The organism is Microbacterium sp. MRS-1, assembly GCF_000585455.1.
In the GTDB taxonomy this organism is placed as follows: domain Bacteria; phylum Actinomycetota; class Actinomycetes; order Actinomycetales; family Microbacteriaceae; genus Microbacterium; species Microbacterium laevaniformans.
Genome location: NZ_JAUF01000019.1, coordinates 1 through 42,242, shown reverse-complemented (window position 1 = coordinate 42,242; position 42,242 = coordinate 1). Strand labels below are relative to the sequence as shown.

Annotated in this window: 43 protein-coding genes and 1 pseudogene; 30 read left to right on the top strand and 14 right to left on the bottom strand. The window is 69.2% G+C overall.

Annotated features, from left to right (window positions below; all coding sequences use genetic code 11):
• The first annotated feature begins 38 nt into the window (after window positions 1-38).
• The 3 genes and pseudogenes from AS96_RS05525 (at window position 39) to AS96_RS15655 (ending at window position 1,132) form a co-directional block, all read left to right on the top strand.
• On the top strand, window positions 39-407 hold the full coding sequence (locus AS96_RS05525; protein ID WP_036286572.1) for a hypothetical protein: 369 nt from the start codon (window positions 39-41) through the stop codon (window positions 405-407).
• A 39-nt stretch (window positions 408-446) separates the two neighbouring features.
• A pseudogene (locus tag AS96_RS15980) lies at window positions 447-746 on the top strand (NAD-binding protein); the annotation flags it as partial.
• Window positions 747-991: 245 nt separating this feature from the next.
• Window positions 992-1,132: a hypothetical protein gene (locus AS96_RS15655; RefSeq protein ID WP_231477127.1), complete on the top strand. Its 141-nt coding sequence runs from the start codon at window positions 992-994 to the stop codon at window positions 1,130-1,132.
• 31 nt (window positions 1,133-1,163) lie between these two features.
• On the opposite strand, the gene AS96_RS05515 is transcribed toward AS96_RS15655, so the two are convergent.
• Window positions 1,164-1,772 (bottom strand): HD domain-containing protein, encoded by a 609-nt coding sequence (locus AS96_RS05515; RefSeq protein ID WP_036286571.1) that lies wholly within the window; start codon window positions 1,770-1,772, stop codon window positions 1,164-1,166.
• Window positions 1,773-1,954: 182 nt separating this feature from the next.
• On the opposite strand from AS96_RS05515, the gene msrB reads away from it, so the two are divergent.
• Genes msrB through AS96_RS05500 form a run of 3 tightly spaced genes read left to right on the top strand, consistent with a single transcriptional unit; the run spans window position 1,955 to window position 3,504 of the window.
• Window positions 1,955-2,434, top strand: a complete 480-nt coding sequence (gene msrB / locus AS96_RS05510; protein WP_036286569.1) for a peptide-methionine (R)-S-oxide reductase MsrB — start codon at window positions 1,955-1,957, stop codon at window positions 2,432-2,434.
• The gene (msrA, locus tag AS96_RS05505) at window positions 2,431-2,979 is read left to right on the top strand and encodes a peptide-methionine (S)-S-oxide reductase MsrA (RefSeq protein WP_016465389.1); all 549 of its coding nucleotides are present in this window, start codon (window positions 2,431-2,433) and stop codon (window positions 2,977-2,979) included. Before msrB ends, msrA begins: the two co-directional genes overlap by 4 nt.
• Before the next feature lie 60 nt (window positions 2,980-3,039).
• The gene (locus AS96_RS05500; RefSeq protein WP_036286566.1) at window positions 3,040-3,504 is read left to right on the top strand and encodes a hypothetical protein; all 465 of its coding nucleotides are present in this window, start codon (window positions 3,040-3,042) and stop codon (window positions 3,502-3,504) included.
• On the opposite strand, the gene AS96_RS15435 is transcribed toward AS96_RS05500, so the two are convergent.
• Window positions 3,470-3,634: a hypothetical protein gene (locus AS96_RS15435; RefSeq protein WP_005049019.1), complete on the bottom strand. Its 165-nt coding sequence runs from the start codon at window positions 3,632-3,634 to the stop codon at window positions 3,470-3,472. The two genes, AS96_RS05500 and AS96_RS15435, sit on opposite strands and share 35 nt — an antisense overlap.
• A gap of 151 nt (window positions 3,635-3,785) precedes the next feature.
• On the opposite strand from AS96_RS15435, the gene AS96_RS05490 reads away from it, so the two are divergent.
• Genes AS96_RS05490 through AS96_RS05480 form a run of 3 tightly spaced genes read left to right on the top strand, consistent with a single transcriptional unit; the run spans window position 3,786 to window position 5,848 of the window.
• Window positions 3,786-4,232 (top strand): hypothetical protein, encoded by a 447-nt coding sequence (locus tag AS96_RS05490; protein ID WP_051498761.1) that lies wholly within the window; start codon window positions 3,786-3,788, stop codon window positions 4,230-4,232.
• Window positions 4,233-4,257: 25 nt separating this feature from the next.
• On the top strand, window positions 4,258-4,644 hold the full coding sequence (locus tag AS96_RS05485) for a hypothetical protein (RefSeq protein ID WP_036286560.1): 387 nt from the start codon (window positions 4,258-4,260) through the stop codon (window positions 4,642-4,644).
• A gap of 4 nt (window positions 4,645-4,648) precedes the next feature.
• Complete coding sequence (locus tag AS96_RS05480) at window positions 4,649-5,848, top strand: cation:proton antiporter (RefSeq protein ID WP_036286557.1); 1,200 nt, start codon at window positions 4,649-4,651, stop codon at window positions 5,846-5,848.
• Window positions 5,849-5,857: 9 nt separating this feature from the next.
• On the opposite strand, the gene nrdI is transcribed toward AS96_RS05480, so the two are convergent.
• On the bottom strand, window positions 5,858-6,298 hold the full coding sequence (gene nrdI, locus AS96_RS05475) for a class Ib ribonucleoside-diphosphate reductase assembly flavoprotein NrdI (RefSeq protein WP_005049028.1): 441 nt from the start codon (window positions 6,296-6,298) through the stop codon (window positions 5,858-5,860).
• 193 nt (window positions 6,299-6,491) lie between these two features.
• Between nrdI and adhE the strand changes: the two genes are divergently transcribed.
• Together adhE and AS96_RS05465 are read left to right on the top strand one after the other, a co-directional pair.
• A complete protein-coding gene (gene adhE, locus AS96_RS05470) occupies window positions 6,492-9,212 on the top strand; it encodes a bifunctional acetaldehyde-CoA/alcohol dehydrogenase (protein ID WP_036286554.1) in 2,721 nt (906 codons plus the stop codon).
• Between the two features lie 82 nt (window positions 9,213-9,294).
• A complete protein-coding gene (locus tag AS96_RS05465; RefSeq protein ID WP_231477125.1) occupies window positions 9,295-10,203 on the top strand; it encodes a L,D-transpeptidase in 909 nt (302 codons plus the stop codon).
• Here AS96_RS05465 and AS96_RS05460 read toward each other — a convergent pair.
• On the bottom strand, window positions 10,194-11,006 hold the full coding sequence (locus AS96_RS05460) for a hypothetical protein (protein WP_231477123.1): 813 nt from the start codon (window positions 11,004-11,006) through the stop codon (window positions 10,194-10,196). The two genes, AS96_RS05465 and AS96_RS05460, sit on opposite strands and share 10 nt — an antisense overlap.
• 132 nt (window positions 11,007-11,138) lie before the next feature.
• Between AS96_RS05460 and AS96_RS05455 the strand changes: the two genes are divergently transcribed.
• The 4 genes from AS96_RS05455 (at window position 11,139) to AS96_RS05440 (ending at window position 15,582) form a co-directional block, all read left to right on the top strand.
• Window positions 11,139-11,435, top strand: coding sequence for a DUF1905 domain-containing protein (locus tag AS96_RS05455; protein WP_005049039.1), 297 nt, complete (start codon window positions 11,139-11,141; stop codon window positions 11,433-11,435).
• Window positions 11,428-11,907, top strand: a complete 480-nt coding sequence (locus tag AS96_RS05450; RefSeq protein WP_016465383.1) for a prepilin peptidase — start codon at window positions 11,428-11,430, stop codon at window positions 11,905-11,907. The genes AS96_RS05455 and AS96_RS05450 overlap by 8 nt, the downstream gene beginning before the upstream one ends.
• Window positions 11,908-11,967: 60 nt before the next feature.
• Window positions 11,968-12,984 (top strand): YihY/virulence factor BrkB family protein, encoded by a 1,017-nt coding sequence (locus AS96_RS05445; RefSeq protein ID WP_005049042.1) that lies wholly within the window; start codon window positions 11,968-11,970, stop codon window positions 12,982-12,984.
• 75 nt (window positions 12,985-13,059) lie between these two features.
• Window positions 13,060-15,582: a glycogen/starch/alpha-glucan phosphorylase gene (locus tag AS96_RS05440; protein ID WP_036286545.1), complete on the top strand. Its 2,523-nt coding sequence runs from the start codon at window positions 13,060-13,062 to the stop codon at window positions 15,580-15,582.
• Between the two features lie 225 nt (window positions 15,583-15,807).
• Here the strand turns inward: AS96_RS05440 and AS96_RS05435 are convergent, their stop codons facing one another.
• Window positions 15,808-16,539 (bottom strand): glutamine amidotransferase, encoded by a 732-nt coding sequence (locus AS96_RS05435; RefSeq protein WP_036286542.1) that lies wholly within the window; start codon window positions 16,537-16,539, stop codon window positions 15,808-15,810.
• Window positions 16,536-17,387, bottom strand: a complete 852-nt coding sequence (locus tag AS96_RS05430; protein ID WP_036286540.1) for a LysR family transcriptional regulator — start codon at window positions 17,385-17,387, stop codon at window positions 16,536-16,538. Before AS96_RS05430 ends, AS96_RS05435 begins: the two co-directional genes overlap by 4 nt.
• A 200-nt stretch (window positions 17,388-17,587) precedes the next feature.
• Between AS96_RS05430 and AS96_RS05425 the strand changes: the two genes are divergently transcribed.
• From AS96_RS05425 to AS96_RS05410, 4 genes are read left to right on the top strand one after another with little or no spacing between them, the layout of a single operon-like run.
• Window positions 17,588-18,523 (top strand): NAD(P)-dependent oxidoreductase, encoded by a 936-nt coding sequence (locus AS96_RS05425; RefSeq protein WP_016465379.1) that lies wholly within the window; start codon window positions 17,588-17,590, stop codon window positions 18,521-18,523.
• 39 nt (window positions 18,524-18,562) lie between these two features.
• A complete protein-coding gene (locus AS96_RS05420) occupies window positions 18,563-20,092 on the top strand; it encodes a CoA-acylating methylmalonate-semialdehyde dehydrogenase (RefSeq protein WP_036286538.1) in 1,530 nt (509 codons plus the stop codon).
• A gap of 54 nt (window positions 20,093-20,146) precedes the next feature.
• Window positions 20,147-20,374 (top strand): hypothetical protein, encoded by a 228-nt coding sequence (locus tag AS96_RS05415; protein ID WP_036286536.1) that lies wholly within the window; start codon window positions 20,147-20,149, stop codon window positions 20,372-20,374.
• Window positions 20,371-21,015, top strand: coding sequence for a CYTH domain-containing protein (locus tag AS96_RS05410; RefSeq protein WP_036286534.1), 645 nt, complete (start codon window positions 20,371-20,373; stop codon window positions 21,013-21,015). Before AS96_RS05415 ends, AS96_RS05410 begins: the two co-directional genes overlap by 4 nt.
• A 156-nt stretch (window positions 21,016-21,171) precedes the next feature.
• Here AS96_RS05410 and lpdA read toward each other — a convergent pair whose 3' ends face one another.
• Together lpdA and AS96_RS05400 are read right to left on the bottom strand one after the other, a co-directional pair.
• On the bottom strand, window positions 21,172-22,572 hold the full coding sequence (gene lpdA, locus AS96_RS05405) for a dihydrolipoyl dehydrogenase (RefSeq protein ID WP_036286532.1): 1,401 nt from the start codon (window positions 22,570-22,572) through the stop codon (window positions 21,172-21,174).
• Window positions 22,573-22,581: 9 nt separating this feature from the next.
• A complete protein-coding gene (locus AS96_RS05400; protein ID WP_036286528.1) occupies window positions 22,582-23,160 on the bottom strand; it encodes a copper resistance CopC family protein in 579 nt (192 codons plus the stop codon).
• A 101-nt stretch (window positions 23,161-23,261) separates the two neighbouring features.
• On the opposite strand from AS96_RS05400, the gene AS96_RS05395 reads away from it, so the two are divergent.
• Window positions 23,262-23,660 (top strand): hypothetical protein, encoded by a 399-nt coding sequence (locus tag AS96_RS05395; RefSeq protein WP_036286526.1) that lies wholly within the window; start codon window positions 23,262-23,264, stop codon window positions 23,658-23,660.
• Between the two features lie 21 nt (window positions 23,661-23,681).
• Here the strand turns inward: AS96_RS05395 and AS96_RS05390 are convergent, their stop codons facing one another.
• Entirely contained in the window at window positions 23,682-24,026 is a 345-nt protein-coding gene (locus AS96_RS05390) for a hypothetical protein (RefSeq protein ID WP_036286519.1), read from the bottom strand.
• Window positions 24,027-24,234: 208 nt separating this feature from the next.
• Here AS96_RS05390 and AS96_RS05385 point away from each other — a divergent pair, with 208 nt between their 5' ends.
• From AS96_RS05385 to AS96_RS05375, 3 genes are all read left to right on the top strand, one after another.
• On the top strand, window positions 24,235-24,729 hold the full coding sequence (locus tag AS96_RS05385; RefSeq protein ID WP_197017263.1) for an FHA domain-containing protein: 495 nt from the start codon (window positions 24,235-24,237) through the stop codon (window positions 24,727-24,729).
• Window positions 24,726-25,409: a transcriptional regulator FtsR gene (gene ftsR, locus AS96_RS05380; protein ID WP_036286517.1), complete on the top strand. Its 684-nt coding sequence runs from the start codon at window positions 24,726-24,728 to the stop codon at window positions 25,407-25,409. Before AS96_RS05385 ends, ftsR begins: the two co-directional genes overlap by 4 nt.
• Before the next feature lie 103 nt (window positions 25,410-25,512).
• Entirely contained in the window at window positions 25,513-26,058 is a 546-nt protein-coding gene (locus AS96_RS05375; protein WP_036286573.1) for a MerR family transcriptional regulator, read from the top strand.
• 90 nt (window positions 26,059-26,148) lie between these two features.
• Here the strand turns inward: AS96_RS05375 and AS96_RS05370 are convergent, their stop codons facing one another.
• Window positions 26,149-26,955, bottom strand: coding sequence for a ParA family protein (locus tag AS96_RS05370; RefSeq protein ID WP_036286515.1), 807 nt, complete (start codon window positions 26,953-26,955; stop codon window positions 26,149-26,151).
• Between the two features lie 116 nt (window positions 26,956-27,071).
• On the opposite strand from AS96_RS05370, the gene AS96_RS05365 reads away from it, so the two are divergent.
• Genes AS96_RS05365 through AS96_RS05355 form a run of 3 tightly spaced genes read left to right on the top strand, consistent with a single transcriptional unit; the run spans window position 27,072 to window position 32,479 of the window.
• Complete coding sequence (locus AS96_RS05365) at window positions 27,072-30,479, top strand: pyruvate carboxylase (RefSeq protein WP_036286513.1); 3,408 nt, start codon at window positions 27,072-27,074, stop codon at window positions 30,477-30,479.
• 33 nt (window positions 30,480-30,512) lie between these two features.
• Entirely contained in the window at window positions 30,513-31,988 is a 1,476-nt protein-coding gene (locus AS96_RS05360; protein WP_197017262.1) for a MinD/ParA family ATP-binding protein, read from the top strand.
• A complete protein-coding gene (locus AS96_RS05355; RefSeq protein WP_036286501.1) occupies window positions 31,988-32,479 on the top strand; it encodes a peptide deformylase in 492 nt (163 codons plus the stop codon). The genes AS96_RS05360 and AS96_RS05355 overlap by 1 nt, the downstream gene beginning before the upstream one ends.
• A 60-nt stretch (window positions 32,480-32,539) precedes the next feature.
• Here AS96_RS05355 and AS96_RS05350 read toward each other — a convergent pair whose 3' ends face one another.
• A complete protein-coding gene (locus tag AS96_RS05350; protein ID WP_036286499.1) occupies window positions 32,540-34,375 on the bottom strand; it encodes an AMP-dependent synthetase/ligase in 1,836 nt (611 codons plus the stop codon).
• A 191-nt stretch (window positions 34,376-34,566) separates the two neighbouring features.
• On the opposite strand from AS96_RS05350, the gene AS96_RS05345 reads away from it, so the two are divergent.
• The 3 genes from AS96_RS05345 (at window position 34,567) to AS96_RS05335 (ending at window position 37,644) form a co-directional block, all read left to right on the top strand.
• On the top strand, window positions 34,567-35,505 hold the full coding sequence (locus AS96_RS05345; protein WP_036286497.1) for an ROK family glucokinase: 939 nt from the start codon (window positions 34,567-34,569) through the stop codon (window positions 35,503-35,505).
• A gap of 66 nt (window positions 35,506-35,571) precedes the next feature.
• Complete coding sequence (locus AS96_RS05340; protein WP_005049096.1) at window positions 35,572-36,255, top strand: lysophospholipid acyltransferase family protein; 684 nt, start codon at window positions 35,572-35,574, stop codon at window positions 36,253-36,255.
• 51 nt (window positions 36,256-36,306) lie between these two features.
• Window positions 36,307-37,644, top strand: coding sequence for a class II 3-deoxy-7-phosphoheptulonate synthase (locus AS96_RS05335; RefSeq protein ID WP_036286495.1), 1,338 nt, complete (start codon window positions 36,307-36,309; stop codon window positions 37,642-37,644).
• Between the two features lie 29 nt (window positions 37,645-37,673).
• Here the strand turns inward: AS96_RS05335 and pknB are convergent, their stop codons facing one another.
• The gene (gene pknB, locus AS96_RS05330) at window positions 37,674-39,599 is read right to left on the bottom strand and encodes a Stk1 family PASTA domain-containing Ser/Thr kinase (RefSeq protein WP_036286493.1); all 1,926 of its coding nucleotides are present in this window, start codon (window positions 39,597-39,599) and stop codon (window positions 37,674-37,676) included.
• Between the two features lie 90 nt (window positions 39,600-39,689).
• Window positions 39,690-40,703: a LysM peptidoglycan-binding domain-containing protein gene (locus AS96_RS05325; RefSeq protein WP_036286490.1), complete on the bottom strand. Its 1,014-nt coding sequence runs from the start codon at window positions 40,701-40,703 to the stop codon at window positions 39,690-39,692.
• 166 nt (window positions 40,704-40,869) lie between these two features.
• On the opposite strand from AS96_RS05325, the gene AS96_RS05320 reads away from it, so the two are divergent.
• Window positions 40,870-41,217, top strand: coding sequence for an Rv2175c family DNA-binding protein (locus AS96_RS05320; protein ID WP_005049107.1), 348 nt, complete (start codon window positions 40,870-40,872; stop codon window positions 41,215-41,217).
• A 12-nt stretch (window positions 41,218-41,229) separates the two neighbouring features.
• On the opposite strand, the gene AS96_RS05315 is transcribed toward AS96_RS05320, so the two are convergent.
• The coding region (locus AS96_RS05315) for a polyprenyl synthetase family protein (protein ID WP_036286487.1) at window positions 41,230-42,242 on the bottom strand (1,013 nt) is incomplete at its 5' end.

Sequence of the window (42,242 nt, the reverse complement as noted above, 5' to 3'; positions counted from 1 at the left end):
GAACATCCTTCCAGCGAGGACGAATCCTCACAGTTCAGATGTCAACCAAACTCGGGGCAGACCCCCTCGGTCCACTCATCGGGGGAGTCGGGTTCGCCACGGTTTTCCTTTCGTCTCTGCTCGGCTTCGCCCCGTGGAGCCTGTTTTGGCTCGTCGTCGCCGCGTCCGCGGGCCTCGGGTTCCTCAACTCCGCTCTCGCCGTCCTCCTCGAAGAATCGGCGTACCACCGGTTCTCAAGGACTCGAGACGTCCTCAACCTGCTTGCTGCCGGCGCCATCGAACCCGTCTGGTTCCACGCCGCCCACGCGTGGTGGCGCACCATCGGCCTCGTCCGCGCCGTCACCCGGCGGAAAGCAGAATGGGGAACGCAACAAAGAGCCGGTTTCACACCGACGCGATCCCGCTAATGTCTCAACCGATGCAAGGAACTATCTGGGTAGCGTCACATCTCGTCGTCGTCGTCGGCTGCCTTTCACTTCGCCGAACGCGCCGGCATCGACGCGAACGTTCTGCGCGACGTGCTCGACGCCGGACCCATGGCGTCGGTCGTATCGCGGGGTAAGGCTCAGAAGCTTACCGACGACGACCTGGCGGCGCAGGCGGCGATCGCCGACGTGCTCAAGAACGCGCGGCTCGCCGAGACGGCGGCAGACGCGGCCGGCTCCGCCCACCCGCTGATCACGGCCAGTCGCGAGCTCTACGAGAGCGCGGTCGCCGACGGCAGGGGAGAGCTCGACATGATCGGCGTCATCGCCGCTCTCCAGGCGCGTGCCGATGCGCGAGCGCCCGGGCCCTGGACTCTCGAGCTCACCCCGTTCGACGACTCCGACGCTGACCGCCTCAGACAGGGCCAGCGCCAGGAGCTCGACGCGCGCTACGGTTCCGACGATCACGAACCGGGTGCGGCGCCGTCGGTCCGTGGTTCCGGGATCGCCAGCGCGGTGCTTCGCAAGTTGGAGGAGCAGGCTCGTCCCCTCGGTGCCGACGTCTCGTGCTGGAGACCGGTACGGCTCAGCCCGACGCGATCCGCTTCTACCAGCGCGAGGGATACGCGCCTATCCCGCTGTTCGGTTCGTATGCCGGGTCGGACGTGTTGGTCCGCTTCGGCCGCGACCTCCTCGTCCCGCGCTGACCGATCCGCACGCTCGGGCGCGGAAGGCTGGTCAGAACGACAGCCGTTCCAGCGGATTGTCCGCGAGCTTTTCGATGACGCCGCCGTCGACGAGGCGTCGTGCCGCGGTGTCGGGCTTGCGTGCCGCCTGGTCGAGCACACAGGCGCCGAACTCCGCGGCGAGCGCTCCCCGGGGATAGACCGCGAGCACCTCACGGCGAAACGCTTCGGGAAGCGCCTCCGGCCGGGCACCCGAGATATCGAGACCGGTCGCGACCTCCAAGAGGTATCCCTCGGCATCCATCGCCGGATCGACCCGCGGCCAGTTGTGCCGCACGATCACATCGAGCGCGCGGGCGCGACGCTCCACCGGCCACCCCGCCCCGGCCGCGAGCGCGACAGCGACGTGACCCCCGGCGTGCTCGTACGAGACGGTGTGGCTGTCGAACGCGGTGACGGTGCCGATGTCGTGCAGCACGGCGGCGACGTAGAGCAGCTCGTGGTCCACCTCGGCGATGCCGTCGATGCGCGCGAACGCTTCGGCCCAGAGCCAGGAGCGCAGGGCGTGGGCCGTGATCGCGGGCGACTGGTACTGGCGGGCGAGTTCGAGCGCTCCGCGCGCAGCCAGGGTGTCGGGTGCGTGGAAGTCGGTGAGGCGCATGGATCCAGTCTCGCGACGGACGCGCCCACAGAGGATGCCGGGGCCGGTCGAGCCTCGACGTATTCCTGCCAGACAAGGTGGCCAGAACTCACAGCCGGCGCCCAGCCTCACGGGACCAAATCGGGCGCATCCTCTGTTGGAACGAGTGATGCCGCAGCCAGCGGCATCGCAGAGGAGACACCATGTCGAAGGACTACCGCAAGACGCCCGGGGCGCTCAGCCGCCTCACCGACCAGCAGTACGCCGTGACACAGGACGAGGGCACCGAGTCTCCGTTCCGAAACGCGTACTGGAACCTGCACGACGACGGCATCTACGTTGATGTCGTTTCGGGGCAGCCGTTGTTCTCGTCGAACGACAAGTTCGACAGCGGCACGGGATGGCCGAGCTTCACCCGCCCGATCGATCCGGATGCCGTGGTCACGACCACCGATCGGACGCTCTGGATGACGCGCACCGAGGTGCGCTCCTCCGGCGCGGACAGCCACCTCGGTCACGTCTTCGACGACGGCCCGCGCGCCGAGGGCGGACTGCGCTACTGCATGAACTCGGCGTCGCTGCGCTTCGTGCCCGTCGATGAGCTCGCAGACCAGGGTTACGGTGAGTATCTCGGCCTTTTCCCCACCCCCGACAGCCCCACTTCCGAGGAGGATGCAGCATGACCAGCGGACCCAGCGACACCGGAGCGATCACCCAGCCGGCCGGCACCGAGACCGCGATTCTCGCGGGCGGCTGCTTCTGGGGAATGGAGGATCTGATCCGTCGCCAGCCCGGAGTGATCAGCACCCGCGTGGGGTACACGGGAGGTCAGAACGACCACGCGACCTACCGCAATCACCCCGGTCATGCCGAGGCGGTCGAGATCGTGTTCGACCCGAGCGCGACCACCTACCGTGACATCCTGGCGTTCTTCTTCCAGATCCACGACCCGTCGACGCTGAACCGCCAGGGCAACGACATCGGTACGAGCTACCGTTCGGCCATCTTCCCCGTCACGCCCGAGCAGGAGCGCGTCGCTCGTGACACCATCGCCGACGTCGACGCCTCCGGCCTGTGGCCGGCTCCCGCCGTCACCACGATCGAGCCCCTTGGATCGTTCTGGGAGGCGGAGCCCGAGCATCAGGACTACCTGCTGCGCTATCCGAACGGCTACACCTGCCACTTCCCGCGAGCGGGCTGGGTGCTGCCGTCCCGCGCTGACGCCTGATCGACGGTCCGTGCGCCTCGAAGCTGTGAGCCGCACATCTTCGGGGCGTACCGTCAGGCCATGAGTACACCGAGCACGACCACGACCTCGTCCGCCAGCGCCCCCCTCGGCCTCGGATCGGTGCTGGTCGGCTCTCTGCCGTCCGCGCTGATGACTGCCGACGCCCCCGCCCGCTACACCGTCGAGGCGGTGTTCACTCGGCGCCCGCAGCGTGAGGAGATCGCCGAGATCCTCGGCGATGAGACGCGGGAGACCCTCGTCCGTGAGGGGTATCCCACGGTCGAGCTCACGGTCTCCGACCGTCGGCTGGAGATCGCGAACACCACTCTCGAAGAGCTCCGCGACGGCCTGGGCAGCGTGCTCGCCGAACGTCTCGCCGCCATCAGTGACCACGCGCACGAGCGTCGCGATGCGGCCGCGCGGCGCGACGAGAAGACGGCGGAGAGCGAGCGCGAGCGAGCCGCGGCCGTCGTCGCCCTCGCCGCCTCGGTCAGCTTCGGGGCCGGCGCGAACGTTGCCGGATGATGCCGAAGACGATCGTGCCGATGAACAGCACGATGCCGATGATGGCGAGCCACAGCAGGCCCGGGAAGGCGAAGCCGACGATGGACAGTACTGCCCAGGCGACGAGCAGGATGATGAGTACGGTCCACATGGTCCCGACCCTACGCGCCTTTCCCGCCCGGCGGGCCGGATCGTGCGGACCGGCGCCCGAGAGGCGCGGTCAGCACTCCCACAGGCCGCTGTGAGATGGTGGGGACATGCTCCACTGCGGTGATGGCATACCGACCTGAAGGGACGGTGCCATGCCTGCCTGGTGGGAAGAGATGTTGCACATCGTGACCGGTCGTGTCAGCCGACACGACGATCTGCCCGATCTGCGGGGGCTCGCGACGCGTCGGGTCGCGCTCGAGAAGACGCATTTCCTGGTCAACGACCGCGAGCGGCGCGGTGATGAGCGGCGCACCTACGTCATGCGCCACGTCGCTCCGACCCGGCACGACGTCGCTTCGGTCGCCGTCTCCTCCAACGGGCGAGGTGTCGGCTCACTGCCGCACGAGGTCGCCGTCTCGGTCGCACCGATCCTGCACCGCCTCGGAGGCGCCGCTCTCATCAACGGCGTCGGGTCCCGACCGGGAAGCCTCCGGCTGTGGGTGGATCTGCCGACTTCGACGGCGCTCGCCGACTTCGCCGTGCACCGCGACGGGAAACGTCGCGGTGCACGACTCATGACGCGTCGCACCCGGCTCTGACGCTGCCGCGGAGCACAATGTCCTCATGGCCGACCCGATCTGGAAGAACGACCCCGACGAGCACGACTTCCCCGCGGCGGAGGACTATCTCCGCCTGATCGCCGCCCCTGAGCGCGCAGGTTCTCTCATCGCCGCTCTGCGGACAAGGGCGACGGTGACGAAGAAGGCGAAGGACATCCTCCGTGCGGCGGGTCTGCCGATTCTCCCCACGGACAACCCGCACGTCGCCGACGATCTCCGCAAGGTCCGTGCGGGAAAGCCGTTGTCGCCCGTGCTTATCGTGCACGGGGACCTCACGCGCGGTCTTCCCGCACAGATCGCCGACGGCTATCACCGGGTTTGCGCGAGTTGGTATCTCGACGAGAACACCGAGATCCCGTGCCGCATCGTCGGCCCCGACGCCGCGGCGTGAGCGCATGACCCTGGAGACGCTCGCGCTCGTCGGCGCGGTCGCGTTGCTCGGCCCCCTCCTGTCAGCGGGCACGCGATGGCGCGTGCCGGTCGTGATCGGCGAGCTCGTCGCCGGCATGATCATCGGTGCGTCGGGCCTGCATCTGGTCGACACCACCGACGCCACGTTCAGCTTTCTGGCAACGCTCGGATTCGGTCTCACGATGTTCGTCGCGGGGACGCATGTGCCTCTGCGTGACGCCCGTCTGCGGCCCGCCCTCGGCCGCGGCGCGCTGCACGCGATCGTCGTCGGCATCGCTGCGGCCTGTGCGGGGTGGGCCCTCGCCGCTGTCTTCGACACGGGCCACGCTGCCATCTACGCCGTCGTGATGGCCTCCTCCTCCGCCGCGCTCGTGCTGCCGGCCGTGCAGCAGACGCGCCTGGGCGGTGCGCAGCTCCTGCCCACGATCGCGCAGGTCGCGATCGCCGACACCGCCTGCATCGTCGCGTTGCCGCTGGCGATGGATCCCGAGCGCGCACCGGTCGCCGCCGTCGGTGCGCTCGGGATCGCGGCCGTCGCTTCGCTGCTCGCCCTCGCCCTGAGGTGGGCGGATCGTGGCGACCGGTGGAAGCGTCTGCGCGAGACGAGCAAAGCGCATGAGCTTGCGATCGAGTTGCGCGTCAGCCTGATCCTCGTCTGCAGCCTCGGCGCGCTCGCGACGGTGTCGCACGTTTCCGTGCTGCTGGCCGGGTTCGCCGGGGGCCTGGCTGTTGCCAGCGCCGGCGAGCCGCGGCGGCTCGCGCGCCAGCTGTTCGCGGTGACGGAGGGGTTCCTGTCGCCGCTCTACTTCGTGTGGCTGGGATCGTCGCTCTCGCTGGGCAGTCTCCTGGCGTCGCCGTCGTACCTCCTGCTCGGACTGCTGCTCGGCGTCGGTGCACTGATCGCGCACCTCGTCGGCGCGCTGATGCACCAGCATCCACTGTGGGCCGTCATCGCGGCGGCGCAACTCGGCGTTCCCATCGCCGCAGCGACGATCGGCGCCGAGACGGGCGCGCTCGCCGCGGGGGAGCAGGCTGCGCTCGTGCTCGGCGCGATCATCACCATTGGAGCCCTCGCGGCCGCCGCCGCGGTCGCGTCGGGCCGCGCGTCGTTCTCGCCGACGGGAACGCAGGCAGCGGGCGCCGCGCCCGGGTCGGTGACGCGCTCGGGGCGCCCGCCGACCTGATCGGCTGGTTCAACCTGCGTTGCGGACCTCGTCCAGCGCGGCATCCAGCGTCGCAAGGATGGCCGCGCACCGCTCCACATCCTCGCGGGTGCCGGCCAGCTCGAACTCGAACAGGACGGGGCGCCCCGACGTCTGTGACAGCTGCCGCGCGGCGGCCTGATAGTAGTCGCCGAAGTTGCGGTTGCCCGATCCGATGATCCCGACCATTCGTCGTCGCGTCATGGGCGAGCGCAGGAACGCCCGCACGCCGGCCGGCAGGGTGACCTCGTCGGCGTTGCCGGCCTTGTACGACGGCGTGAGCAGGACCCAGGGGCCGCTCGGCTCGCCGCGCCTCACGTCGGAGCGGGCGAGATTGAGCACCCGCCGACCGTCGATCCGCGCGAGAGCCTCCGCGAACCGGCCGGTGAGGTTCGACGAGGAGGAGTAGTAGTACACGGGGATCTTCCGCATGTCGACAGTCTCATCGGATGCCGCCGCGTCCGCTCGCCGCATCGGCGTGACAAACCCTCGGCGGCGGCCGCATCCACGTCGCTTGTGTGGTCAGACCACATATGTCATACTGATCTCAGACAGGCCCGAGAGCCCTCGGACCCGGAAAGCGATGACGCGGACACCGTGTCCGCGCCGGGTAGGAGAACCCACAATGTCCACCTCGATCGATGCTCTGGTCGAAGGCGCACAAGCCGCGCTCGCAGAGTACGCATCCTTCACGCAGGAACAGGTCGACCACATCGTCCGCAAGGCGAGCGTCGCGGCCCTGCACTTCCATGGCGAACTCGCGCTCATGGCGGTCGAAGAGACCGGCCGCGGCCTGTTCGAGGACAAGGCCGTGAAGAACATGTTCGCCTGCGAGCACGTGACGAACTCGATCATCAATCAGAAGACGGTCGGCGTCATCTCGCACGACGAGATCACCGGCATCACCGAGATCGCCGACCCGGTCGGCGTCATCTGCGCGCTGACGCCGGTCACCAACCCGACCTCGACCGCCATCTTCAAGTCGCTCATCGCGCTGAAGACCCGCAACCCGATCGTGTTCGGCTTCCACCCGGCGGCCCAGAAGTGTTCCGTCGCCGCGGCGAAGATCGTCCGCGACGCGGCGATCGCCGCGGGCGCTCCGGAGAACTGCATCCAGTGGATCGAAGAGCCTTCGATGGAGGCGTCCGGCGAGCTGATGAACCACCCGGGCGTCGCCCTCATCCTCGCCACGGGTGGCAACGCGATGGTCCGCGCCGCCTACTCGTGCGGCAAGCCCGCCCTCGGCGTCGGCGCCGGCAACGTCCCGGCCTTCATCGAACGCACCGCCAAGGTGGGCCGCGCCGTCAACGACATCGTCCTGTCGAAGTCCTTCGACATGGGCATGGTGTGCGCCAGCGAGCAGGCCGTCATCCTCGACGAGCCGATCGCGGCAGAGGCCCTCGCCGAGTTCGCGCGTCTGCACGCCTACATGGCGACGCCCGCCGAGAAGCGCCTGCTCGAGGAGTTCATCTTCGGCGTCACGGCCGACAGCGAGAACTGTGCCGGCGCCAAGCTGAACCCGACCGTCGTCGGCCAGTCGCCGCAGTGGATCGCGGAGCACGCGGGCTTCACCGTTCCGGAGAACACGTCGATCATCCTCGCCGAGGTCGGCAGCGTCGGCCCGCAGGAGCCTCTCACGCGCGAGAAGCTCGCGCCGGTGCTCGCCGTGCTGCGCGCGAAGACGCCGGCGGAGGGCATCGACCTCGCGCGCCAGATGGTCGACTTCGACGGTCTCGGCCACTCGGGTGCGATCCACTCCAACGACCAGGACGTCATCGCTCAGTTCGGCGCCGTCGTCAAGGCCGTCCGCATCATCGAGAACAGCCCGTCGGCCCTCGGCGGTATCGGTGACATCTACAACGCGTTCATGCCGTCGCTGACCCTCGGCTGCGGCTCCTACGGACACAACTCGGTCTCCAACAACGTCTCGGCGGTGAACCTCTTGAACGTCAAGCGCATCGGGCGTCGCAACAACAACCTGCAGTGGTTCAAGATCCCGGCGAAGACCTACTTCGAGCCGAACGCCGTCCGCTACCTCGCCGACATGCGCGGCGTCGAGCGCGTGACCATCGTCACCGACGAGACCATGACCAAGCTCGGCTACGTCGACAAGATCATGGATGTGCTGAACCGGCGTGACAACCGCGTGCAGGTGCAGCTGATCAACACCGTCAAGCCGGAGCCGAAGGTCTCCGAGGTGCGCGCCGGCGCCGACCTCATGCGTCAGTTCCAGCCCGACACGATCATCGCCCTCGGTGGCGGATCGCCGATGGACGCGTCCAAGGTGATGTGGCTGCTGTACGAGAACCCCGAGGTGGAGTTCTCCGACATGTGCGAGAAGTTCTTCGACGTGCGCAAGCGCGCGTTCAAGTTCCCCGAGCTCGGCAAGAAGGCGAAGCTCGTCTGCATCCCGACCACCTCGGGCACCGGCAGCGAGATGACCCCGTTCGCCGTCATCACCGACGACGAGAGCGGCATGAAGTACCCGCTCGCCGACTACGCGCTCACCCCGTCGGTCGCGATCATCGACCCCGTGCTCACCAAGGTGCTGCCCGGTTTCCTGGTCGCCGACGCGGGCTTCGACGCGCTGACGCACGCCACCGAGGCCTTCGTGTCGGTGTACGCGAACGACTACACCGACGGCCTGTGCCTGCACGCGATCAAACTCATCTTCGAGAACATCGAGCGCAGCACCAAGGCGCAGCCGAACTCGACGGATGCCGAGGACATCAAGGCCCGCGAGAAGATGCACAACGCGGCATCCATCTCGGGTATGGCCTTCGGAAACGCGTTCCTCGGGATCGTCCACGCCATGGCGCACGTGACCGGCGCGACCTATCACCTGGTGCACGGCCGCACGAACGCGGTCTACCTGCCCCACGTGATCCGCTACAACGGCACCGTCCCGACCAAGCTGACCAGCTGGCCGAAGTACGAGCGCTACATCGCGCCCGAGCGGTTCCAGGAGATCGCCAAGCACCTCGGCCTTCCGGCATCCACCCCGGAGGAGGGCGTGGAAAGCTACGCCCGCGCCGTCGAGGAGCTGCGCGACCGAGTCGGCATCGAGCGGTCGTTCCAGCAGCAGGGCGTCGACGAGACCACCTTCATCTCGGGCCTGCAGGAGCTCGCCCTGGCCGCGTACCGCGACCAGTGCGCTCCGGCGAACCCGCGGATGCCGATGATCGAGGACATGAAGACCCTCATGGAGGCCGCCTACTACGGCACCTCCTTCGAGGAGGTGCGCGCGGCCCGCAAGGTCGCCCACGCCGAGAGCGAGGCCGTGACGGGAACCGTGCGCACGGCGCCCGCCAAGGCGACGGCCAAGAAGGCCAAGGCCAGCGCCTGACCGACGCTGCGGAACGAAGGGGGCCGGGGGAGCATACCCGGCCCCCTTCTCCGCGCCTGCTCGATCTCCGTACCCTGGAGGCATGCACATGCCACGCCGTCTGCGGTTCGGGGACATCGCCCCCTGGGCCGTGACGGCGCTCGCCGCCATCGGAGCAATCGTCCTGGGGCTGGTCGCGCTGGGGGCGGGTGCCGCGGCTCCCGCGACGCCGCCCGGAGCGGAGACCGCAGCAGCGGCGGCGCCACCCGGTTCGGCGTCGCCGACGGCGGCCCGGGTCGGAGCCCCCGAGAACACGACCGCGTACGACATCGCCGCGCTTCGGCAGATCGACGTGTGGTCGGTGACGCCCGGCATCCCCGTCGATGACGCGCCGTTCGCGCCGACGACCGGTGAGCTCGCCACGCCGCTGACGGCGGCCCCCATCTTCGCCGACCCCGCCGGACAGCCGCTCGGGTACCTGCCGCGCGACGCCGCGTACGGCGGCACGGTCGTTCCCGTCGTCGAGCGCCAATCGCACTGGGTCAAGGTCCTGCTCGCCGGCCGGCAGGGTGTTCCGCCGGACGGCAACCCCGCGCAGACGGTCGGCTGGCTTCGCGCCGCGGATATCGAGCTGACGCCCGTGACCGCCTATGTCGAGGTGCACCTGGCCGACCACACGATCGATATCGTCTCCGCATCCGGTGTGGAACGGGTCGCCAGCGACTTCGCGTGGGGCAAGCCGTCGACGCCGACGCCCGTGGGGCGCACGTTCGTGATGCTGACGCGCGTCGTCCCGGAGTTCGCCTACACACAGGGCCATCCGCTCGTGTATCTCGGGGTGCAGTCCGCGACGATGGCGGGCTTCGACGGCGGCACGGTCGCCGTGACCGCCTTCCACTACTACCGCGAGCGCTCCGGAGCGAACTCGTTCGGCTGCATCTACCTCGACGGCCCGGCCACCGATCGGCTCGCGCAGCTGCCGCCGGGGACCCCCGTGATCGTCTACCCGTAGGGCACGTCCCACCCCCGAACGCGATGAAGCGTTGCGCGTTTGGGGTAAGCGCCGCCGCTCCCGCCCAGTTCGAAGAGATCGAGCATGAGAAAGACGGGATAGGAGGGAGATTGCGCCCATCGCCCGACCAGTCTGCCCTCGCAGCCGATGAGCGTCTCGCGCCCGTCCCAGATCACCGTCCAGGTGTGCGCCGTCGCGGCATCCACCGGCACCTCGATCTCCCGCATCTCCGTGATCAGCCGCGGGTCGTGGTGGCTCTTGATGCCGGTGCGAACCGTCGTCGGCATGCCGACCGCCGCCGCATCGATCTCGGAGATACAGATCTCTCCCGCCTCCGTGGGAGCGCGATGCTCGGTTCCCACCAGCCAGGCCGCTGTGATGCAGCCCGGATCTGTGCTTGCGCTCAGCGTGATCTCGATGCGGCCGCGAGAGGGCGCGAAGAGCAGTCGTGTGGGCGTGTGGGTGCGTACGAGCAGCCCGTCGCCGCGATGGCGGTGTGTTCCCCTCGGCGAGCCGACCGGGCCGGAGAACGCGCCGGTCTGCAGGTTGGAGACGCGCAGCGGTGCGTCCTCGGCCCGCCAATCGGGCTGATCGCTCTCGATGCGCAGTTCGAGCCCGTCTGCGACGGAGAGCGTGCGTGCGGCCGCGCGCCGCGCCGTGGTCCAGTGCGACAGGTAGGCGGGGATCCACCGTCGCTCGTCGATGCCGTCGTGGAACTCGTCGTCGAACACCGGGAGTCGACGCGGAGGTGAAGGCACCTCGTCGCGGGGTGAGCCGGGCGGTCGCATCGGATCGGTTCGCATACGGGATGCTCTCACGGGGCCCCGACACCCGCTCCGCGTCATCCGCTGGTCGCCGCGGTGGGCCCCGTGCCGGCGAGGAGCGCCCTCCACAGGGGCCGTTCGCGTCGAGCGTGCGATCGCTACGATGACCGGGTGCGCTTCGAGTTCGACGGTGAGATCTTCCGCTGGTCGGCCCGACAGGAGGACTGGTACTTCGTCGAGCTGCCGGCCGAGGCCAGCGCCGATATCCGCGAGCTGCCACGACCGCCGCGCGGGTTCGGCGCGGTACGCGTGCAGGTCGGCATCGGTGGGTCGCGCTGGCGCACCTCGGTCTTCCCCGACGCCGAGCGCGGGCGCTACGTGCTGCCGTTGAAACGCTCGGTGCGCGAAGCGGAAGCCATCGACCTCGCAGCCCCGGTCCACGTCCACCTCGAGGTGCAGGATGGGTGATCCGGCCGCCGCCCTCGCCGCGGCCGCCTTCGTCGTCGCCGCGGTCGTCGGCGTGATCCTCACGATCGTCGATCTGCGCACCCACCGCCTGCCCAATGCCCTCGTGCTTCCCGCGCTCGCCGTCACGCTCGCGCTGTTCGCGGCATCCTGTGCGGTCGGTGCCCCCTGGGCGGCGTTCCTGCGGGCGGCTGCGGCCGGGGCGGTGCTGTTCGCCTTCTTCCTGATGCTGCGCATCATCGGGCGGGGCGCGATGGGCGGCGGCGACGTGAAACTCGCTGCGCTCGTGGGGGTGCTCCTCGGCTGGGTCGGCTGGTCGGCTGTCCTCCTCGGCGTCGTCGCCGCCTTCCTGCTGGGCGGTGTCGTCGGCATCGTCCTCCTGCTGACGCGACGTGCCTCGCGCTCGACGCGCATCCCGTTCGGTCCTTTCCTCGTCGCGGGGACGTGGATCGGACTGCTGGCCGCCGCCCTCTGACCGCGGTGGGCGCTGTCAAGGCCCCCCGGCGCGACGGTGCGGCCGCATAGTCTGGGCGCCATGGACATCTCTCGCGTCGTCGCTCGCGCACTGTCGCTGACGCCCGTTCGCGCGTTCCTCCGCTACAGCGAGCGCCGCGGCGCCATGCTCGCCGACAGTGTCACCTATCGCACGCTGTTCAGCGTGTTCGCCGCGGCACTGCTCGGCTTCTCCGCCGCTGCCCTCTGGCTCTCCGGCAACCCGGAGGCATGGCAGGCGCTGATCGCGTCGGTCGACCGCACGATCCCCGGTCTCGTGGGGGAGAACGGCCTGATCAAGGTGGATGAGATCGATGTGTCGATCGGTCTGTCGATCGCCGGCATCGTCTCGCTCGTCGGCCTCGTGGGGGCGGCGATCGGTGCGATCGGGTCGCTGCGCGCCGCGATGCGGATCATGTGCGACAAGCTGACGGACGACGTGCCCTTCTGGCTCGTCCTGCTGCGCAACGTCGCGCTCGCCGTCGTCGTCGGGGTGGCTCTGGTCGCCTCGGCGCTCGTCACGATGCTGGGTACGGCCGGCCTCGATCTGGTCGCACAGTGGTTCGGTGTTGCCCGCGACGGTGTGGCCATCGCCTGGGGCACGCGACTGCTCGCGATCCTCGTGACGTTCGTGCTGGATGCCGCGGTCATCGCGGTCTTGTTCCGTGTGCTCTCGGGTGTACGCGCCCCGGCGAAGGCGCTCTGGACGGGCGCGGTGCTCGGTGCCGTCGGGCTCACGGTCCTTCAGCTGCTGTCGGGTCTGTTCGTCGGCGGCGCGTCGGCGAACCCCCTTCTGGCATCGTTTGCCGCGCTGATCGCGTTGCTGCTCTGGATCAACCTCTCCGCGCAGGTGATCCTCATCGCTACGGCCTACGTCTTCACGCTCGTCGAGGAACAGGACGACCGGGTCCGAACCCGCTACGGCGCGTCGACGTTCGCGCAGCGCCGCGTGCAGACAGCCGAGAACGCGCTCGCGCGGGCCGCCGCCGACCTGGATGCGGCGCGGCGCGCGGAGCAGGATGAGCGCGAGCGCGCCAGCGCTCCAGAGGATGCCGTGTAACGACGAGGTAAGCGCCTCGTGAAGATGACTCCCGCCGATGTGCATCCCGCGGGGGCGCACGTTAGCGTGTGATCTGTGTCAGAACCCGAAGCCGTGACCGGTCCCACCTCCGCGCCTCATGCGCTCCACGCAACCCACCCGCTGGCGCTGGCGCCGGTGACCGGGCCCGCCAGTTCCGTGGACGGATTCGTCCGACAGTTCCTGCGCAACCTCAACTACGAGCGGGGCGTGCCGCTGTCGGCGTCCACCCCGAACGACCGCTACTTCGCGTTCGCGATGACCGTCCGCGACTACCTCATGGCGCGCTGGCTCGAGGACCTCCGCCGACAGCGTGTCGTCCAGGCCAAGGGCGTCTGCTACCTCTCCGCCGAGTATCTGCTGGGCCGCCAGCTCGACAACAATCTGCTCGCGAGCGGCCTCACGGAGATCGCGACCGAGGCGATGGCCGCCTGCGGCATCGACATCGAGGAGCTGCGTGCGCAGGAGGTCGAGCCCGGACTCGGCAACGGCGGCCTCGGGCGCCTCGCGGCCTGTTTCATCGACTCGCTCGCGACGATGGGCGTGCCCAACATCGGCTACGGCATCCGCTACGAGTACGGCATCTTCCGGCAGACGTTCGTCGACGGACAGCAGGTCGAGCAGCCGGACGCGTGGCTGACGCTCGGTTCGCCCTGGGAGTTCCCGCACCCCGAGGCGGCACGCCGCATCTCCTTCGGCGGACACACCGAGACCTACGACGACGCCGGCGTCACCCGGTCGCGCTGGGTGCCGGGCTGGGACGTGCTCGCCGTCCCCTACAACTACATGGTGCCCGGCTACCTCAACGGGCGCGTCAACACGCTGCGGTTGTGGAGTGCCAAGGCGACCGACTCGTTCGACCTGCGCGTCTTCAACTCCGGCGACTACGAGGAGGCCGTCCGAGCCCAGACGTTCGCCGAGAACATCTCCAAGGTCCTCTACCCCGAGGACTCCACGCCGCAGGGCAAGGAGCTGCGTCTGCAGCAGCAGTACTTCTTCGTCGCGGCATCCATCGGCGACTTCCTGGAGCACACTCTCCCGGCCGACTTCGACATCCACAAGCTCCCGGACCGCGTCATCTTCCAGCTCAACGACACCCACCCGGTGATCGGCGTTCCCGAACTCATGCGCGTGCTCGTCGACGAGCGCAAGCTCGAGTGGGATGCCGCGTGGACGATCACGCAGCAGTGCTTCGCCTACACGTGCCACACGCTGCTGCCGGAGGCGCTCGAAGTGTGGTCGGTCGACCTTCTGGGACGCCTCCTGCCGCGCCACCTGGAGATCATCTACCGCATCAACGAGGAGTTCCTCGAGGCGGTGCGTGAACGCTACGGCGATGACGAGATGCGTATCCGCAACATGTCGATCATCGGTGAGTTCCCGGAGCGCAGCGTCCGGATGGCGTACCTCGCCACGGTCGCCGGAGCGAAGGTGAACGGCGTCGCCGAGCTCCACTCGCAGCTGCTGCGCGACAAGGTGCTGCCCGACTTCAACGACTTCTTCCCGGGCAAGTTCACGAACGTCACCAACGGCATCACACCGCGCCGATTCGTGCGGCTGGCCAACCCCGGGCTGTCGGGGCTCATCACCGAGGCCATCGGCACCGGTTGGCTCACCGACCTCGAGCGTCTCCGGGAGCTCGAGGCGTACGCCGAGGATCCCCAGTTCCGTCAGGCGTTCGCCGAGGTCAAGGCCGCCAACAAGCGTCGCCTGGGCGATGTGCTGCGCGCGCGCGACGGCCTCGAGATCAGCGACGGCCACATGCTCGACGTCATGGTCAAGCGTCTGCACGAGTACAAGCGGCAGATGCTCAAGCTCCTTCACGTGGTCACGCAGTACGAGAGCATCGTGTCGGGGCGGGTCGCGGCATCCGACGTGCTCCCGCGCACCGTCATCTTCGGCGCGAAGGCGGCCCCCGGCTATGCCATGGCCAAGCGCATCATCCACCTCATCAACGCCGTCGGAGAGGTCGTCAACACCGACCCCCGCGTCGAGGGGCGCCTGAAGGTGCTGTTCCCGCCGAACTACAACGTCACGCTCGCCGAGCGGCTCATCCCGGCCGCCGACCTGTCGGAGCAGATCTCGCTCGCGGGCAAGGAGGCCTCGGGCACGGGCAACATGAAGTTCGCGCTCAACGGGGCGTTGACGATCGGCACCGACGACGGCGCGAACGTCGAGATCCGTCAGCTCGTGGGCGATGACAACTTCTTCCTCTTCGGCATGAGCGAGCCCGAAGTGGAGGCGCTGTGGGCCCGGGGTTACAAGCCCGCCGACTTCTACCAGGGTGACGAGAACCTCCGCCGGGCGATGGATCTCATCGCCTCCGGCGCGTTCTCGGGCGGCGATCGCAGCGTGTTCGAGCCGATCGTGTCGAACCTGCTCTACGACGACCGCTTCATGGTGCTGGCCGACTACTCGTCGTACGTCGCGACGCAGGAGCGGGCGGATGCCGCCTACGTCGACCAGGATGCGTGGACCCGGTCCGCGATCCTGAACGTCGCGCGCTCCGGCTTCTTCTCGTCCGACCGCTCGATGCGCGACTATATCGAGCGCATCTGGCACACGCCGCCCCTGCTCTGAGAGCTGTCAGCGGCTTCGACTCGCTGCGCTCGCTCAACGACCGGCCCGCCTCGCGTCCCGGTCGTTGAGCGAGGAGCGCAGCGACGAGTCGAAGCGCGCCGCCGCGCCTCGCCCTGCCCGTCCGCAACTGCAAGGCGTGCTGACCGGCACGCCGCCTCCGCGAGGGATGCGGCGGCGTGTCGCGCGGCATCCCTTGCATGTCGGCTCGCGCCTGTGCACGCGGTGTCAGCGGGCGTAGCGTTCGACGAAAGCCCGCAGGATGCTGCCGGTGTGCACGACGGGCAGACGCCGCACGGCGTCGAGGGTGAGATCCAACTCGTCGGGCGCGAAGTACCCGTAGCCGGCGTAGGCGCGCACGCGGGTCGAGATGCCCTCGACGTCGCACTCCGGGTGGAACTGTGTGGCGTAGACGTTCCTGCCGACGCGGAACATCTGCACGGGACAGGCTTCGCCTCGAACGAGCAGTGTCGCCGTCGCCGGCAGCGCGGAGATCGCCTCCTTATGGCCGACGAATGCCGCGAAGCGGTCGGGCAGGCCGGCCAGGAGCGGGTCGTCGTGCCCGGCGCCGGTCTTGTCGACCTCGATGACACTGATGGGTTCCCGGTAGGTGCCGTCGATGACAGCGCCCTGATGTGCGCCGAGGGTTCCCACGCCGTAGCAGGCGCCGAAGAAGGGGAGGTCCCGCGCCACCACCTCGTCGAGAAGGGCGGCGATCTCCGCCTCGACCCGCCGCTGTGCGGGTGACTTCTTCTCGATCGGGTCCGACGCGTTGAACGGCCCGCCGCCCACGAAGATGCCCGAGTATGCGTCCAGGTCCACCTTTCCGAGGGGCTCTGCCTCCACCCGTACTCGGACGAGCTCGTCCGGCGACAGCCCGGTGAAGCGACGGAAAAGGGCGTACTCCTCGTCGGCGGGTACGTCCTCCGCCCGGGTCCCGAGCAGCAGGAACGGCTTCATCCTCGGACCGTTTCGATGTACGAGATGAGGGCTTCCAAGGTGGCGGCGACGGCGGGGTTTCGAGGCCCCTCGTCGCGAGCGACGGCCCAGTAGGCGAGAGGGTGCGCGTAGGCGCCGTCCAGCACCCGGGTCAGGCGCGGGTCGGCGTCGCCGAGGAAATCGGGCAGGATGCCGATGCCCGCTCCGGCCGCCGTCGCCTCGACGTGTGCGAAGACGCTCGTCGAACGGACGGATGCCGGCGAGTCCGGCAGCTCCTGCAGCGCGCGGTCGAGCTCATCGACCTGCAGCGAGCTCTCCACGTAGTACACGAGGGGGTGTGCGGCCAGCTCGGCGATCGAGTCGGGCCTACCCGCCTCGTCGAGATAGTCGGGTGTCGCGTAGAGACGAAGCGCGTACGCGCAGACCGGCGTCGCGTACGCCCGCAGCACCTGAGGTCGACCGACGACGATCTCCAGATCGACGCCGGAGCGGTTCTGGCGGACACGCTGCGTCGCCGAGAGCAGCTCGACCGCGAGCTGCGGGTGCTCGCGTCGCAGAGCGGTCATCGCCGGTGCGAGGAAGACCGAGGTGAAGGCATCGGGGGCGGAGACGCGCACCATGCCGTGCACGGCATCGGCGTTCTCCCCGTCGATGAGCTCGCGCAGTGACGCTTCGATGCGCTCGGCGATCGTCACCGCACGGTGACCGAGATCGGTGACCTCCCAGCCGCCGGCGGTGCGGACCAGGACACGTCCTCCCATCGCGGACTCGAGCGCCGTGACCCGACGGGACACCGTGGAGTGATTGACCCCGAGAACCTCGGCGGCGGCCGTGTAGCGACCCAGGCGCGCGACCGACAGGAATGTCATCAGCGCGTCCAGTGGGGGATCCGGGGGAGCGGCAGGCATGCCGACGAGTGTGCACCAGTGCACACCTGCGGTGCAAGTTTGCGGCGAGTGTGTGCATTGATCCACGGTCACGCGGTGCCTACGCTGGCCACGGGCGACGTCGAGGACGACGGCGGCCACTGCCCGCGACGACGACCGTCGCCGGTGTCGAAGGGAGTCTCATGTCCACGATCGCCTTCATCGGATTGGGTCACATGGGTGCGCCCATGTCGGCGCACCTCGTTGCCGCGGGGCACACCGTCCATGGCGTCGACCTCAACCCCGCTGCTGCGGCGGCCGCCGCCGAGCGGGGAGTGCAGATCGTCTCCTCGGTTGCCGAGGCCCTCGACGGCGCGGATGCCGCGATCACCTCGCTGCCCAAGCCCGAGCACGTCCGCGGCGTGTACGGGGGCATCGACGGCATCCTTGCGCACGCGGCGCCGTCGACCTTGCTGCTGGACACCTCGACCGTCGACGTGGAGACATCGCGCTGGTGCCACGCCGGAGCGCAGCAGCGCGGTCTGTCGTTCGTGGATGCGCCGATCTCCGGCGGAACCGCGGGCGCGGAGGCGCGCACGCTGACGTTCATGCTCGGCGGAGGTGCCGCCGACGTGGAGAGGGCGCGGGAGGTCGTGGCGCCGATGGCGGGCAACGTCATCGCCTGCGGTGAGGCGGGAGCCGGCATCGCCGCGAAGCTCGTCAACAACATGATGCTCTTCATCTCGGTCATGGCCGTGTCGGAAGGCTCGCAACTCGCGGAGCAGCTCGGTCTGGATCCGCAGGTGTTCTGGGACGTCGCCCGCGTCTCGTCGGCCGACTCGTGGGCGCTGCGCACCTGGTATCCGGTGCCGGGCATCGTCGAGAAGGCGGCGGCGAACAAGAATTTCGACGCGACCTTCTCCGTTGAGCTCGCCCGCAAGGACTGCGCACTGGCCGTACAGGCCGGAGACGACACCGGCGTGCACCTGCCGGCGGCGCGTCTCGCGCTCGGCCAGCTCGACGACCTCATCGCCGAAGGCCTGGGGGGCAAGGACTGCACGCTGGTCGCGCGGTTCGCCTCGCCGGACGGCACCCTCCGCGGCTACGACCCGTCCCGCGACGGCGCGTCCGCCGCCTGACCCGCCATCCCCTGCACACCCCGATCGAGAGGGCAATCCATGACCACCGCATCCGCACCGCAGACCTCCGCCGATCCCACCGGCTCGGTCACCGTGATCCCGCACATCGTCGCCGGAGAACGCGTCAGCCCCCAAGGCCGGACCGGTCCGGTCTTCAACCCCGCCTCGGGCCGGCAGAGCGGAGACGTCGCCCTGGCCTCGGCCGCGTTCGTCAACGAGGCCGCCCGCCGCGCCCAGGCCGCTCAGCGTGGTTGGCGCGACACCGGCCTCGGCAAACGTCAGCAGGTGATGTTCCGCCTCCGCGAGATCGTCGCCTCCCGCGCCGAGGAGCTGGCCCGCATCATCACCGCCGAGCACGGCAAGACGGTGGACGATGCCCTCGGCGAAGTGGCTCGAGGGCTCGAGAACGTCGAGTTCTGCACCAGTCTGATGCACCACCTCAAGGGCGACTACTCCGAGCAGGTCGCGTCGGGCGTCGACGTGCACCAGGTGCGTCAGCCGGTGGGTGTGGTCGCGTGCATCACGCCGTTCAACTTCCCCGCGATGGTGCCGCTGTGGATGGTGACGACCGCCATTGCCGCCGGCAACGCCGTGATCCTCAAGCCCAGCGAGCGCGACCCGTCGGCGGCGGTGTGGCTGGCCGAGGCCTTCGCCGAGGCGGGGCTTCCCGACGGCATCCTGAACGTCGTCCACGGCGACAAGGAGGCGGTCGACGCACTGCTGGACGACCCGATCGTGCGCGCCGTGTCGTTCGTAGGCTCGACCCCGATCGCCAGGTACATCTACGCGCGTGCCGCCGAGAACGGCAAGCGCGTGCAGGCGCTGGGCGGAGCGAAGAACCACATGATCGTCATGCCCGATGCCGATCTGGACGCCGCCGCGGATGCCGCGGTCTCGGCGGCTTACGGCTCGGCGGGGGAGCGCTGCATGGCCGTGTCGGTCGTCGTCGCGGTCGGCGACGTCGCCGACCCGCTGGTCGCGAAGGTCGCCGAGCGCATCGGCGGACTCGTCGTCGGCGACGGCACCGACCCCGACAGCGACATGGGCCCGCTGATCACGCGCGATGCCCTCGAGCGTGTCCGCGGCTTCGTCGCGGGAGCTGCGGACGAGGGCGCCCGCATCGTGGTGGACGGCCGCGAGCTCGCGGTGGACGGCGACGGGTTCTTCATCGGACCGTCGCTCGTCGACGCCGTGACGCCGGGCATGCGCGTCTACGACGAGGAGATCTTCGGGCCGGTGCTCTCGGTCGTGCGTGTCGCCTCCTACGACGACGCCGTTGCGCTGATCAACGACAACCGCTACGCCAACGGCACCGCGGTGTTCACCCGCGACGGCAAGACCGCCCGCCAGTTCGAGTACGACATCGAGGTCGGAATGGTCGGGGTCAACGTCCCCATTCCCGTGCCGATCGGGGCGTTCTCGTTCGGCGGCTGGAAGGACTCGCTGTTCGGCGACACGCACATGTACGGCCCGGAGGCGTTCAACTTCTACACGCGCCGGAAGGTCGTCACGACGCGGTGGCCCGACCCCAGCGAGAGCCAGATCAGCCTGGGCTTCCCGACCCACTGAATCGTCCAGGATAGGCTGGAGTTCCACATTCCGCTCCATCGTCGGAGGTACACCATGGCGATCGCACGACTGCACGGAGGCCCGCTGGACGGGCAGGTCCTTCCCCTGGCCGACGAGAGCCAGGACCGGCTGATCCTGCCCTACAGCGAGACCCAGATCGTCTACGAGCGCACCGGCGCGGCCGAGAACACCGGCGAGGGTGACGGCCCGACGTCCGCCGAGTTCCACTTCGTGGAGGCGGAGGACGACATCGATCCCGACCCCGACGGCCGGGACGAGTGACGCCGCAGCCCCAGCGCGCGCTCGAGATCGAGCTGACGTTCGACGTCCACGGCGACACCCCGCTGCCCGACCTGTCGGGTCTGCCGGGTGTCGCCGTCGTCGATGGGCCCGCGCGTCGCGACCTCGATGCCCGGTACTTGGACGTGCCGGGCTTCGCCCTGGGGCGCGCCGGCTACGCGGTGCGCCGCCGCACCGGAGGACCGGACGAGGGATGGCACATCAAGGGGCCCAAGACCGCCGACGGCGGGCGGCTCGAGACGCACTGGCCGCTCGATGAGGCGCCAGCGAGCGCGCCCGCCGGTGAGGTGACCGTCCCGGATGCCGTCGCCGACGCCGTGGCCGAGATCGCCGCCGGAGACCTGGCGCCGATTGCCCGCATCGTCAACGACCGCCATGCCTACGCCCTCCGCGACGAGGTGGGCGCGCTCGTCGCGGAGTTCGTCGACGACCACGTCGTCGCGACCGACGAGGTCCGCGGTGTGCAGACGACGTGGCGCGAGTGGGAGTTCGAGCTGGGTCCTGCCGCGCCGGCCGACGGTGCCCGCACCGCGCTCTTCGACGCGGTCACCGCTGCCGTCGCGGCGGTGGGCGGACGCCCCGCGGCATCCGATTCCAAGCTCGCTCGCACGCTCGGGCTCTGACGGCCGTCCGTCCCGTCTCGTCGCTTTCGCCTGCGGATGGCGTCGAGAAGGGACGGACGAACGGACGTCGGATGCCGGAAACCACTGACGCCGCCCCCGGCTTCGGTTGGGGCGGCGTCAGTCGTAGGAGTCAGCGTACTCCAGAGCTCACGGAGCTCAGAGGTTGATCATGTGTCCCGCGAGACCGTGGAAGGCCTCCTGCAGAGCCTCGGACAGCGTCGGGTGGGTGTGCACGTTGCGCGCCAGCTCCAGAGCGGTCAGGTCCCACTTCTGGGCGAGGGTGAGCTCCGGCAGCAGCTCCGACACGTCGGGGCCGATGAGGTGGCCGCCGACGAGCTCGAGGTGCTCGGCATCCGCGATGAGCTTGACGAAGCCGACCGGCTCGCCGAGGCCGTGCGCCTTGCCGTTGGCCATGAAGGGGAAGGTCGCGACCTTGTACTCGCGTCCGGTCTCCTTGTACTGAGCCTCGGTGTAGCCGAACGACGCCACCTGCGGCGAGCAGAAGGTCGCACGTGGCATCATGCGGTAGTCGCCGAGGGCCATGGTCTCCGCGCCACCGATCGTCTCGGCGGCGACGACGCCCTGCGCCTCGGCGACGTGGGCGAGCTGCAGCTTGGCCGTGACGTCACCGATGGCGTAGATGCCCTCGACGTTGGTACGCATGAAGTCGTCGATCTCGATGGCACCGCGCTCGGTGAGCTTCACACCGGTGTTCTCCAGGCCGAAGCCCTCGACCCGGGGAGCGAAGCCGATCGACATGAGCACCTTGTCGGCTTCGATCGAGCCCTGCGCACCGCTCTTGTTGTCGGTGTAGGTCACCGTGACCTTGTCGCCGGAGTCGACGACCGACTCCACCTTGGTCGAGACGAGGATGTCGACCCCGAGGTTCTTGTACTGCTTCGCGATCTCCTTCGAGACGTCCGCGTCCTCGTTGGGGAGGGCCCGGTCGAGGAACTCGATGATCGTGACCTTCACGCCGTAGTTCGTCATGACGTAGGCGAACTCCATGCCGATGGCGCCGGCGCCGACGATGACGATCGAGTTCGGCAGATCGCGCGTGAGGATCTGCTCCTCGTACGTCACGACGTTCTCGCTCAGCGTCACGCCCGGGAGCAGGCGCACCGTCGAGCCGGTCGCGATGATGACGTTGTCGAAGGTGACCTCTTCGGTGGAGCCGTCGCTCTTGGCGACCGAGATCGCCTTGGGGCCGGTGAAGGTGCCCCGGCCCTCGAACTCGGTGACCTTGTTCTTCTTCATCAGGTAGTGGATGCCCTTGACGCGGCCGTCGGCGACGACGCGCGACCGGTCCCACGCCGTGCCGAAGTCGAGGCTGAACTCACCCGTGATGCCGAAGAAGTCGGCCTTGTGCTTCAGGGTGTGGGCGATCTCGGCGTTCTTCAGAAGCGCCTTGGAGGGGATGCAGCCGACGTTGAGGCAGACACCGCCCCAATACTTCTCTTCGATGATGGCGACGGACTGGCCGAGCTGCGCGGCGCGGACCGCCGCGACATAGCCACCAGGGCCGGCACCGAGGACGACGACGTTGAAATGAGGCATGCTCTCAGCCTAGTCCTCGGGGGTGGCTCGGGACTTCCGCAGAAGCACCGCCACGAGGGCGCCGAGCGCGGCCGCGACCACCAGGCCGAGCAGCACCCAGACGAACACCGGGACACCTCCATCGCCGTTCGATGTCGGCGTCGCGGTGAGTGTCTGTGTGGTCGTCGTTTCGGCGGGAGCGGCCGTCTGCGACGAGCCGCCCGCCACGGTGAACGTGTACTGCCCCGAGACCGGGTGGCCGTCGCTGGAGACCACGCGCCAGGTCACGGTCACCGGGCCGGACGCGTTGCCGGCGAGCCCCTGTGTCAGATGCGTGCCGTCCAGCGTCGGATCGACGTCGGTGAGCGAGGCTCCCGCGGCATCCGTCACCACGACCTGCGTCGCGCCGGGCTCGTCCATCAGCACGCCGCTGAACGTCATGGTGATCTGGGCGGGCAGCGTGCCGACCTCGGCGTTCACGCCCGGGTCGGCGCCGATCAGCTCATCGTGCGCCCACGCGGGGGAGGCCACGGCGATGGAGAGTCCGCCGAGCAGGAGTGCGACGAGGCCGACGAGGACCGAACGGAACGTACGAACTCTGTGTGACATCACGTCCTCGACCCTATCCGCGCCTGTTGTGCGCCGGGTCGGAGTCCTAGCATGGCGGCAGGCGAGCGTCGCGCTCGCCGTGACCGGAAGGACGGTGCGAGATGGACGCCAGGATGATGGAAGCGATGGCCGGCGAGATGTCGATGGCCGAGATGCCCGCGATGGATGCCGCGGTCATGCAGGCCTGCATGGACGCCTGTGCCGCCTGTGAGCAGGCCTGCACGGTGTGCTCGATGCAGATGATGGGCTGTGCCCCGTCGTGCATGAACTGCGCCGACATGTGCAACACCATGATGCGTGCCATGCTGCGGATGCCGGGCATGACGCCGGCGTCGATGATGGCGATGCTCGACGCCTGCATCGCGATGTGTCAGACGTGCATGGACATGTGCATGATGCACGCTGATGACAGCCCCGTGTGCGCCATGTGCGCGGACGCGTGCCGGGCCTGTATGGATGCGTGCATGGCGGTCAAAGACGCGATGATGGCGGCCGCCTGAGCGGCACCCGTCCCTCTCGACTCAGACCGCGAGCACGTTGAAGAGCCGTCCTCCGGCGTGGAGCGCGTGATAGCGCGGGTGGAACGCGACCGGCGTACCCCGTTGCACGGACGCCGCGGCCCCGGCGCCGTTCCACAGTTCGATCTCGCGCCCCTCGAGGGTGACGATCGTGAGCGTGCCGTCGGCCGCTGAGGCGACCGCGATCGCGTCGACCCATTCTCCGGGCGTTGCCGACACCAGCCGCGACTGGATCAGGTGGACGGCGTGTCCGGCCGCGAAGGAAGAGCAACCGCGGCCCGTCGCGCACATGCAGATGGCGTCCTGACGCACCGGTGCGGGCGTGAGGCGGTTCTGCGCTGCGGACACGGGGTTCCTCTCGTGGATGCCGCCCGTGGTGGCGGTGCGATCAGGCTACGTCGGGGCGAAGGCCGTCCGCGCGGACGGCGTCACACATCGACACACGCCGCTGAGTCGCACCGCTCGGCGGGATCGGGGCTGGCGCGGCGCGAAACCCGGTTCCCCGGCGGGGGTTCGCAGCCCGGGTCGATCCGTTAGGGTGAAGAGGAAGGAGGCCATGGTGGAAGAGAACGCTCGAGACGCTGGTGTCAGCGGTATCCGACGTGACGCCGGGAGTGCCGGCTCTGCCGACACCACCCAGACTTTCGGTCACGATTCCGACCTCTCCTTCGTGCCGTTCGGAACGGACCTGACGGACGTCGAGCGGGAGGCCATCGATGCGCTTCCGTCTCGCGCTGCGTTGCTGCTCGTCCGCTCCGGTCCCACGGCGGGCGCACGCTATCTGCTCGACACCGATGTCACCACGGTTGGGCGCCATCCCGAGGCCGACATCTTCTTCGACGATGTCACCGTCTCTCGTCGTCACGCAGAGATCACCCGCACCGGCGCCGTCTTCGAGCTCGTCGACCAGCGCTCTCTGAACGGCAGCTATGTCAACGGTGAACGGGTGGACCGTGCCGTGCTCATCGACGGCTCCGAGGTGCGCATCGGCAAGTTCCGCCTCAACTTCTTCGCGTCGCCGGTCGACCGCGGTCAGGTGACGAGCGGGTGAGCCCGGCTGTCTCACCCCGTGGACGCGCGTCGTCCTCGGGTTATCTCAGCATTGGTCAGGTGCTCGCACGCCTGACGCCGGAGTTCTCCGATCTCAGCGCGAGCAAGCTGCGCTACCTCGAGGTGCAGGGCATCGTCACGCCCCTGCGAACCGAGTCGGGGTACCGCAAGTTCTCGCCTCTCGACGTCGAGCGACTGCGCACCGCGCTCACGCTTCAGCGCGACCACTACATGCCCCTTGCGCGAATTCGCGAGTATCTCGACGAACAGCACGGCGGCACTGTCGCGCCGCCGGCGACGGCGTCGATCGTCACCGCCCCGCGCCGCTATCGCCGCGAGGAACTGCTGCAGACGGCAGGAGCGTCGGCGGCGCTGCTGAACGATGCCGTACGCGCCGGGCTCATCGCGGCAGCCGAGAGCTACGACGACAAGACGCTGGGTGTGCTTCGTGCGCTCGTGGCCCTCGACGGGCACGGCATCCAGCCCCGCCACGTGCGGGGCGTCCGGCAGGCAGCGGAGCGTGAGGTCGCGCTCGTCGAGAGCGCGCTGACGCCCCTGTTGCGCCGCTCGGACGCCGTGTCGCGTGCACGTGCGGGCGAGCTCGCTCCCGAGCTGCTTCGTCGCCTGGACGAAGTGCGCGCGGCGTTCGCGCACGCGGCGCTGGACCGCATCGCGCCGTGACGGCGGCGCGACACGCCGAGCGTCGGGATGCGGATGTCGTTGCCGCAGGCACTCGGCTGATCTACCGTGGAGGAAACGACGCACTGTCCACATGGAGGCGAGCATGACCGCGCACGATGCGCCTGATGAGGTCCGCTTCGCCACCGAGCTGCTGTTCACGGACGGTCTGCCGCAGATGGATGACGAGGTCGGGTACCGCGGCGCCGTCGCTGCACGCGCAGCCGGCATCACCTATCGTCAGCTCGACTATTGGGCGCGTACCGAACTCGTCCAGCCCACCGTCCGCGGCGCCAGCGGTTCGGGATCGCAGCGTCTCTACGGCTTCCGCGACATCCTCGTGCTCAAACTGGTGAAGCGGCTTCTCGATACCGGCATCTCCCTGCAGCAGATCCGCACGGCGGTCGAGCAGCTTCGTGCCGCCGGCATCCGCGATCTCGCCGGCACCACGCTGATGAGCGACGGCGCGTCCGTCTATCTCTGCACCTCGAACGACGAAGTCATCGACCTCGTCAGCAGGGGACAGGGCGTGTTCGGCATCGCCGTCGGCAAAGTGCTGCACGAGGTCGAATCGACCTTGCTCGACTTCGATCCGCAGGCTCCGGACCCCGTCGACGAACTCGCCGCTCGTCGCGCCGTCAAGTCCGCCTGAGAAGGCAACGGCGCCGCGAGCCGACGCGCTGCTTGTCGGCTCTCGTCTTCGGCGCCCGATCGACGACCGACCGCTGTGTGACGGAAAAGGTCAGGCCCGCTGCTCGCCCGCGGTGATCCGACCGGTGCGCATGACGCGGTCCAGCAGTGCGTCGAAGTCGCCGGCCAGCTCCTGAGCCGAGTCGCCCGGCCAGATGTGCAGCGGCTTCGCCGCCCCCTGCGCCTGCTGCAGCGACGTGCGCTCGGGAAGCTGTGGCGACAGGACGAGCGGACCGAACATGTCGCGCAGCTCCTTGATGCGGAACTGGTGCTCGATCGACTGCGGGCGCACGCGATTCACGACGATCCCGAGCGGCTGCAGGCGGGGAGACAGGCCACGGCGGATCTCCTCGATCGCCCGCAACGCCCTGTCGGCGGCGGCGACCGAGAACAGTCCCGGTTCGGTGACCACGATGACCCGGTCCGAAGCCGCCCATGCGGTACGCGTCAGTGCGTTGAGCGAGGGGGCGCAGTCGATGAGGACGAGGTCGTAATCGGCTTCGATGGTGGCGAGGGCCTCTTCGAGCTTCCACACGTCGCGCACACTCGGGTGCGGGCCGTCGAAGTTGATCGCCGACGGGCTGCCGATCATGACGTCGATCGTGCCCGGGTGCACCTTGGCCCAGCCGCTGGCGGTGATGGCCTGGCGGACCACCTTCTCCTTGGGATTGGCGAGCACGTCGGCCACGTTCAGCCGGCCGGCCACCTGGATGTCCATGCCCGTCGACACGTCAGATTGCGGGTCGAGGTCGACGACGAGAGTCCGCACCCCTCGGGCGAACGCCGCGGAGGCGAGGCCGAGAGTCACGGTGGTCTTGCCGACACCCCCCTTGAGCGAGGAGACGGAGAGTACGTGCACGAGGCTCTACGTTACCGTCCCCTAGGCTGTGAGGACACTCAGGCCCTCGTGAAAAGTGGGCTCGTCGGGGAATCTGCTCCCTCGGCGCGCGGGAGCCGCTCGGAGAAGAGGTCCGCATGTTCCGCAAGATCCTGGTGGCCAACCGCGGAGAGATCGCGATCCGTGCCTTTCGTGCCGCCTTCGAACTGGGTGCGCGGACGGTCGCGGTCTACCCCTACGAGGACCGCTACTCGCTGCACCGGCTGAAGGCCGACGAGGCGTACCAGATCGGCACCATCGGCCAACCTGTGCGTGCGTACCTCGACGTCGATGAGATCATCCGCGTGGCCGAGCAGGCGGGCGCCGACGCCATCTACCCCGGCTACGGCTTCCTCTCCGAGAACCCCGAGCTGGCCGCGGCCGCCGCGCGCAGCGGCATCGTCTTCATCGGCCCGCCGTCGCGCGCCCTCGAGATGGCGGGCAACAAGGTGACCGCCAAAGAGCATGCGATCGCGGCCGGGGTGCCGGTGCTGCGCTCGACGCCCGCGTCGGACGACGTCGACGCGCTCGTCGCGCGCGCGGACGAGATCGGCTTCCCGATCTTCGTGAAGGCGGTCGCCGGCGGCGGCGGGCGGGGAATGCGCCGCGTCGAAGCCGCGCCGCAGCTGGCCCCTGCGATCGCGGAGGCGATGCGCGAGGCCGATGCCGCGTTCGGCGATGCCCGCGTCTTCCTGGAACAGGCCGTGCAGCGGCCGCGTCACGTCGAGGTGCAGATCCTCGCCGACAAGACCGGCGAGACCGTGCACCTGTTCGAGCGGGACTGCTCGGTGCAGCGACGTCATCAGAAAGTCGTCGAGATCGCGCCGGCGCCCAACCTCGACCCCACCATCGCCTCGGCATTGCACGCCCACGCGATCGCGTTCGCCCGGTCGATCGGCTACGAGAACGCCGGAACGGTGGAGTTCCTCCTCGAGACGGCCGGTCCCCGCGCCGGCGAGGTCGTCTTCATCGAGATGAATCCGCGCATCCAGGTCGAGCACACCGTGACCGAGGAGGTCACCGACGTCGACCTCGTGCAATCGCAGATGCGCATCGCTGCCGGCGAGACGCTCGCCGAGCTCGGCCTGCGCCAGGACCAGATCCGCCTGCGCGGGGCGGCGCTGCAGTGCCGCATCACGACCGAGGACCCGACCCAGGGGTTCCGCCCCGACACGGGCAAGATCACCACCTACCGTTCGCCGGGCGGCGCGGGCATCCGCCTCGACGGGGGGACGACGGCCGCGGGTTCCCAGGTCAGTGCGCACTTCGACTCGCTGCTGGCCAAGCTCACGTGCCGCGGACGGGACTTCGGCGCCGCGGTCGTGCGATCGCGTCGAGCCCTCGCCGAGTTCCGCATCCGCGGGGTCTCGACCAACATCCCCTTCCTGCAGGCGGTGCTGGACGATCCCGCCTTCGTGGCCGGTGACGTCAGCACGTCGTTCATCGACGAGCGCCCCGAGCTGGTGCGCGGTCGCGCGTCGAAGGACCGCGGATCGAAGATCGTGGCGTGGCTGGCCGAGACGACCGTCAACCGTCCGCACGGGGAGATCCCCGCCGTCACCGACCCGCGCGCGAAGCTCCCGTCCGTCGATCTGTCCACGCCTCCTCCTGCCGGTTCGCGACAGCGCCTTCTCAGCCAGGGCCCGGCCGGGTTCGCGGCGCAGCTGCGCGCTCAGACGCCGCTCGCCGTCACCGAGACGACGTTCCGAGACGCACATCAGTCTCTGCTGGCCACGCGCGTGCGCACACGGGACCTGGTGACGGTCGCGCCCTACGTCGCCCGGCTCACCCCTCAGCTGCTCTCGATCGAGGCGTGGGGCGGCGCCACCTACGACGTGGCGCTCCGCTTCCTCGGCGAAGACCCTTGGGAGCGGCTGGACGCCCTCCGGGCCGCGGTGCCGAACGTGGCGATCCAGATGCTCTTGAGGGGGCGTAACACGGTGGGGTACACGCCGTATCCGACGCGCGTCACCGATGCCTTCGTCTCGGAGGCCGCGGCATCGGGCGTCGACATCTTCCGTATCTTCGATGCCCTCAACGACGTCTCCCAGATGCGGCCCGCCATCGACGCCGTGCTGCACACCGGCACCACGCTGGCGGAAGTCGCCCTCTGCTATACCGGTGATCTCCTGTCGCCGACCGAGGATCTGTACACCCTCGACTACTACCTGCGCGTGGCGGAGCAGATCGTGGATGCCGGGGCGCACGTCCTCGCCGTCAAGGACATGGCGGGGCTGCTGCGCCCCGGCGCCGCTGCGCGTCTGGTGCGGGCTCTGCGGGACCGCTTCGACGTCCCGGTCCACGTCCATACGCACGACACCGCCGGTGGTCAGCTCGCGACGCTGTTGGCCGCCGCCGCCGCGGGCGCCGACGCCGTGGATGCCGCTGCGGCGCCGATGGCGGGAACGACCAGCCAGCCCTCGCTGTCCGCGCTCGTCGCCGCCCTCGCGCACACCGAGCGCGACACCGGACTCGACCTCGGTGCCGTCTCGGAACTCGAACCGTACTGGGAGGCGATGCGCCGCCTCTACCGCCCGTTCGAGTCGGGTCTTCCCGGGCCGACGGGACGCGTCTATCGGCATGAGATCCCCGGCGGTCAACTGTCGAACCTCCGCCAGCAGGCGATCGCTCTCGGCCTGTCGGAGGACTTCGAGCTGATCGAGGACATGTACGCCGCCGCGGACGCGATCCTCGGGCGCGTCCCGAAGGTGACGCCCTCCTCGAAGGTCGTCGGCGATCTTGCTCTGTACCTCGCCGCCGTGCGCGCAGACCCCGCCGACTTCGCCGAGAACCCCGATACCTATGACATCCCCGACTCCGTCGTCGCGTTCATGGCGGGGGAGCTGGGTGAGCTTCCGGGCGGCTGGCCGGAGCCGTTTCGCACCAAGGTGCTGCGTGGTCGCGAGATCCGCGGCGGGATCACCGAGATCTCCGACGCCGATGCCGCGAACCTCGAAGCCGACAGTGCGACCCGGCGCGCCACACTGAACTTCCTGCTGTTTCCCGCCCCCACGGCGGCCTTCCGGGAGACCCGCGACACCTACGGCGATCTCAGCGTCCTCGACACCGCGGACTATCTGTACGGGCTCGCGCCCGGAACCGAGCACGTCGTCGAGATCGAGCGCGGCGTCCAGCTGTACGTGGGGTTGGAAGCGATCGGCGACGCCGACGAGCGCGGCATGCGCACCGTGATGACGACGTTGAACGGGCAGCTGCGTCCCGTCTTCGTGCGCGACCACGCCGTCGCGGTCGAGGTGCGTCAGTCGGAGAAGGCCGATGCGACCGTAGCGGGCCACGTGGCCGCCCCGTTCTCGGGTGTCGTCACCCCGAAGGCCGCGGTGGGCGATCGCGTCTCGGCGGGTCAGCCGGTGGCATCCATCGAGGCGATGAAGATGGAGGCAGCCATCACGGCGCCGATGGACGGCATCGTCGAGCGTCTCGTCATCGGCGCGGCGACCGCGGTGGAGGCCGGCGATCTTTTGCTGGTGGTCCGACCCTCCGAGTAGCCTGGAGCGGGGGCGTGAGTCGTCCCGCGAGCCATGGGGGTCGGGACCCCGCCCCGCGGCCCGGCGGTGACGCCGCGGCTGCGCCGTCCCGAGGACGACCCGAATCGGCCGGAGCCCGACGGCGCCGGCCCGGAACTGGAGTGTGTAGCCGTGCCTGACCGCAACGAGAATGCGAGCGAGGACGCCGACAACGGCGTGCTGGAGAGCGTGACCGGCGCCGAGACGACCGGGATCGGCATCGTCGAGGGAGCCACCGCGCAGATCGACGTCGCCTTGCCCGTAGCGGTCGACGATGACGACTTCGACGACGACGTCGTGCTCGACGACGAGGTCGAGATCCATGAGGGTGTCGTCGAGGAGGTGGACACCGTCGCCGCATCGGCAGTCGCCGAGGACGTCGAGGAGGTCGAGGAGGCGGTTGATGCGTCGGCGCCCGATGCGGCAACGATCGCGCTCACGTCGGCTTCCCTTGCGACCGCGGATGCCGCTCAGCACGAGCGCCTGCGGCCGCGCACATCCGAGATCACCCTGCAGTCGCGCCGACTGGGCGACTTCGAGGCGGGGCGGGAGAGCTCCGACCTGCTGACGCCGGATCGGCTGCTGGATCCCGCCCACGCGGTGCGCCCGGAGCCCGACGGCGCGTGGCAGCACCTCGTCTACACGCTGTCGGGACGTCGGATCAACCTCGGCGACAGCAAGCGCGCGCGTGCGCGCAAGGCTCTCGACCGGCGCATTGCGGCCCCGCTGCACGGCGGCGCGAAGTTCGTCCCCGTGCTCTCACGAAAGGGCGGCGTCGGAAAGACCACGATCACGACCCTGCTGGGCATGGCGCTCGCCGATGCCCGTGAGGACCGGGTGATCGCCGTCGACGCGAACCCCGACCGCGGCACCCTCGCCGAGCGCATCGGGCGCTCGAGCGGCAAGACGGTTCGCGATCTGGTGCGAGCCCACGCCGACGTCCAGGGGTTCAACGACATCTCCGAGATCGTCGCCCGCGATCACACTCGGCTCGACATCATCGCTTCCGACACCGATCCGCATGTGTCCGAGGCCTTCAACGACAGCGACTACGACGCGGTCGCCGATGTCGCCGCACACTTCTATTCGCTCGTGCTCACCGACACCGGCACCGGCATCGTCCATTCCGTCATGGGGGCGACCCTCGAGCGTGCCGACCAGCTGATCGTCGTTGCCGGTCTGAGCGTGGACGAGGCGAGACTGGCCTCGGAGACGTTGACCTGGCTGGAGAGCAACGGCTACGCCGATCTCGTGCGCTCCGCCGTGGTCGTGCTGAACACGGCACGTCCAGGCGCTGCACTCGTGCGGGCGGGTGAGCTCCAGTCCCACTTCCAGACACGGGTCGGGCACGTGGTCCGCGTGCCCTACGACGCGCACATCGCATCGGGCAGCGCGATCGTCTTCCGTGACTTGCAGCCCGAGACGCGTGAGGCTGCGCGCGAGCTGGCCGCCATCGTCGTCGAAAGCCTGCGTCAGCGGGTCGCCGCCTGATGGCCGTCCGCCCGATCCGCCTGTTCGGAGACCCCGTCCTGCGCGCTCCCAGCGCGTCCATCGACGTGATCGACGACGGCATCCGGTCGCTCGTGCAGGACCTGCTCGACACGGTCGAATTGCCCGGCCGTGCGGGAGTGGCGGCGCCGCAGATCGGTGTCGGTCTCCGCGCCTTCAGCTACAACATCGACGGAGACATCGGGTACGTGTTGAACCCGGTGCTGACCGAGGTGTCGGGTGAGCCGGCGCTGGTCGGTGAGGGATGCCTGTCGGTGCCCGATCTCTGGCACGAGACCCTGCGCTATCCCTGGGCTCGCGTGGTCGGCATCGATCTCGACGGCGACGAACTCGTGCTCGAGGGGGAGGGACTCATGGCGCAGGCGCTGCAGCATGAGACCGACCACCTCGACGGCATGCTCTACATCTCGCGGCTCAGCCCCGATGAGCGCAAGATCGCGATGCGTCGCATCCGCGAGTCCTCCTGGTTCTGACCTCGGGAGATGCGACGACGGGGCGGTCCATCCGGGCCGCCCCGTCGTCGCATCTCGAGATCAGCCCAGCGACACGTTGGTCGTCGTCACCGGCACGGTGTAGATCTCCTCGATCTCGTTCGCGAAGTCGTTCAGGATGACATTGCGCTTGATGCTCATCTTGGGCGTGAGATGTCCGCTCGCCTCGGTCCATTCGCTGTCGAGGATCGTGAACTTGCGGATGGACTCGGCGCGCGAAACGTTCTTGTTCGCGATGTCCACCGCACGCTGCACCTCGGCCCGCACCTGCGGGTTCTTCGCGGCATCCGAGAGGGACATGTCCGCCGGGAGGCCGTTGTTCGCGAGCCAGGCGGGGAGCATCTCGGGGTCGAGGGTGATCAGCGCCGAGATGAACGGCTTCTGGTCGCCCACGACGACCACCTGACCGACGATCGGGTTCGCTCGAATCGGGTCCTCCAGTGCCGCGGGAGCGACGTTCTTGCCGCCGGCGGTGACGATGATCTCCTTCTTGCGTCCGGTGATCGTGAGGAAGCCGTCGGTGTCGAACGCGCCGATGTCACCGGTCTTGAACCAGCCGTCGTCGAACGCGGCGGCCGTGGCATCGGGGTTGCGCCAGTACTCCTTGAAGACGTTGACGCCCCGCACCTCGACCTCGCCGTCGTCGGCCAGACGCACGCCGACGCCGGGGAGCACCGGCCCCACCGTGCCGATCTTGGACTTCGTCGCGAGGTTGACGGTGGCCGGCGCCGTCGTCTCGGTGAGTCCGTAGCCTTCGAGGATGGTCACGCCGAGGCTGTGGAAGAAGTGGCCGAGACGGGGGCCCAGGGGAGCGGACCCCGAGACGGCATGGGTGACGCGTCCACCCATGGCTTCGCGGAGCTTGCCGTAGACGAGCTTGTCGAACAGGGCGAACTTCACCTTCGTGCCCAGCGGGATCTTCTTGCCTTCCTGGAGCAGTCGGGAGTGCTCGATCGCCGTGTGGGCCGCGGCGCGGAAGATCTTTCCCTTGCCGCCGGCCTCCGCCTTCTGCTCCGCCGAGTTGTAGACCTTCTCGAACACGCGGGGTACGGCCAGCAGGAAGGTGGGCTTGAAGGAGCCGAGGGCCGGCAGCAGCTGCTTGGTGTCGGGCTGATGCCCGGTCTTCACGCCGGCGTGCACGTCGAGGATCGAGATGAAGCGGGCGAAGACGTGCGCGGTCGTGATGAACAGCAGTGTCGATGCGCCGCCAGGGGTGTTCATGACCTCGGCCAACGCCTTGGCGGCGTTGCGAGAGAGTTCGACGAAGTTGCTGTGGGTCAGGACACAGCCCTTGGGGCGTCCCGTGGATCCCGAGGTGTAGATGAGCGTGGCGATGTCCGAGCCGACGGCGATGCGGCGACGACGCTCGATCTCGGCATCTTCGACGGTGCCGCCGCCCGCGCGGAGCGTGTCGAGGTCGCCGGCCTCCATCGACCAGACGTCGCGGACGAGCGGCACCTCGGAACGGATCTCCGCGATGCGGGCCGCGTGCTCGGCCGATTCGCCGAGCACCGCGACGGCGCCCGAGTCGGACAGGATCCAGCTGATCTGCGCCGCCGAGCTCGTCTCGTAGATGGGCACCATGACGGCGCCGGCGAAGAAGAGGGCGAAGTCCACGAGCGTCCACTCATACGTGGTGCGGGCGATGAAGCCCACCTTGTCGCCCGGGGCGATGCCAGCGGCGGCGAAGCCCTTCGCGAGCGCGATCACCTCTCGTTCGAACTCGGCGGCGGTGATGTCTCGCCAGCCGTCACCATCGGGGACGGCGAACAGGGCCAGGGACGGTGTCGCCTTGACGCGTTCGACGAGCAGATCGGCGATGTTGGCCTGCGGTTCGGCGGGAACGACGGCGGGAACTTCGAACTGTACGGCGCTCATGGGCGGCAACTCCTTCGGTACCGGGTGGCGTCGGCGATCGACGGCTGGAATCGAGTCTAACTCCTGGTGGAACTCAGTCCCACAGAAGACAGCGTCGCCCGAAAAGCACGGCCTGCCCCGACCGTGGGTCTGTCCTGTCCACACTAGACTCTCGGATGCCGTGCCGCCCGGGCCGGCCGGAAGGGAGCGCCGTGCTCAACGTCGGCATCGACATCGGGGGGACGAAGATCGCCGGAGGTGTCGTCGACGACACGGGTGCGATCATCGAGCGCGCCCGCGTCGCCACGCCGGTGGACACCGGCGAGCTCGCCGACGCCGTCGCCGCGATGGTGCACGAGCTGGCCTCGCGTCACGAGGTCGCGGCGGTCGGTGTCGCTGCGGCGGGCTACATCGACCGCAGTCGGTCGGTGATGCTGCTCTCGCCCAACATCGACTGGCACGACGAGCCGTTGCGTGCGCAGTTCGAAGCACGCATCGGCCGTCCCGTCACGCTGGAGAACGACGCGAACGCCGCGGGGTGGGGCGAGTATCGCTTCGGAGCGGGTCAGGGATCCACCGACATGGTGATGGTGACCCTCGGCACGGGCGTGGGCGGCGCCGTCATCAACGACGGACGTCTCCTCATCGGTGCCAACGGCAGCGCGGCGGAGCTCGGTCACCTGCGGTTCGTCCGCGGTGGTCGCCCGTGCGGCTGCGGACAGAACGGCTGTCTCGAGCAGTACGCGTCGGGGCGCGCCCTGCAGCGCGAGCTGGGTGACATCGCCGAGGCCGGGGGCATCGGCGAGCGTCTGGCCGCGCACCGCGATGCGGACGGCATCGTCCACGGGCCCGACCTGGCGCGCCTCCTCGCCGAGGACGACGCTGGTGCCGTCGAGGCCGTGCGCCGCGTGGCCACCGCGCTCGGAGAGGCCTGCGGAGCCTTTCAGGCGGTTCTCGACCCCGACCTCTACGTCATCGGCGGCGGCGTCGCCGACCTCGGCGAGGTTCTGCTGGAGCCCACGCGGCTGGCGTACGAGACCTCTCTGCCCGGCTTCGGCAATCGACCGACCGCGCGCTTCGTCACGGCGACACTCGGCAACGATGCGGGGATGGTGGGCGTCGCCGATCTCGCCGGGCTGCGCAGCCAGTGAGCCGTCGGGATATCCTCGTCGCATCGTGGACACGGACAGACGTCACAGAGAGGTGAGTCCCGCCTGATGTTCTACTGGGTCATGAAGTACATCGTGATCGGGCCGATCGTCAAAGCGATCTTCCGACCGTGGATCGTCGGGCGGACGAACGTCCCGTCGTCGGGAGCCGCCATCCTCGCGAGCAACCATCTCTCCGTCAGCGATTCGATCTTCCTGCCCCTCATGATCGACCGGCCGATGAGCTTCCTCGCCAAGAGCGACTACTTCACCGGCACGGGACTCAAAGGCTGGGCGACGCGGATGTTCATGAAGGCGACGGGCCAGATTCCCGTCGATCGCACCGGAGGCAAGGCGTCGGAGGCATCGCTGAACACCGGACTGCAGGTGCTCGGTCGGGGCGACCTGCTGGGCATCTACCCGGAGGGCACCCGCAGCCCGGACGGCAAGCTCTACCGCGGACGCACCGGGCTCGCGCGCATGGCGCTGGAAGCACGGGTGCCGGTCATCCCCGTCGTCATGGTCGACACCGACGCCGTCATGCCGATCGGCCGCACCATCCCGCGCGTCGGCCGGGTGGGCATGGTGATCGGAGAACCGCTCGACTTCTCACGATTCCAGGGCATGGAATCCGATCGGTACGTCCTGCGCTCCGTCACCGATGAGATCATGGTGGCGCTGCAGCGGCTGGGGGAGCAGCAGTACGACGACGTCTACGCGTCCACGGTGAAGGAGCGCGCAGCGCGCGCGTGAGCCGTCGTCATGCGGCATCCGCGCCGTCCGGGTCGCCACTAGACTGAGCGGATGCCCACCCTGCACGCCGATCTCGATCACTGGCGCACGCTCCCGATCAAGCAGCAGCCCTCTTGGACCGACCTGGATGCCGTCGCCGCGGTGTCGGCGGAGCTGGCCACACTGCCGCCGCTGGTCTTCGCCGGCGAGGTCGACAACCTCCGCGACCGCCTCGCGCGCGCGGCATCCGGCCAGGCGTTCCTTCTGCAGGGCGGTGACTGCGCCGAGACCTTCGCCGGCGCGACCGCGGAGCAGATCCGCAACCGCATCAAGACGGTGCTGCAGATGGCCGTCGTTCTGACCTACGGTGCCTCGATGCCCGTCGTGAAGATGGGGCGGATGGCCGGCCAGTTCGCCAAGCCCCGCTCGAGCGACACGGAGACCCGTGGCGACGTCACCCTGCCCGCGTACCGGGGCGACATCGTGAACGGCTACGACTTCACCGAAGCCTCCCGCACCGCAGACCCGCAGCGCCTGCTGAAGGGGTACCACACGGCGGCATCGACCATCAACCTCATCCGCGCGTTCACGCAGGGCGGATTCGCCGACCTTCGTGAGGTGCACAGCTGGAACAAGGGCTTCGCGCAGAACCCGGCCAACCAGCAGTACGAGCGTCTCGCAACCGAGATCGACCGAGCGATCAAGTTCATGGAGGCGGCGGGCGCCGACTTCGACGAGCTGCGCCGCGTCGAGTTCTACACGGGGCACGAGGGTCTGCTGATGGACTACGAGCGCCCCATGACCCGCATCGACTCGCGCACCAGCACGCCGTACAACACCTCGGCGCACTTCCTGTGGATCGGTGAGCGCACGCGCGAGCTGGACGGCGCCCACGTCGACTACTTCTCGAAGATCCGCAACCCCATCGGCGTGAAGCTCGGCCCGTCGACGTCACCGCAGACGGCGCTCGAGCTCATCGACAAGCTCGATCCCGAGCGCGAGCCGGGCCGGCTGACCTTCATCACGCGCATGGGTGCCGGCAAGATCCGCGATGCCCTTCCGCCGCTGCTCGAGGCCGTCCGCGATTCCGGTGCGACACCGCTGTGGGTCACCGACCCCATGCACGGCAACGGCATCACGACCCCGACCGGCTACAAGACGCGTCGCTTCGACGATGTCGTCGACGAGGTGCGCGGCTTCTTTGAGGCACACCGTGCGGTCGGAACGTTCCCGGGCGGCATCCACGTCGAGCTCACGGGTGACGACGTCACCGAGTGCCTCGGCGGGTCGGAGCACATCGACGAGGCCACTCTCGCGACGCGCTACGAGAGCCTGTGCGACCCGCGCCTGAACCACATGCAGAGCCTCGAGCTCGCCTTCCTCGTCGCCGAGGAGCTCGAGAAGCGCTGATCCGCGCCCGCGCGGCGTGCGCGTCCGGCTCAGCCGGTGGAGCGGACCGTGATCTTGGTCCCGGGGAGCTGCATGGTGCCGGCGGCGGGGCTCGTGCTCGACACGGTAAAGATTCCCCAGACGATCTCGGGGAGGGCGGTGCCCGGTTCGAATCCCGCCTGCTTCAGCTGGTCCATGGCCTGCGCGACCGTCTTGCCGGTGACGTCGGGGACGGCGATCGGCTGCGGTCCCTTCGAGACGACCAGGGTGACGGTGTCGCCCGGTCGGAACGGCGCGCCGCCGTCCTTGTCCGCGATCCGGATCACACGGCCCTCGGCGACCTCGTCGTCGTAGGCCTGCGTCGTCGTCGCGCCCAGCCCCACGGCCTTCAGCGCCGACGTGGCGGCGTCGACCGTTTGGCCCGAGACGTCGGGCACCGGCCCCGCAGAGGTCTCGAAAGCGACGCTCGAGCCCTCCAGTGCCGTGCAGCCCTTCGAGCAGTCCACCGCGGCGCCGCCGCCGGGCGGGGTGATCGATGCGCTCACCACGGTGCCTGCGGCGGAATCGGTGAAGATCTGGGTCGGATCTCCCGACGGGGTGATGTAGAAGGTGCCGAGCGCGGCGGTGGCCGCATCCACGCTCTGTCCCGCCAGGGCGGGGATGTCGTGGGATGCCGGGCCCAGCGAGACCACGACGATCACGGCGCTGTTCTTGTCGACGCGGGAGCCGGCGCCGGGGTCGGTGCGGATGACGAGATCGACGGGCACGTCGCGGCTGTGATCCTGCGCCGGCGTTGCGGTCAGCCCCTCAGCAGCGAGGGTGGCCGTCGCGGCGTCCAGAGTGCTCCCCGCCACGTCGGGAACGCCGACCTGCGAACCGGGTCCGGATCCGAACCACCAACCCGTGCCGCCCGCGAGCACGGCGAGCAGCAGCACGAGCACGACCAGCCATCCGCCGCGTCGCGCTCGGCGGCGGCTGCGCAGTCGCAGTCGCGTGGAGTTGTCCACCGTCTCGGTGACCGTCGGGGCCGTGAAGGTCCCCGGCATCACCTTGGTGAGCTCGCCCGAGTCGACTCCGTCATCGACCGCGACCACGCCGGCGGTCGGCGTTCGGACCACGTGAGGGTAGACGCCGAGTTCCTTCTCGATCTCGCGCAGGCGGTCGAGCATCGCGCGCGCGTCGACCGGACGTTCGTCGGGATTGCGCTCGGTCGCCCACATCACGAGTTCGTCGAACTGCTCCGGGACGCCGGGGTTGCGCGCGCTCGGGCGCGGGACGGAGTCGGTCGCGTGCTGATAGGCGATCTGCATCGGCTGCTCGCCCTTATAGGGCTGCTCGCCGACGAGCATCTCGTAGAGCATGATGCCGAGGGCGTAGATGTCACTGCGGGCGTCGGCGGTTCCGCGGGTGACGAGCTCGGGCGCGAGGTAGGCGATCGTTCCCAGGAGCATCTGTCCGGTGGCCGTGTTCGCATTGGTCGCGCGCGCGAGGCCGAAGTCGCCGATCTTGATCCGCCCGTCCTCGGCGAGCAGGACGTTCTCGGGCTTCACGTCGCGGTGGACGATGCCCGCGCGGTGCGCGACCGCGAGGCCGGACAGGACGGCATCCATGATCGTGATCGTCTGAGGGATGCTGAGGCGCTTCTGCTCTCGCAACAGCTCGCGCATGGTGATGCCGGGAAGGTACTCCATCACCAGGTACGCCATCTCGCCGTCCTGGCCCTGGTCGAAGACGTTGACCACATGGGGATCGGCGAGACGGGCCGCCGCCCGCGCCTCCTGGATGAAACGGCTCTGGAAGACCGTGTCATCGGAGAGATGGCTGTGCATCACCTTCAGGGCGACGCGGCGCTCGAGGCGCAGATCAGTCGCGACGTACACCGTCGCCATCCCCCCGCGAGCGATGCGAGCCCGGACGCGGTACCGTCCGTCGACCAGACGGCCGATCAGCGGGTCGGTCTGCTGGCTCGTGCTCACCCTGTGATTCTAGGGAGCCGGAACGCTCCGGTCCGGGAGCGGCTCACCCCTCACGGCATGTGCGCAGGCAAAGCCGCGGCGCGCGGGCGCTCAGCCGAGTGCCGCGAGCCACGCGTAGGCGGTCTGCTCCCACGGCCCGTAGCGCTCCGGATACGCCGAGACCTGCACGGCCTGGGCGGCGGCGCCGAAGTCCATCGACTCCCACCCGGGCACATCCAGCAGTCCGCGTGTGATGAGACCGTCGGGGCCCGAAACCCCTTCGAAGAACGCGGTGGTCGAGAGCACGGGGTCGCGCACCTGGTCGGGACTTCCCCATCCGGTGCTGGGTCGCTGCTGGAAGAGCCCCAGCGAGTCACGGTCGCCCCAGTCGACGTTGCGGATCCACGACTCGACCATCGCCGTGGCCAGAGCGATCGCGATGCCGCGGTCGGGGACGCCCAGTTCGCGCCCGACCCGGATGATCGTCCGCGCGTTCTCGATCTGCTCCGCATCGAGATCGGTGGCCGGCGCCGCCGTGGGCACGGGCGTCTCGACCGCGGCGGGGGTCGCTCGGAGCACGGCATCCGCGCCGGGGATCGTGAGCGTCTGTCCGGGGTAGATGATGGCGTCCCGTCCCAGCCCGTTGGCCTGCAGGAGCGCGTCGAGGCTCACGCCGTGCGCGTCGGCGATGGCCCAGAGGGTGTCGCCCGCGCTCACTCCGTATGCCGCCGGCGTGAAGGCCGCGGTCGCCGCCGGCGCGGAAGACTCTGCGGTGCGCGCGCCGCCGCCGGGAAGAACCAGCACCTGACCGGGGTGGATCAGCGTGCTGGCCTCGAGGCCGTTCGCCGCCCGCAGGGCGGACAGCTCGATTCCGACCCGTCGGGAGATATCCCACAGCGTTTCGCCGCTCTCCACGGTGTAGGTAGCCGGTGCGGCCGCCTGCCGGGCGGTAGTGAGGGGCGTCGGCGCGTCGATGCGCGTCTGATCGCGGGTCGTCGGGCGCGGATCGGCTGTCGCCGCCGAGGCGGGGGAGACGCTCAGCGTCAACGCCAGTGTGCCGATCGTGCCGATCACGCCGGTCGTGGCGACGCGCGCGGTGCCCGGGCGGGGGTCGAGTCGTGACAACGTTCTTCTCCTTCTGCGCACCCGATTCGTACCGTCGCCACCGTGTCATGGAAGTAAATTCATGTCAACGGGTGCTATAAGAAGTGACTGCTGTGACAGAAGTGAGAATCGTGTCGATGGCGATGAACGCACCAATGGTGCGCTCGCGAGATGCGATAGTGGAAGGGTGACCGACGACATCGTCCCCGCGTCCACCCGCTGGCTCACTCTCCCCGACCTGGTCGAGGTTCTCGACGAACCGCTCGGCCGCGTGCGTCGACTGCTCGACGACAAGCACCTGATCGGCTCGCGCCGCGGCGGCGCGTTCGCGGTGCCGGAGATCTTCATCGTCGACGGGCACCCGCTCTCGTCGCTGCGCGGCACGATCATCGTGCTGCAGGATGCCGGGTTCACCGACGACGAGGCCATCGACTGGCTGCTGAGCGAGGAGGACTCCATCGGCCAGGCGCCGATCTCGGCACTCCGGCAGGGGCGCAAGAGCGAGGTCCGCCGCGTCGCGCAGACGCTCGCTTGACGCTGACGCGTCTCACGCCGTGCGGCTGATCGATGCCTCCGCGAGTTCGCGCAGCTCGTCCACCGCTGACGGAGACAGTCGGGCATCGTGCAGCGCCCGCTCCGCTTCGGCGGCGTAAGCGCTGATCGCGGATTCGACCCGCTGCAGCGCATCGGTGGCGACGATGGTCTCCTGGATCTGAGCGATCTGCTCCGCCGTGAGTGCGGAGTCGCCGATGAGTTTGTCGAGCGCGGCACGCGCGTCGCCGGTCAGTCCCTCTCGGGTGTAGGCGACGAGGAGCGTGCGCTTGCCCTCACGCAGATCGTCACCCGACGGCTTCCCGGTGACAGCACTGTCGCCGAACACGCCGAGCACATCGTCGCGTAGCTGGAACGCGAGTCCCAGCGGGTGTCCGAAGGCGGCCAGAGCCGCCGACTGGGCGGCGTCGGCGCCGGCGAGCGCCGCGCCCAGGAGGAGGGGATGCTGGATGCTGTAGCGCGCGGACTTCAGCGAGGCGACGCGGAGGGCGCGCTCGGCATGTTCCTCGTCGGGAGCCGTCGTGAACGCCGCCTCCTCGGCGATGTCCAAGAACTGCCCGACGGTGACCTCACGGCGCATGAGCGCGTAGACCTCCCGCGCGGATGCCGCGTGTGACGCGTGCGCGAGTCCCTGCTCGAGCAGATCGTCGCTCCAGGCGACGAGGAGGTCGCCGAGCAGGATCGCGGCGGACCGCCCGAACGCCGAGCCGTCGCCCGCCCAACCGGACTCCGCGTGCGCCGCCTCCAGCGCACGGTGCGCGGCGGGTTGTCCGCGCCGGGTGTCTGAGTTGTCGATGATGTCGTCGTGCACGAGCGCGGCGGCGTGGAACACCTCGAGCGCGGCGGCGGCATCGAGCACGGCGTCCGGGATCTCCTTCGCGTCCCCGCCGGCGTTCGCGACCGCGCGCCAGCCTGTGACGCAGAAGCGTGCCCGCAGTCGTTTTCCGCCGGACAGGGTGTGGGTCGCGGCATCCAGGAACACCTGCGCCTCCGGGCCGGCGGCGGCCC

Excerpts from the sequence above, each read along its gene's own strand:
- AS96_RS05525 (WP_036286572.1), top strand. The coding sequence starts at position 39 with ATGTCAACCAAACTCGGGGCAGACCCCCTCGGTCCACTCATCGGGGGA.
- AS96_RS05515 (WP_036286571.1), bottom strand. The coding sequence starts at position 1,772 with ATGCGCCTCACCGACTTCCACGCACCCGACACCCTGGCTGCGCGCGGA.
- msrB (WP_036286569.1), top strand. The coding sequence starts at position 1,955 with ATGTCGAAGGACTACCGCAAGACGCCCGGGGCGCTCAGCCGCCTCACC.
- msrA (WP_016465389.1), top strand. The coding sequence starts at position 2,431 with ATGACCAGCGGACCCAGCGACACCGGAGCGATCACCCAGCCGGCCGGC.
- AS96_RS05500 (WP_036286566.1), top strand. The coding sequence starts at position 3,040 with ATGAGTACACCGAGCACGACCACGACCTCGTCCGCCAGCGCCCCCCTC.
- AS96_RS15435 (WP_005049019.1), bottom strand. The coding sequence starts at position 3,634 with ATGTGGACCGTACTCATCATCCTGCTCGTCGCCTGGGCAGTACTGTCC.
- AS96_RS05490 (WP_051498761.1), top strand. The coding sequence starts at position 3,786 with ATGCCTGCCTGGTGGGAAGAGATGTTGCACATCGTGACCGGTCGTGTC.
- AS96_RS05485 (WP_036286560.1), top strand. The coding sequence starts at position 4,258 with ATGGCCGACCCGATCTGGAAGAACGACCCCGACGAGCACGACTTCCCC.
- AS96_RS05480 (WP_036286557.1), top strand. The coding sequence starts at position 4,649 with ATGACCCTGGAGACGCTCGCGCTCGTCGGCGCGGTCGCGTTGCTCGGC.
- nrdI (WP_005049028.1), bottom strand. The coding sequence starts at position 6,298 with ATGCGGAAGATCCCCGTGTACTACTACTCCTCCTCGTCGAACCTCACC.
- adhE (WP_036286554.1), top strand. The coding sequence starts at position 6,492 with ATGTCCACCTCGATCGATGCTCTGGTCGAAGGCGCACAAGCCGCGCTC.
- AS96_RS05465 (WP_231477125.1), top strand. The coding sequence starts at position 9,295 with ATGCACATGCCACGCCGTCTGCGGTTCGGGGACATCGCCCCCTGGGCC.
- AS96_RS05460 (WP_231477123.1), bottom strand. The coding sequence starts at position 11,006 with ATGCGAACCGATCCGATGCGACCGCCCGGCTCACCCCGCGACGAGGTG.
- AS96_RS05450 (WP_016465383.1), top strand. The coding sequence starts at position 11,428 with ATGGGTGATCCGGCCGCCGCCCTCGCCGCGGCCGCCTTCGTCGTCGCC.
- AS96_RS05445 (WP_005049042.1), top strand. The coding sequence starts at position 11,968 with ATGGACATCTCTCGCGTCGTCGCTCGCGCACTGTCGCTGACGCCCGTT.
- AS96_RS05435 (WP_036286542.1), bottom strand. The coding sequence starts at position 16,539 with ATGAAGCCGTTCCTGCTGCTCGGGACCCGGGCGGAGGACGTACCCGCC.
- AS96_RS05430 (WP_036286540.1), bottom strand. The coding sequence starts at position 17,387 with ATGACATTCCTGTCGGTCGCGCGCCTGGGTCGCTACACGGCCGCCGCC.
- AS96_RS05425 (WP_016465379.1), top strand. The coding sequence starts at position 17,588 with ATGTCCACGATCGCCTTCATCGGATTGGGTCACATGGGTGCGCCCATG.
- AS96_RS05420 (WP_036286538.1), top strand. The coding sequence starts at position 18,563 with ATGACCACCGCATCCGCACCGCAGACCTCCGCCGATCCCACCGGCTCG.
- AS96_RS05415 (WP_036286536.1), top strand. The coding sequence starts at position 20,147 with ATGGCGATCGCACGACTGCACGGAGGCCCGCTGGACGGGCAGGTCCTT.
- lpdA (WP_036286532.1), bottom strand. The coding sequence starts at position 22,572 with ATGCCTCATTTCAACGTCGTCGTCCTCGGTGCCGGCCCTGGTGGCTAT.
- AS96_RS05400 (WP_036286528.1), bottom strand. The coding sequence starts at position 23,160 with ATGTCACACAGAGTTCGTACGTTCCGTTCGGTCCTCGTCGGCCTCGTC.
- AS96_RS05395 (WP_036286526.1), top strand. The coding sequence starts at position 23,262 with ATGGACGCCAGGATGATGGAAGCGATGGCCGGCGAGATGTCGATGGCC.
- AS96_RS05385 (WP_197017263.1), top strand. The coding sequence starts at position 24,235 with ATGGTGGAAGAGAACGCTCGAGACGCTGGTGTCAGCGGTATCCGACGT.
- AS96_RS05375 (WP_036286573.1), top strand. The coding sequence starts at position 25,513 with ATGACCGCGCACGATGCGCCTGATGAGGTCCGCTTCGCCACCGAGCTG.
- AS96_RS05365 (WP_036286513.1), top strand. The coding sequence starts at position 27,072 with ATGTTCCGCAAGATCCTGGTGGCCAACCGCGGAGAGATCGCGATCCGT.
- AS96_RS05360 (WP_197017262.1), top strand. The coding sequence starts at position 30,513 with ATGGGGGTCGGGACCCCGCCCCGCGGCCCGGCGGTGACGCCGCGGCTG.
- AS96_RS05355 (WP_036286501.1), top strand. The coding sequence starts at position 31,988 with ATGGCCGTCCGCCCGATCCGCCTGTTCGGAGACCCCGTCCTGCGCGCT.
- AS96_RS05350 (WP_036286499.1), bottom strand. The coding sequence starts at position 34,375 with ATGAGCGCCGTACAGTTCGAAGTTCCCGCCGTCGTTCCCGCCGAACCG.
- AS96_RS05340 (WP_005049096.1), top strand. The coding sequence starts at position 35,572 with ATGTTCTACTGGGTCATGAAGTACATCGTGATCGGGCCGATCGTCAAA.
- AS96_RS05335 (WP_036286495.1), top strand. The coding sequence starts at position 36,307 with ATGCCCACCCTGCACGCCGATCTCGATCACTGGCGCACGCTCCCGATC.